The 57671-nt window shown below is 39.9% G+C and carries 48 protein-coding genes and 5 pseudogenes; 34 read left to right on the top strand and 19 right to left on the bottom strand.

Annotated elements, in window-relative coordinates; genetic code table 11:
* The first annotated feature begins 718 nt into the window (after positions 1-718).
* Both V7L20_RS21755 and V7L20_RS21750 read left to right on the top strand, forming a co-directional pair.
* The gene (locus V7L20_RS21755; RefSeq protein ID WP_334746088.1) at positions 719-1351 is read left to right on the top strand and encodes a TetR/AcrR family transcriptional regulator; all 633 of its coding nucleotides are present in this window, start codon (positions 719-721) and stop codon (positions 1349-1351) included.
* Positions 1338-1784 (top strand): annotated as a pseudogene (locus V7L20_RS21750) (acyl-CoA thioesterase). Before V7L20_RS21755 ends, V7L20_RS21750 begins: the two are co-directional and overlap by 14 nt.
* A 158-nt stretch (positions 1785-1942) precedes the next feature.
* On the opposite strand, the gene V7L20_RS21745 reads toward V7L20_RS21750, so the two are convergent.
* A complete protein-coding gene (locus tag V7L20_RS21745) occupies positions 1943-3037 on the bottom strand; it encodes a hybrid sensor histidine kinase/response regulator (protein WP_334746087.1) in 1095 nt (364 codons plus the stop codon).
* 693 nt (positions 3038-3730) lie between these two features.
* Here V7L20_RS21745 and V7L20_RS21740 point away from each other — a divergent pair.
* The gene (locus V7L20_RS21740; RefSeq protein ID WP_334746086.1) at positions 3731-4450 is read left to right on the top strand and encodes a response regulator transcription factor; all 720 of its coding nucleotides are present in this window, start codon (positions 3731-3733) and stop codon (positions 4448-4450) included.
* Positions 4451-4593: 143 nt separating this feature from the next.
* Positions 4594-6282: an NAD(P)H-quinone oxidoreductase subunit 4 gene (locus V7L20_RS21735; protein ID WP_334746085.1), complete on the top strand. Its 1689-nt coding sequence runs from the start codon at positions 4594-4596 to the stop codon at positions 6280-6282.
* A gap of 169 nt (positions 6283-6451) precedes the next feature.
* Here the strand turns inward: V7L20_RS21735 and V7L20_RS21730 are convergent, their stop codons facing one another.
* Both V7L20_RS21730 and V7L20_RS21725 read right to left on the bottom strand, forming a co-directional pair.
* Positions 6452-6691 (bottom strand): hypothetical protein, encoded by a 240-nt coding sequence (locus V7L20_RS21730; protein WP_334746084.1) that lies wholly within the window; start codon positions 6689-6691, stop codon positions 6452-6454.
* A gap of 59 nt (positions 6692-6750) precedes the next feature.
* The gene (locus V7L20_RS21725; RefSeq protein WP_334746083.1) at positions 6751-7119 is read right to left on the bottom strand and encodes a hypothetical protein; all 369 of its coding nucleotides are present in this window, start codon (positions 7117-7119) and stop codon (positions 6751-6753) included.
* A 211-nt stretch (positions 7120-7330) separates the two neighbouring features.
* On the opposite strand from V7L20_RS21725, the gene thrB reads away from it, so the two are divergent.
* Positions 7331-8245: a homoserine kinase gene (thrB, locus tag V7L20_RS21720; protein ID WP_334746082.1), complete on the top strand. Its 915-nt coding sequence runs from the start codon at positions 7331-7333 to the stop codon at positions 8243-8245.
* Between the two features lie 29 nt (positions 8246-8274).
* A complete protein-coding gene (locus tag V7L20_RS21715; RefSeq protein WP_334746081.1) occupies positions 8275-8784 on the top strand; it encodes a hypothetical protein in 510 nt (169 codons plus the stop codon).
* A gap of 319 nt (positions 8785-9103) precedes the next feature.
* On the opposite strand, the gene V7L20_RS32805 is transcribed toward V7L20_RS21715, so the two are convergent.
* Together V7L20_RS32805 and V7L20_RS32800 are read right to left on the bottom strand one after the other, a co-directional pair.
* Positions 9104-9550, bottom strand: a complete 447-nt coding sequence (locus V7L20_RS32805) for a hypothetical protein (RefSeq protein ID WP_442943607.1) — start codon at positions 9548-9550, stop codon at positions 9104-9106.
* Positions 9534-9710: a hypothetical protein gene (locus V7L20_RS32800; protein WP_442943606.1), complete on the bottom strand. Its 177-nt coding sequence runs from the start codon at positions 9708-9710 to the stop codon at positions 9534-9536. The genes V7L20_RS32805 and V7L20_RS32800 overlap by 17 nt, the downstream gene beginning before the upstream one ends.
* Positions 9711-10781: 1071 nt before the next feature.
* On the opposite strand from V7L20_RS32800, the gene V7L20_RS21705 reads away from it, so the two are divergent.
* The 4 genes and pseudogenes from V7L20_RS21705 (at position 10782) to V7L20_RS21690 (ending at position 14063) form a co-directional block, all read left to right on the top strand.
* Positions 10782-11246 carry a glutathione peroxidase gene (locus V7L20_RS21705; RefSeq protein WP_334746080.1) on the top strand — a complete coding sequence of 155 codons (465 nt, stop codon included), beginning with the start codon at positions 10782-10784 and terminating at the stop codon, positions 11244-11246.
* A 155-nt stretch (positions 11247-11401) separates the two neighbouring features.
* Positions 11402-12223: an SDR family oxidoreductase gene (locus tag V7L20_RS21700; RefSeq protein ID WP_334746079.1), complete on the top strand. Its 822-nt coding sequence runs from the start codon at positions 11402-11404 to the stop codon at positions 12221-12223.
* A gap of 22 nt (positions 12224-12245) precedes the next feature.
* Positions 12246-13219, top strand: a pseudogene (locus V7L20_RS21695) (alpha/beta fold hydrolase).
* 109 nt (positions 13220-13328) lie between these two features.
* Positions 13329-14063 (top strand): redoxin family protein, encoded by a 735-nt coding sequence (locus V7L20_RS21690; RefSeq protein WP_334746078.1) that lies wholly within the window; start codon positions 13329-13331, stop codon positions 14061-14063.
* A gap of 411 nt (positions 14064-14474) precedes the next feature.
* Here V7L20_RS21690 and V7L20_RS21685 read toward each other — a convergent pair whose 3' ends face one another.
* A complete protein-coding gene (locus tag V7L20_RS21685; protein WP_334746077.1) occupies positions 14475-14729 on the bottom strand; it encodes a hypothetical protein in 255 nt (84 codons plus the stop codon).
* A 626-nt stretch (positions 14730-15355) separates the two neighbouring features.
* Between V7L20_RS21685 and V7L20_RS21680 the strand changes: the two genes are divergently transcribed.
* On the top strand, positions 15356-16597 hold the full coding sequence (locus V7L20_RS21680) for a hypothetical protein (protein WP_334746076.1): 1242 nt from the start codon (positions 15356-15358) through the stop codon (positions 16595-16597).
* Between the two features lie 147 nt (positions 16598-16744).
* A complete protein-coding gene (locus V7L20_RS21675) occupies positions 16745-17512 on the top strand; it encodes a phosphatase PAP2 family protein (RefSeq protein ID WP_334746075.1) in 768 nt (255 codons plus the stop codon).
* A 234-nt stretch (positions 17513-17746) separates the two neighbouring features.
* Here the strand turns inward: V7L20_RS21675 and V7L20_RS21670 are convergent, their stop codons facing one another.
* On the bottom strand, positions 17747-18760 hold the full coding sequence (locus tag V7L20_RS21670; RefSeq protein ID WP_334746074.1) for a metal ABC transporter solute-binding protein, Zn/Mn family: 1014 nt from the start codon (positions 18758-18760) through the stop codon (positions 17747-17749).
* Between the two features lie 54 nt (positions 18761-18814).
* On the opposite strand from V7L20_RS21670, the gene V7L20_RS21665 reads away from it, so the two are divergent.
* From V7L20_RS21665 to V7L20_RS21645, 5 genes are all read left to right on the top strand, one after another.
* On the top strand, positions 18815-19543 hold the full coding sequence (locus V7L20_RS21665; protein WP_334746073.1) for a metal ABC transporter ATP-binding protein: 729 nt from the start codon (positions 18815-18817) through the stop codon (positions 19541-19543).
* Positions 19543-20427: a metal ABC transporter permease gene (locus V7L20_RS21660; protein WP_334746072.1), complete on the top strand. Its 885-nt coding sequence runs from the start codon at positions 19543-19545 to the stop codon at positions 20425-20427. The genes V7L20_RS21665 and V7L20_RS21660 overlap by 1 nt, the downstream gene beginning before the upstream one ends.
* 162 nt (positions 20428-20589) lie before the next feature.
* Positions 20590-21336, top strand: coding sequence for an ATP-binding cassette domain-containing protein (locus V7L20_RS21655; RefSeq protein ID WP_334746071.1), 747 nt, complete (start codon positions 20590-20592; stop codon positions 21334-21336).
* Positions 21337-21344: 8 nt separating this feature from the next.
* The gene (locus tag V7L20_RS21650) at positions 21345-21977 is read left to right on the top strand and encodes an ABC transporter permease (RefSeq protein ID WP_334746070.1); all 633 of its coding nucleotides are present in this window, start codon (positions 21345-21347) and stop codon (positions 21975-21977) included.
* The gene (locus V7L20_RS21645; protein WP_334746069.1) at positions 21977-22879 is read left to right on the top strand and encodes a glycine betaine ABC transporter substrate-binding protein; all 903 of its coding nucleotides are present in this window, start codon (positions 21977-21979) and stop codon (positions 22877-22879) included. Before V7L20_RS21650 ends, V7L20_RS21645 begins: the two co-directional genes overlap by 1 nt.
* Positions 22880-22942: 63 nt before the next feature.
* Here the strand turns inward: V7L20_RS21645 and V7L20_RS21640 are convergent, their stop codons facing one another.
* The 3 genes from V7L20_RS21640 to V7L20_RS21630 all read right to left on the bottom strand — a co-directional run bounded on the left by V7L20_RS21640 (position 22943) and on the right by V7L20_RS21630 (position 24470).
* The gene (locus tag V7L20_RS21640; RefSeq protein WP_334746068.1) at positions 22943-23572 is read right to left on the bottom strand and encodes a Uma2 family endonuclease; all 630 of its coding nucleotides are present in this window, start codon (positions 23570-23572) and stop codon (positions 22943-22945) included.
* 70 nt (positions 23573-23642) lie between these two features.
* Entirely contained in the window at positions 23643-24158 is a 516-nt protein-coding gene (locus V7L20_RS21635) for a GNAT family N-acetyltransferase (protein WP_334746067.1), read from the bottom strand.
* Positions 24159-24470, bottom strand: coding sequence for a type II toxin-antitoxin system TacA family antitoxin (locus V7L20_RS21630; RefSeq protein WP_334746066.1), 312 nt, complete (start codon positions 24468-24470; stop codon positions 24159-24161).
* A 193-nt stretch (positions 24471-24663) separates the two neighbouring features.
* On the opposite strand from V7L20_RS21630, the gene ggt reads away from it, so the two are divergent.
* The gene (gene ggt, locus V7L20_RS21625; protein WP_334746065.1) at positions 24664-26487 is read left to right on the top strand and encodes a gamma-glutamyltransferase; all 1824 of its coding nucleotides are present in this window, start codon (positions 24664-24666) and stop codon (positions 26485-26487) included.
* A 55-nt stretch (positions 26488-26542) separates the two neighbouring features.
* Here the strand turns inward: ggt and V7L20_RS21620 are convergent, their stop codons facing one another.
* Positions 26543-26806: a hypothetical protein gene (locus V7L20_RS21620; protein ID WP_334746064.1), complete on the bottom strand. Its 264-nt coding sequence runs from the start codon at positions 26804-26806 to the stop codon at positions 26543-26545.
* A 591-nt stretch (positions 26807-27397) separates the two neighbouring features.
* On the opposite strand from V7L20_RS21620, the gene V7L20_RS21615 reads away from it, so the two are divergent.
* Positions 27398-28078 carry a hypothetical protein gene (locus V7L20_RS21615; RefSeq protein WP_334746063.1) on the top strand — a complete coding sequence of 227 codons (681 nt, stop codon included), beginning with the start codon at positions 27398-27400 and terminating at the stop codon, positions 28076-28078.
* Between the two features lie 285 nt (positions 28079-28363).
* On the opposite strand, the gene V7L20_RS21610 is transcribed toward V7L20_RS21615, so the two are convergent.
* Positions 28364-28960, bottom strand: a complete 597-nt coding sequence (locus tag V7L20_RS21610; RefSeq protein WP_334746062.1) for a DUF1802 family protein — start codon at positions 28958-28960, stop codon at positions 28364-28366.
* A gap of 142 nt (positions 28961-29102) precedes the next feature.
* On the opposite strand from V7L20_RS21610, the pseudogene V7L20_RS21605 reads away from it, so the two are divergent.
* From V7L20_RS21605 to V7L20_RS21590, 4 genes and pseudogenes are all read left to right on the top strand, one after another.
* Positions 29103-29318, top strand: a pseudogene (locus V7L20_RS21605) (hypothetical protein); the annotation flags it as partial.
* A gap of 660 nt (positions 29319-29978) precedes the next feature.
* Positions 29979-30108 (top strand): annotated as a pseudogene (locus tag V7L20_RS21600) (CHAT domain-containing protein); the annotation flags it as partial.
* A gap of 53 nt (positions 30109-30161) precedes the next feature.
* A complete protein-coding gene (locus tag V7L20_RS21595; RefSeq protein ID WP_334746061.1) occupies positions 30162-30716 on the top strand; it encodes a 2'-5' RNA ligase family protein in 555 nt (184 codons plus the stop codon).
* 120 nt (positions 30717-30836) lie between these two features.
* Positions 30837-31040, top strand: coding sequence for a hypothetical protein (locus V7L20_RS21590; RefSeq protein WP_334746060.1), 204 nt, complete (start codon positions 30837-30839; stop codon positions 31038-31040).
* A 49-nt stretch (positions 31041-31089) separates the two neighbouring features.
* On the opposite strand, the gene V7L20_RS21585 is transcribed toward V7L20_RS21590, so the two are convergent.
* Positions 31090-31278 (bottom strand): hypothetical protein, encoded by a 189-nt coding sequence (locus V7L20_RS21585; protein ID WP_334746059.1) that lies wholly within the window; start codon positions 31276-31278, stop codon positions 31090-31092.
* A 537-nt stretch (positions 31279-31815) separates the two neighbouring features.
* Between V7L20_RS21585 and V7L20_RS21580 the strand changes: the two genes are divergently transcribed.
* From V7L20_RS21580 to V7L20_RS21570, 3 genes are all read left to right on the top strand, one after another.
* On the top strand, positions 31816-32634 hold the full coding sequence (locus tag V7L20_RS21580) for a peptidoglycan-binding domain-containing protein (RefSeq protein WP_334746058.1): 819 nt from the start codon (positions 31816-31818) through the stop codon (positions 32632-32634).
* Positions 32635-32908: 274 nt separating this feature from the next.
* Entirely contained in the window at positions 32909-34096 is a 1188-nt protein-coding gene (locus V7L20_RS21575) for a TRC40/GET3/ArsA family transport-energizing ATPase (RefSeq protein WP_334746057.1), read from the top strand.
* Positions 34097-34347: 251 nt separating this feature from the next.
* Complete coding sequence (locus V7L20_RS21570; protein ID WP_334746056.1) at positions 34348-38211, top strand: GAF domain-containing protein; 3864 nt, start codon at positions 34348-34350, stop codon at positions 38209-38211.
* Between the two features lie 244 nt (positions 38212-38455).
* Here the strand turns inward: V7L20_RS21570 and V7L20_RS21565 are convergent, their stop codons facing one another.
* Positions 38456-38917 carry a hypothetical protein gene (locus tag V7L20_RS21565; protein ID WP_334746055.1) on the bottom strand — a complete coding sequence of 154 codons (462 nt, stop codon included), beginning with the start codon at positions 38915-38917 and terminating at the stop codon, positions 38456-38458.
* Positions 38918-39181: 264 nt separating this feature from the next.
* On the opposite strand from V7L20_RS21565, the pseudogene V7L20_RS21560 reads away from it, so the two are divergent.
* A pseudogene (locus tag V7L20_RS21560) lies at positions 39182-39446 on the top strand (IS701 family transposase); the annotation flags it as partial.
* A gap of 48 nt (positions 39447-39494) precedes the next feature.
* On the opposite strand, the gene V7L20_RS21555 reads toward V7L20_RS21560, so the two are convergent.
* Positions 39495-40277, bottom strand: coding sequence for an ABC transporter permease (locus V7L20_RS21555; RefSeq protein ID WP_334746054.1), 783 nt, complete (start codon positions 40275-40277; stop codon positions 39495-39497).
* A gap of 149 nt (positions 40278-40426) precedes the next feature.
* Between V7L20_RS21555 and V7L20_RS21550 the strand changes: the two genes are divergently transcribed.
* The gene (locus V7L20_RS21550; RefSeq protein WP_334746053.1) at positions 40427-41032 is read left to right on the top strand and encodes a DedA family protein; all 606 of its coding nucleotides are present in this window, start codon (positions 40427-40429) and stop codon (positions 41030-41032) included.
* A gap of 217 nt (positions 41033-41249) precedes the next feature.
* On the opposite strand, the gene V7L20_RS21545 is transcribed toward V7L20_RS21550, so the two are convergent.
* Positions 41250-41804, bottom strand: coding sequence for a hypothetical protein (locus V7L20_RS21545; protein WP_334746052.1), 555 nt, complete (start codon positions 41802-41804; stop codon positions 41250-41252).
* A 131-nt stretch (positions 41805-41935) separates the two neighbouring features.
* Here V7L20_RS21545 and V7L20_RS21540 point away from each other — a divergent pair, with 131 nt between their 5' ends.
* Positions 41936-42526, top strand: a complete 591-nt coding sequence (locus V7L20_RS21540; protein ID WP_334746051.1) for a thioredoxin family protein — start codon at positions 41936-41938, stop codon at positions 42524-42526.
* Positions 42527-42600: 74 nt separating this feature from the next.
* On the opposite strand, the gene V7L20_RS21535 is transcribed toward V7L20_RS21540, so the two are convergent.
* The gene (locus tag V7L20_RS21535; protein ID WP_334746050.1) at positions 42601-43812 is read right to left on the bottom strand and encodes a sensor domain-containing diguanylate cyclase; all 1212 of its coding nucleotides are present in this window, start codon (positions 43810-43812) and stop codon (positions 42601-42603) included.
* Between the two features lie 658 nt (positions 43813-44470).
* Here V7L20_RS21535 and V7L20_RS21530 point away from each other — a divergent pair.
* On the top strand, positions 44471-47017 hold the full coding sequence (locus V7L20_RS21530; RefSeq protein WP_334746049.1) for a cyclic nucleotide-binding domain-containing protein: 2547 nt from the start codon (positions 44471-44473) through the stop codon (positions 47015-47017).
* 421 nt (positions 47018-47438) lie between these two features.
* A complete protein-coding gene (locus tag V7L20_RS21525; protein WP_334746048.1) occupies positions 47439-47693 on the top strand; it encodes a DUF7219 family protein in 255 nt (84 codons plus the stop codon).
* A 189-nt stretch (positions 47694-47882) separates the two neighbouring features.
* On the opposite strand, the gene V7L20_RS21520 is transcribed toward V7L20_RS21525, so the two are convergent.
* Entirely contained in the window at positions 47883-48545 is a 663-nt protein-coding gene (locus V7L20_RS21520) for a Coq4 family protein (protein ID WP_334746047.1), read from the bottom strand.
* 365 nt (positions 48546-48910) lie between these two features.
* Between V7L20_RS21520 and V7L20_RS21515 the strand changes: the two genes are divergently transcribed.
* Positions 48911-54370, top strand: coding sequence for a trifunctional serine/threonine-protein kinase/ATP-binding protein/sensor histidine kinase (locus V7L20_RS21515; RefSeq protein WP_334746046.1), 5460 nt, complete (start codon positions 48911-48913; stop codon positions 54368-54370).
* Between the two features lie 163 nt (positions 54371-54533).
* Here the strand turns inward: V7L20_RS21515 and hisC are convergent, their stop codons facing one another.
* Entirely contained in the window at positions 54534-55634 is a 1101-nt protein-coding gene (hisC, locus tag V7L20_RS21510) for a histidinol-phosphate transaminase (RefSeq protein ID WP_334746045.1), read from the bottom strand.
* Between the two features lie 160 nt (positions 55635-55794).
* On the opposite strand from hisC, the gene V7L20_RS21505 reads away from it, so the two are divergent.
* Positions 55795-56415 (top strand): rRNA large subunit pseudouridine synthase E, encoded by a 621-nt coding sequence (locus tag V7L20_RS21505; RefSeq protein WP_334746044.1) that lies wholly within the window; start codon positions 55795-55797, stop codon positions 56413-56415.
* An 88-nt stretch (positions 56416-56503) separates the two neighbouring features.
* Positions 56504-57535 (top strand): VOC family protein, encoded by a 1032-nt coding sequence (locus V7L20_RS21500; RefSeq protein ID WP_334746043.1) that lies wholly within the window; start codon positions 56504-56506, stop codon positions 57533-57535.
* Positions 57536-57671: the final 136 nt, after the last annotated feature.

Here is a 57671-nt window from a genome sequence, read left to right as displayed (position 1 = left end):
ATTAAGTGAGCAACATAGGTTAGAATTTAAATCTCACTGACTTAACTATGAGCAGCTATAACTGAAAGTCAGCTAAAGCTTCACTGTTAGAAAGCAGCAATCGTGCCAAACTATAGCCCAGTCGTAGACAGAGCTAGTTATGCCAAGTTATTGTGTTTCTCAAGGGATGAGTGACACAAAGGTTATCCAGCTAAAAGTTAGGACAGAGGATTCCTGGACAACTTCAAACCTGTCTGGAAGTTTTTGGTAGCATGACAACTGACATTTAGCTGAAACAGGCTGTGATAACTGCTTATAGGTTAGTTGCTTTACTAAACTCAACTTCTAACTGGTTTTTCTGCGGTTTTACATGTAAAAGCCGGTAAGGCGATGCACTTACCGTATTTTAATTGTAAACATGAGCAAACGTCCAGCGTATTCGCGTTGTATCTCGCTAGATTTATCTAGATAAGGAGTGGGGAGTGGGAGAGACTTGGGGACAAGAGGTGAGAACTTGCAACAAGTCTTTCCCCTTATCCCTAATTTTCTTTGCCCCCAAGTCCTCTTCACCATGCCCAATGCCTAGTTAAGAACTCAATGCTGAAAGATGCTTGACTTTAAAGCAATTCTCGTGCTAATTTCAAAAAAACCATTCGGTCGGTAATATTTTATTTACAGCAATTTCTAATTCAATAAATTACCCCACTCCCCATAATCTATTTATCTAAAAATCGCTGTAATGTCCAAAGGCAAAGAAACAAAAAGCAGAATTCTCTACCAAGCAGCCGAACTGTTTAACCAACAGGGATATGCAGGCTCATCAATGTCAGACATTATGCGTGTTACTGGATTGCAAAAAGGAGGAATTTACAATCACTTCCAAAGTAAAGATGATCTTGCGCTACAAGCTTTTGACTTTGCGATCGCTCGCATCCACCAGCATACAAGATTTGCATTACGAAGCAAACGCCACGCAGTAGAACGCCTGCAAGCAATCATTGGCGTATTTAGTAGCTTCACAGAAAATCCACCTATCAAGGGAGGGTGTCCACTGCTGAATACTGCTGTGGAGAGTGATGATGCTCATCCGGCATTGCAGGAACGCACTCAACAGGCGATGAACTCTTGGCTAAATCTAATTCATCGAATTATTGAAACGGGAATTAAAAAGAGTGAAATTCGCCCTGAAGTGAGTGCTGATGAAATCGCTACCATCATAATTGCAACATTAGAAGGAGCAGTAATGATGAGCAAGCTTTATGGAGATTCAATTTACATGCACAGGGTGATTAATCACCTGAATCAATATTTAGATACTCACCTAAGAATGTATGGCAAAAATCAAGGGATAGAAAGTAATGCTACTAAATAATAACTTGCACAGACCATTAGAAGTAGTATTAGAAATTTCTGTAAAAACATACGACATTGATTTTATGGGAATCGTGAGTAATATTGTGTATATCAGATGGTTAGAGGATTTACGTTTAAAGTTTTTAGATGAACACTGGCAACTTAATCAACAAATTGAGCAAGGATATGCGCCTGTTTTAGCTGGAACTGAAATTGAATATAAACGTCCGAGCAAGATTATTGATTGAGTAATTGGACGTTTATGGCTGAGTAATTTAGGACGATTGAAGTGGACTGTGCAAGCTGAGATTTTATCTAACAATGAGTTAGCAGCAGTAGCTACCCAGAAGGGCGCTTTTGTCAGTTTACAAAATAGTCGTTTTATTCCCATTCCAAAGGAATTGCAAAAAAAATATTTAGAAGATAAAAAAGGTAATTTGAAAGACTATTGATAAAGTAAATCTGAGAGTTTTAGGAATTTTGATATTAGTGAACGCAAAATATTTTCTCAGGCAATCAACGATTTTTTCAAAATTGCTAATTCATGATTAATCTTATATTTACCTGAAACAGAATTCAGCATGAATTCTGTTTCGATAAGTAATAATTTTTAGCTTTCATCAGTTACAGGTAGACGTATCGTGAATATACTACCCTGCCCTGGTTCAGATGTCACATCAATAGTGCCTTGATGCGCTTCAATAATGCAGCGAGATAGATATAATCCCAAACCACTACCAGAACGTTGGTGTTTACCTTGACGAAATCGCTCGAATAATATTGCTTGGTCTTGTTTAGAAATTCCTGGGCCTGTATCTTGGATATCAATAGTCACAGCTACCGGAGTAGAATAGCAGTGAATATCTACAGAACCTTTGTCTGTAAATTTGATAGCATTGCCGATGATATTTGTCAAAACTCGCCGCAGTTCTACGCGATCGCCCATGACGGTGCTTGCAGTTTCACTTCGATCAATATTTACAGTAAATCCTTTTTCTTCAGCTAAGGGAGTTAATTCTTGAGAAACTTCACTAACTAATTCCTGAATATTGCAGGGAGAAATTTTTAAGGTTTTACAGCCCGCTTCATGTCGATAAACTTCAAGCAAGGTATTTACCATTTCCAGCAGGTCTTGATTACTGCCAATCATGGTATCAATGATTTCTTGCAATTGTGGCGAAACCTCGCAAAACCTACCTTCCAGTAATAATTTTAATACACGGTTGGAGGCTACTAATGGGATGCGTAAATCGTGAGTAAAACGGGAGACAAAATCTGCCCGCAAGTTAGCCATCTGATCTCGTTCGTCGATACTATGCTTAAGGCGCAGGAGCGATCGCACTCGTGCATGAAGTTCATCAGGATCAAATGGTTTACGAATAAAATCATCAGCACCAGCATCGAGTCCTTCCACAACGCTAGACTCATAGTGAGCCGTGAGCAGCAAAATGGGGATAAATGGCAACGCTAGATTCTGTCGGATGCGTCGAGTAAATTCATACCCATCTATCTCTGGCATCATCACATCTAAGAGAATTAAGTCTGGCGGCGACTTCTCAACCATAGCCAGAGCAATTTTGCTATGTTCGACTAAGCTAATTTCATAGCTTTCATCTTCTAGGACAGCTTCTAAGACCAGTAAATTATCAAAAATATCATCGACAATCAGAATTTTATCTTTTTTGACAGTTTTAGTTAAAGACATGGCTAAATAAAAAAGAAGTGCTTGGCTATCCCTCGCAAATCTAGTAATAGCTTACTTCACCAGTACTCAGATTATTAAGGGACTTCCAACTAAAAAAATATTCTATCGGTGTGTAGGTACAGGGGCACTTAGTTCTTAGCTGGGGGAGAAAGAAGAATATTATCTGAGTAAATTAAATAATTTATTTTCTGGAAGTCTCTAAGGACTCATATTTTCCTTTAAAGTTTCTTAAATTCAAATATCACTTTTTTAAGTAATTACACTGAGCTTTTTAAATAAATGTATTAGATACTCTTGTCTTAACAAATATCTTAGCCGTCTGGTTATCCAAGCAATATTTGTGTATAAATCTTATAGTGAGGTAGTTTAGTCCCTTTAATTTACATCATCGTAGCCAGTGCAAAAGCAACTATTTAATGCTTACCCACTCTTGCTTGCTATCGAATTTTCAATAAACAATTGTTTCCCATGAAACACCTATCCTGAGATTAATGTATAAAAATATTTTTTGATTGACTTATTATCAAAACTCTTGCTTTAGAAAAACTTCCGAGATAAGGTTATTTATGTCTAATGATAGATGAAGTTAAAAGAACAATACCAACTACATTGCTTTTTGTATAAGATCCCGGATAGAAGAACGAGATTATTTTAATCTGTACTTTAGATAGATAACAGTAAAGTTAAGTAACTATGAATGAAATCAAGATCCTCGTGATTGAAGATCACAACCTGACGAGAATCGGCTTACGGGCTGCCTTACAAACCCAAGCAGAGTTTAACATTGTTGGTGAAGCAGCCAATGCAGCCGACGGCATCAACCTTCTAAAAACTCTTAAGCCTGATGTTGCTACTATTGACATCGGTTTGCCTGACATGGATGGTATTGAGCTAACACGCACATTTAGGCAATATCAAGCAGAGAATGAAGACTATACCACAAAACTGCTAATTTTAACAATGCAGAACAGCGAACAGGCAGTTTTAGCGGCATTTGCAGCAGGTGCAGATTCTTATTGCATGAAAGATATCGAAACTGAGAGACTAGTTGAGGCTGTGCGAACAACATACGCAGGTAGCTCATGGATCGATCCAGCGATCGCAGACCTTATACTACAACAAATACGCCAAGATTTCCCTGATGGCAGCAGAGGCGCATCTGGAAAAAGAGTCTTGATTGAAGGTATTGACCCAGATGTTGAGAAAAGTATAGTCACCTATCCTTTAACTCATAGGGAGATGGATGTTTTAGAGTTGATTGTCGCCGGGTGTGACAATGCAGAAATTGCTAAAAGGCTCTATTTAACAGTCGGTACTGTAAAAACTCATGTTCGGGGTATTCTCAATAAACTCTGTGTTGCTGACCGGACACAGGCTGCTGTCCGTGCTTTGCGGGCTGGATTAGTACCGTGAGCAAATAAAAATCTTTCTTTCCCATTCCCAGTCCCGATTTTCAGTCAAAGCGGTTAACTGAAAAAAAGATTTATGAAGATTTTGTTACATAGTTTAGTAAAATGACATAATTGACAAACAAATAAGTATTTTTTCTTATATACATGATAGCGGCTCAATTTCCCTGGCTTACCGCGATTGTCTTGCTGCCACTCGTTGCTTCCCTGATTATCCCTGTGCTGCCTGATAAAGATGGCAAGCGCGTGCGGTGGTATGCACTGGGTGTAGGTATCGCAGACTTTGCATTGATGTGCTACGCCTTTTGGAAACATTACGATGCCAGCAGTGCTAGTTTTCAAATGGTGGAAAATTATGCCTGGATGCCTCAGTTGGGTCTTAACTGGGCAGTATCGGTCGATGGACTTTCAGCGCCACTTGTGCTGCTAGCAGGATTTGTCACCACACTTTCGATTTTTTCAGCCTGGCAAGTCGATCACCGTCCCCGCCTCTTTTATTTTTTGATGCTGGTGCTGTATTCAGCACAGGTAGGGGTGTTTATTGCCAAAGACTTGCTCCTATTTTTCATTATGTGGGAAGTAGAACTGATTCCCGTCTACCTACTAGTCTGCATTTGGGGTGGGCAAAGGCGTCGCTACGCGGCTACCAAATTTTTGTTGTATACCGCAGCAGCTTCTATCTTTATTTTAGTGGCAGCCTTGGCAATGGGGCTATGCGGCGGCGGTGATATGACCTTTGATATCACTGCTCTCGCCAAGAAGGAATATCCCTTTGGACTACAGCTGCTACTTTATGCAGGGTTACTGGTTGCATTTGGTGTCAAGCTTGCTGTTTTTCCAATGCATACCTGGTTGCCTGATGCCCACGGCGAAGCATCTTCTCCTGTATCGATGATATTGGCTGGAGTATTGCTGAAGATGGGCGGATACGGGCTGATTCGCCTGAATATTGAGTTGCTTCCCGATGCACACATTTACTTTGCGCCGATTCTAGCCATTCTTGGTGTTGTCAACATTATCTATGGTGCATTGAACTCCTTTGCTCAGACGAATATGAAGCGGCGTTTAGCTTATTCGTCGATTTCCCACATGGGGTTTGTGCTGCTTGGGATTGCGTCCTTCACTGATTTGGGAATCAACGGCGCGATGTTGCAGATGATTTCGCATGGTTTAATTGCATCGGTGCTGTTCTTTTTAGCAGGTGTTACTTATGATCGCACCCACACAATGGTAATGAAAGATATGGGCGGTATTGGTCAAGCCATGCCCAAAGTCTTTGCTCTGTTTACAATCGGAGCAATGGCATCCCTAGCACTTCCAGGTATGAGTGGCTTTGCTGGCGAACTTTCAGTATTCGTTGGAATGACAAGCAGTGACGTTTACAGTTCAACTTTCTGCACCGTCACAGTTTTTCTCGCCGCAGTTGGAGTCATCCTCACACCTATCTATCTACTTTCCATGCTGCGAGAGGTATTTTATGGTCAGGGTGCAGCGCTCATCTGCGACATTAATAATGCAGGCTTGGAAAATCAAGAAGATGAAGGAACAGTTTGTTTTGGTACAGATTGCTTAGTACCAGAAGAAGCAGTCTACGATGATGCTAGACCGCGTGAGGTGTTTATTGCTGTTTGTTTTCTGTTAATGATTATTGGTATTGGTTTCTATCCCAAAATGGCGATGCAGATGTACGACGTGAAGACTGTTGCAATCAATGCTAATCTTCGTCAGTCTTATGCCATAATCTCGCAAACAAAACCCCAGATTTATGCTAAGGGATTCTTGGTTCCGCAAATTTCCGAGGTTGAGGTAGCGCCCGTTTTGGGAACTCTGAAGTAAGCTTTTTGACCAATATTTATGTGAAAAAGACCGATGCCTAAATTGGCTGTGCCAATGCGAAGTTCGAGAATTTCTAGGTATATTCCAGAGAAGCAACAATGCATTGATTTAAAGCCTATCTCAATGGATATCAGTATTTTGCAGATAGGCTCTCAATGCCATGATATTTTCAGGATGCCCAACATGTCTTTTCAGGAAACAATCCTTTTTTCCAGTGTTGCCGAACCTTTACTGCCGCTCCTTGGAAAAATGCCTGCGAGTTGTGAACAGGTATTTTTTGAAGTTCCTTGACTTCTCCACTAGATTTATCCAGCCACAAAGATCCAAGATGCTCTTCATTCGGCCCGAAGCGGTAAGTAACGCCGTTTTCATCCTCCTTGTCTTTTAAAATCAATACGTAAAAAGCCATAACGCATAAATTTGTCTATGAATGTTGTTTACTTTATTTGTAACTCATTTGAGTTACCCTTATGTTATTGGTGGACTCCATACACGGCCAGAACGTTCAGTTGCTTCATGAGCAGTACGGTAGTTGGTATGAAAGATAGCCTCAAATCGCGACTCGAAGTATTCATGTTTGAGTAAGCGTAAATCTTCTTGGTTAAAATTACCTTGCTGTAACCTCATCCAGGCATCAGCTATATCTGGGTGAGGGTCAAAGTAATCAAATCTGTCATCCAATTGGTGCTGACGATAGAATAAGTGGTCTTTTATCCGTTTAATGCGAAACTCAAACCAACCTGTATTCCGTGCTATTTCTGCTACATCATCAGCATTACAGCGAATAGCATTATATGCCTCAGGAGCGTATTGCTCCCAACGTTGTAAATAATTCATTTTAAAAATTTTTAATATAAAAAAATCATATATGTAAATATAATAACATTACTTGTAATAATTTACTTAAAAAACCTAAATAAATTATTAAGAATTGGCATCAATGACTCACTTAATGTTATATGCTTGTGACTTACAGACAATCGGCAATCTTTATAAACAAATCGTTCATTAACATGAGATGCTGGTTGATGAGTAGTGAGTTTTGCCAATGTCTGTTGTTTCTGCCATCACTGTTACCGTTCCCGCCACAACTGCTAATTTAGGGCCTGGTTTTGATTGCATCGGTGCGGCTTTAAAACTCTACAACGAGTTCAAGTTCACTCGCCTAGAAGAGGGTGGGCTAAGTATTCATGTCACTGGTACGGAAGCTGAACGAGTCCAAACTGATAAAAGCAATCTTCTTTACCAAGCGTTTGTCAAATTCTATCAATATATACAGCAGACACCACCGACTGTGAAAATAGAGATTAAGTTAGGTGTGCCGTTAGCGAGGGGTTTAGGTAGTTCGGCTACAGCAATTATTGGTGGATTAGTTGCTGCTAATCAACTTGAGGGTGCTAATATGAGCCAGTTGCAGGTAATGGAGTTAGCGATCGCAATGGAAGGACATCCTGATAATGTAGTTCCAGCTTTGTTGGGAGGATGTCGTCTCGCTGCTACCAGTGGCGCAGGTTGGGAAATTTGTGATGTTCCCTGGCATAAAGATGTTGTACCAGTTGTGGCTATTCCTAATTTTGAACTTTCTACATCAGAGGCGCGAGGCGTTCTGCCAACAGAGGTGAGTCGTGCTGATGCGATTTTCAATACCGCACATTTGGGGTTATTGTTACGCAGCTTGGAAACTGGTAACGGACAATGGTTAAAGACGGCTTTGCAAGATAGATTGCATCAGCCCTATCGCAAAGCTTTGATTCCTGGTTATGATGCTCTGAACATTGCAGCTGTTAGTGCTGGTGCTTATGGTATGGTAATTAGTGGTGCGGGACCAACACTGTTAGCTTTGGCGGATAAATTACACTCAAAGGCTGTGGAGACGGCGATGTTAGCTGCTTGGCAAGAAGAAGGAATTACAGCCGAGGTGCGATCGCTTTCTCTAGATACCCAAGGCGCAATAAGCTTTTAATATTTTACTCAGCACTTAAAACTCGATTTATGGAGCAAACTCAGGCTGAAATAGCGGCGCTTAACTCTCAAATTCAGGCTCTTTTAGAAGAACGCGCTGCACTCACTATCAATAATGTCATCTCTGCTGAGAATGATTCACCTCAAGCGATGGTGGAAGCTTACCGCCGCCAAGCTAGGGAAAATGCCCAATTATCAGTTGAACTCCAAGGTATAGATGCAGCGATCGCTGCCTTGGAAGGTAAGATAAAACAAAAACAAGGTAAGTTAGTGCGTTGGCAAGGCGAATCCAAACAACTTATTCAACAGCAGCAGCTAGAGGAAGCGAAAGAAGTGGCTCAGGTTCATGCTCAACGCATTAATCAACTAGCAAGTGAACTAGCCGCAGAAGTCCGTTTTCTTAAGGCTTGTGCCAATCAACTCAGTCCAATGTATTGGCAGATTTATTACAAGCCCTTTATTACTGGCTTGAAGACAATCTCCGTTCCCTATGTCCGCTCTGATGGGGAAGTATGGACAATTGTCAACCGGATTGTTTAATGCTTTAACCGCAAATGCTAAGTAGGTAGACATAAATATAGCGGTTCTCGTTGAAGTACATAATCTCACTCCCAACCCCTCTGCAAGAACATAGTAGGGATTTAAAACCACGACTTTTTTGTTAACTATTTGCCAGTCATATCATGTCCGGCTAAAGACTTATCATTTAGAGCGCAGTTCTTGCTGGGGGCAGGGAGCAGGGGGAAAAAGGCTTTTCCAATTTTTACACAGATACCGTAATCATAAGTGATTCACCGGACATGATATCACACAGAATTCAATTCTTAATTCTGTATGACTGACACCTTTATTTTGTTTCCTATTCCCTATTGATGGCACTCACTCCTGGAGTCTTAGTGCGATTTTTGTCTTCTTCAACAAATTGCTTGATCGCATAAACATTAGACCATACTGATGCGCCGTGTTCGTAAGCATCGATACTAATATGATCAGCTTTGGGATCGACACGTAAGCGTTTTAGTGCTTTTAGACTACCGAACATCAAAAAGCTAAAGGCAATGATCAAAACTGCGATCGCCACCACGCCCAAAAGTTGTATACCAAACAAATCAAAGCCACCACCTAAAAATAACCCTGCCTTTTTATTAAGGGTTAGCTCTGCTTGACCTAAGAAACCAACAAAGAAAGTACTGATCATGCCATTGATACTGTGTACAGCAAATGCCCCCACCGGATCATCAATGTGTATAGGTATTGATGGCGGCTGTAGAACCTGGCGTACCCAATATCTAGCTACTATCAGCACCAGGTAGCTGACTCAGGAAAAAGTTATCTATGCCAACTAACCCACTAGCACTTGTACCAAAAGCAATCCCAAAGCCGATTCCCCACCATACTAAGATGGTTACAGCTGCGTCAATGAAGTTTTCTAGTAAGGCGTTAACTACACCTCTTTGCCTGATCAAACCTGCTTATAACATAGCAAAGCCGATTTGTATGAAGAATACTAAAAACCCAGTGAGTAGTACCAAGTAGTATCAATAGAAATTTGCAGTTTTGTTGTAGTTTCAGATAAAGACTGAACAGTGGGAGGATCTGCTGCTTGTACAATTGTAGGGGCAAAAACTGCTAACCTAACGCCATTGAAGCGAGCGCTAGCGGCAGTAAGCGATGCCAGGGTCGAATATGCTTATTCATAGCGAATTTATCCTGCTGCAAAAAGAAAATTGAATTAATTGATGTTGCTAACTATATTAGCAACATCAATTAATTCAATTAGGGTGAATAAATAAGGTTTTAGCCAAAAATTTCACGAAGTAATTATTTAATTCTCTAGGTCAGTTATTTTCCTGGGAACACACTTTTTCTAATCTCAAAAACTCTGATTAAAAAAATATAAACATTCCATCACAGAAATAATGAGACTACTTTTTATTTCATTTTTGGTAAATTTATACCTTAACAGATAAATTTGACTGATTGTCTATTTACTCAAAACAAAAAACTGTATCCTTAAATACATTTTTTTTGCTCTTGTTATGAAATATATCTTTTGATAGAATAGATTAAGCAACTATATCCTTTGTAGTTAGATATTTTCCGATATTAGGATAAGAGAATTTGATATTATTAATTTAATATAAAAAAGTTAAGGTTTATTACTTTAGAGATATGGTAATTTAGGCGATAAAAGTTGTATAAAAAGTAACGCATATTTTGCAAACTTCTTCTGAGATAGCTGATTTGTCGGGTTATTCATATAACATAGGTGTCAACTCATAGGCGATCGCTATCTTTATTAATTAGGTGCAGCAGTTGAGCAAAGACACTCTACCTCTTAGCTTGTCGTTAAACATTGTTTAGCCAATGTAGCATCAATCAGTGAAGGAAACATCTATCGAAACTCTCATACAAGCTTACAGCCTGAATTAAATAAAATCGTAGAGCTAACAAACCTAATTTCCTTAAAAAAAAGAGGATTTAGAGTACCTGTAATATGGGAGACTTGGCAATATTCCCTCTAAATCAGATTCAAGATGAGTAAGACAATATCGGGTATTGCAGTTAAGACTATCAACGCTGAGGATAAACAATTAAACAAGTATACCGACAAAGTACTCTTAATTGTGAATGTGGCATCCTACTGCAGTTATACTTCTCAATACGAGGGGTTAGAAAAATTGAACCAGAAGTATAAAGAAGCATTACGTATTTTAGGGTTCCCCTGTAATGATTTTGGAGTGCAGGAACCAGGAAGCAATGAAGAGATTGTGAAATTCTGCACGAGTAAATATGGTGTTACCTTGGAACTATTCGATAAAGTTGATGTTAAAGGCTCACAGCAGCATCCACTTTATGAGAGACTTATCAAAGCTGTTGAGCCAACGGGAACTGTTGCTTGGAACTTGAAAAAATTTTTAGTTAATAAACAAGGTGAAGTGATAGCAAGATTTAATAGTAGCGTTCAGCCAAATTCACCAGAAATCAATTGCCATAATTGAGAAAGAATTAGCTAAATAGTCATTAGTCATTAGTCATTAGGTTGTACTATTGATATTGATTTTTGGCTCTGAACTGTTAAATTTATTTACGTCCAGTCCCTTAATTGAGAATATTTTCTCAATGAGTAGTTTAATTTATTTGTATCTAATTTGTCATGAACGTTGCAATTATTGGTTGTGGTTATGTTGGTTATAAAGTTGCTCAATATTGGCAGGAAAAGGGGAATTATGTTATCAGTGTAACCACAACTTCCTCTGAGCGTGTCCCTGCACTAAAATCAGTATCCCAAAGAGTTGTAGTTACCCGTGGTAATGACTTAAATAGTCTAAAATCAATTTTGCACAATCAAGATGTTGTACTTTTGAGTATTGGTGCAAAAGGTGCAGAAGTTTATGAAGAAACTTATCTAAAAACTGCCCAAACTTTAGTTTCATCTTTGCAGCAGATTCCAAGTGTAAAACAATTAATATACACAGGTAGCTATGCAGTATATGGTGACAGAAATGGTGTATGGGTAGATGAAGAAACACCACTTGCACCCGCTAATTTAAATGCACAAATTCTCAGAAAAACAGAGGATGTGCTATTATCAGCATCTAGCGAAAATCTCCGCATTTGTATCTTTCGCTTGGGAGGAATTTATGGCCCTGGTAGAGAGCTGGTGAAAATATTTAGCAGATATTCTGGTACAACCCGTCCTGGTGGCGAGGATATCACAAATTGGATTCACTTGGATGATATTGTTGGTGCGATAGAATTTGCCCGTCACCGTCGTTTACAAGGAATTTATAATCTGGTAGATGATGCACATCTCACCAGTCGAGATTTACTAGATAGCCTATTTGAAAAACATAATTTACCCAAAGTTATATGGGATACTTCTATTAAGAGTACTCGCCCATATAATGCTTGGGTATCGAATGAAAAGCTGAAAGAGGCTGGATATGAGTTAATTCATCCACAGATGATTTTTTAGCAAGTATTAAAAACTAGGAATTATGCAACTATCTGTTGTAACTAACACAACCAATTTGACAGCATCTCCTAGCCAGTTTTACAGTTGGCGGAATTATCCTTGCGCCTATGAAGTTCATCAATCAACTAACACAACACCGGAAGGCATTCCTTTAGTGTTAATTCATCCGATTGGCGTCGGATTGTCGCGGCAATTTTGGCAGGGATTTTGCCGCGAATGGTATTATTCAGGTCAGCGTAATTTAATTTACAATCCTTATTTACTAGGATGTGGCGAATGTGATATGCCTTATATGGCTTACACTCCAAGTGATTGGGCAGAACAGTTGCAGCACTTTTTACAAACAGTAGTGTAAAAACCTGTGATTGTAATAGTACAAGGTGCTTTATTACCAGTTGCGTAGGCTTTGCCCACTGTAGACATCGCATTAGTCCAAAAGCAATCAAACTTAATTGCTAGACTTGTACTCTCTGGGCCTCCAACATGGGCTTTGATGACAAATAAATCACCAGAATGGCGGCAAAAATTTGCTTGGAATCTGTTAGATTCACCTTTTGGAAGTGTTTTTTATCGCTATGCACGCACTCCAAAGTTTTTACATTCTTTCTCGACTCGTCAACTTTTTGCTTCTGATAATGGTGTGGATGCTGAGTGGTTGAATACATTGGTTGCAGGTGCAGAAAATCCTGCTAGTCGTTATGCGGTGTTTTCTTTTATCGCAGGATTTTGGCGACAGGATTATACTAGTTCTATCGCCTCTATTGAGCAACCAACATTAGGGGTTATGAAGGAGACTGCATCGAGTATCAGTCAAAAAGGTAAAAAAGAAACGCCAGAGGAACGCTTGGCTCACTATCTCGCCTATTTGCCTCAAGTCGAGGTATAAAAATAAATGGGCGCAATGTTTTACCCTATGAATCAACTGCTGAATTTGTCGCAGCGATCGCGCCATTTATTAATGATAATTCAGAACCCAGCAGTCAGAATTCACCATGAATTGGTATCCAACTGGGTAATGAAATTTTTTAGCTGATCGATAGTTACATTATACCAGTTTTGCCATGATAGGTTATGACTGGAATTGATTACTTCAGGAAGCAAAATTATGTTCCCCAATCACAGAGGAGAAAGAGTTCCCAATGTGACTTTTCATACTCGTGTGGATAGCCACTGGGTGGATGTGACCACCGATCAATTGTTTGCTAATAAGACAGTGGTTGTCTTCTCCTTACCAGGTGCTTATACACCGACTTGTTCATCAACTCATCTTCCTGGTTACAACGAATTGGCCGGGGTTTTCAAAGAAAATGGAGTTGATGAGATTATCTGTATTTCTGTTAATGATGCCTTTGTAATGAACGAATGGGCAAAGGACCAAGAAGCAGAAAATATTACACTAATTCCCGATGGTAATGGTGAATTTACTGAAGGAATGGGGATGCTGGTAGATAAATCAGACTTGGGATTTGGGAAGCGATCATGGCGCTACTCAATGCTGGTAAGAGATGGTGTAATAAACCAAATGTTTATTGAGCCAGACGAGCCAGGAGATCCCTTTAAGGTATCCGACGCTGAGACAATGCTCAGATATATCAACCCCCAAGCAGTGAAGCCTGAATTAGTTTCTCTGTTTGCGAAAGTGGGTTGTCCCTTCTGTGCCCGTGCTAAAGCGATGCTCAAGGAACATGGTATCAACTATGAAGAAATTACCTTGGGTAAGGATATCACCACACGTTCCTTACGAGCAGTTACAGGTGCGACAACAGTTCCCCAAGTGTTTATCGATGGTAAATTAATTGGTGGTTCTGAGGCATTAGAAGCCTACTTCGCTGCTAAATAGTTTTCACTAGAGGCGCACATGTGTCATAGGTGTCAACTTAACGTATAAGCTAGATTTGGCGAACTTTCCAGGTTTGACCCTCACCCCCAACTCGTCTGGCAAAATTGCCAGAGGGGTTAGGGGATGAGGGCAAAACGTCCTCTTAAAGCAGATTTTTTTTAGATTGACCAGAAAGAAAAAAGTACAAAGCAAGTAAATTTATTTATGGTTACTGAGTTTACGGTGAGCATCTCGGCTTTGCTCGATGGAACCGCAGTCGAACTGCGTAACCGAAGTATGGGCTTGGTAAATTTTTGAATGCGTGAATGCGTGAATGCGTGACTTCCCCGAACGCGAGTGCATCTCATAGGCAAGGGGTTGACACCAATGCACATCTGTGCAATTATACAAAGAATTCAAATGTTGTAAGTTTTAGTAGCGGCGATCGCGTTCCAAATCATAAATCACTTTTTCTAAGTACCATTCATCCGATTCACCTTGATGCCTTTGGCGCTGCTGTTTAAGTAATCGTTCGGCTGTTGTCCTATCACCATTAAGTAAAATAAGTAAATGTTTTTGCAGTTTTCTGTTTTTCGGGTCACTGAAGTATGGCTTAGAACCCTTGCCCCGTGATTGAGATGACCACATTTTGATTAAGGCAAGTGATAAGCTGATGATCAGAACCACTACAATCAATCCCATACTTATTAAAATTAAGTAGTTATAACTTTATATTTTGTAAAAATAATATCTTTATAGCATCAGTGATTTTTTGGATGTTTTCGTGGTTAAACTGAAAACATCTAAATTTCATAGTTGAATTAAATCAAATTCTTGTGGCATGGTTAACATGAGTGCCCTGATTATGCAACAATACGCTTGGGTTAAGCCAAAAAAATAAATTTACGTAGGTTGGGGAGCCACTGCGCCCTTGCGGTTTTCCGACTTGTTCGCTTTTAGCGTTCTCGCTTTCTTAGCAAGTGGCGTTTGAGGAACGAAACCGAACATTTTCGGGCATTTGTTGGGTTTGACTTCGTACCCCTACGGGGAAGCAAGCTACAACCTAAACTACAATTATCCTTAATCCAAGCGTATTGAATTATACAAATTTATTTGTAAAACAGCTTAATTGATAATTCTCAATGCCGTGCTTTTGGCGATAACTTATACTATCTTCTAATTATTTGCATTTATTTACTTATATCAAGTTTCAATTTAGCAATTAACAAATCTTCAGATGAGTAAATGTATTTTTGTCCAGCTACTAACTATTTATCATCTAAAATTGAATTTACATTTATTCAAAATACAATATGTTTGCTATAATTCGCCGAATTTTGAGTCAATTTTTGAGTAACTCAAGGACAATCAACAACGAACCACTAAATAAAGTAAGTTTGATTGTCATTATTTTAATTGATATCTTTATTTTGATTAATGTTTTTACCGGACTCGATGATATTAGCAGATGGCATATCAGCCCGACCGAGGCTTACCCATGTTATTCAGAGTGGCAAAATTACCGAACAAAAACCACTCAAGATAAAGACTATGAAGTTGTTAAACTTTCATTGCCAGATAATCCGAATAATCAACTCAATTTTCAGCGAAACTATCAACAAGTCGAAGCAGGACATCTGGGTAAGGTTTCTCAAACGTGTTTGCAATATGCTAGCTACAAGGATAAAATTAATAATCCAGACAAGCAGCAAATCATCAAAACTATCGATCAAAAACAAGCAAAAATCAGTTTGCTTGAACAAGTCAATCGCACTATTAAAGCCCAATATGACTCAACGTTATTAGAAAAAATTGCAGGTCAGGGTCGTGAACAATCAATTAATGAAGTCAGTGCTGAAAAAGCTAAACAGACATTAGAACAAAATAATCGTCAAATTTCTACCCTTAAACAAGAAAACTCTACTCTTAAAAATGAACTGCTTGCCAAACCGGAAAGCATTAGTTTTATAGCCTTTATTAAAGATGATAATCAATTTAAGGAAGTTGACAAAGGCTATCAGCAGGCATCATTTTGGTATCCCAGTATCCAGCTTGCTTTTCAGTCCCTCTTTCTTCTACCGTTGATTCTCATTGCTTTATCAGTTCACAAATTTGCTCAAAGAAGAGGATTTGGATTAATCTCGCTAATTAGCTGGCATTTGCTAGTTATCTTTTTTATACCACTAATCGTCAAAATATTTGAATTTCTTCAGATCGGGGCAATATTTAAATTTTTATTTGATATTATTAGCACCCTTTTTGGTGGTTTAATTTTCTTGATAAATTATGCTTATATCTTGCTAATTCCAATTATTGGTTTTGGAATTATCCAGTTTTTTCAAAAATTTGTCTTTAATGTTAAAATCCAGGCAGCTAGCCGAGTCCAAAAATCACGCTGTGTAAATTGCGCCAAGAAAATTCGACAATTTGATACTTACTGTCCACACTGTGGTTACGAGCAAAATCTTGAATGTTACAACTGTCATAATCTTACTTATAAACATTTGCCGTATTGTAAACATTGTGGAGCTTTTCAAAATACTAATATTTTATAATCGGCGAAGTAGTGATTTTCCCATGTTTGGCTCAGAACAACATTATTAAATTTGTTTCGTGTTCATCAGTTAAAGTAACTAAAACTATCTAGTGATAGATGACATTGAGAAACAAATTTTACATTAATTAATAATAACAAACTTAATATGGAAAAAGTGAAAAAAGCCAATAAAGAGATTCAGTCGCCTCTTTCTTTTATTAAAAACCTGTTGATTGCCCATTGGCGATCGCTCTTACTCCTCTTAATAGGAGTTTACTTACCTTTGCAGATTTTTGAAATTCTGACAGTGAAGATATGGGAAAATAAAGCTGGCTTCCCGTGGGATGTGCCTATTTTGTTAGCGGTTCATTCTACAGCAAACCCACAGCTTGATGTTTTAGCCGTGACGCTAGCGATAATTGGAGAGCCTTGGATGGCAATACCGATTTTAGGCGCGATCGCACTCATATTATTACTTCAAAAGCGCTGGCGATCGCTAGCTTATTTACTCACTGTCTCAGCAGGAAGTGTGATCATCAACCGCACAGCAAAAGAATTAATGCATCGAGTACGTCCACAATTGTGGCAGTCCATTGCGCCTGAGTCTAGTTTTGCATTTCCCAGTGGTCATGCTATGGCAAGTATAACTGTAGTAGTAATTTTGCTATTTTTAACTTGGGATAGCTCCTGGCGCTGGTTTGCTTTCATCTTCGGCAGCTTATATATAATAGCTATTGGGTGGTGTCGTCTCTATCTGGGGGTACATTTTCCCAGTGACGTTCTGGCAGGTTGGATGGTTGCATTAGGTTGGACAATTGGCGTCAGTCTAATTATCAAACCCTATATAACTATAGCCAAATCCGTAGATGGCGAACGCCCAGAGGATGAAACTACCTTACTCCCTGAAGAAAGAAAGTTGATAACTGAGGAATGATACAGCAGTTTTATTTTGCATGAAGGAGAATCTAGTTCACCTTTTTTCAAAAGCTTAAAAGTAACTATTATTTATATAAAAATGTTTATATAAAAACTTCTCCAAACTACTAATTTAGCTTGGGGAAGTGGTAATAGTTACTGTTTATCGCACCAAAAATATTTTGTTTTTGGATTGCCTTAATATAAGGATAACCATTCTTAAAATTACAAAATGCAAGAAAAAACCAAAGTATTATTTAAAGCTCGTATACTTACCTCCTAAACCTTCCACAATCGTGCGTGTATTGGCAATTAACATTCCTTGGTAAGTCTCACCCTCTGTTCCTTTTTCGCCCAAACCATCAGCAAACAATTCTCGGTCTGAAACCTTAACTTTTGCTTCTTTTGCTACCGCCTCTATGAGTTTCGGGTTAATTGTCGTCTCTGCAAAAATCGTCGGTACACCCTGTTTTTTAATATAGATTGCTAATGCACCCACTCGTGCAGGTGTCGGCGCTTCTTCTGTACTAATACCCCCTAACGCCCCTTCAATAGGAATTCCATAAGCTTTAGAATAGTAACCAAAAGCATCATGGGTTGTCACTAATTTGCGTTGCTTGGGTGGAATTGTGGCAATCTGGGATTTAATCCAGCTATCTATCTGGCTGATTTCATTTGTGAGTTTTTGCGTTTTGCTGGTATAGATTGCAGCATTATTTGGGGCTACCTTTATTAATTCTTGGGAAATTACCTGTGCTATGGCCATACCATTTTTGGCATTGTGCCATACATGAGGGTCGGTAACAGTTTTACCATCTTCGTCAAACTGCTGGGGTTTGGGTACTGCAACTTCATCTACAGCCACCTTAGGAGCAGGATTTGAGGTAGCTTTTATTAGCTTGATTAAACCAGGTTCAAAATTATAGCCACCGTAGAGAATTAATTTGGCCTGCTCAATTGCTTTGCTATCCTCTGGTTTTGGTTGATACACATGAGGATCTGAGCCTGGATCAATTAAGCACTTGAGGTCAATGGTGTCGCCTGTGATTTCTTTAGTTAAGCCACAAGCAACGGTATTGGTGGCGACTACTAACGGGCCTTTACTACTGGTTTCTGGTGCTGGTGAAGCCCCAGTTTGAACAACAGATGCATTATCAGGAGGCGTGGGAGTCGATTGACTGGTTTGTGATGTTGGACTACATCCAAATACCCCGCATGTTAAGGCAAGAGCCGCTAAGGATTTTAATCTGAGTTTGTAAGATATCATAAATTTGATCACTTCAGGTATATTGATTATCATTATCATACAAATGGTAAATTTATGTTAGAAGTTAAAAATTTAGCTGTAAATTATCGGGGAGTCACGGCGGTTGAGGATGTGAGTTTCTGTTCCTTTCCGGGACAAATTGTGGGTGTGATTGGCCCCAATGGTGCTGGTAAAAGCACGATGGTGAAGGCGATTTTGGGCTTAGTACCAACCACAAGTGGAGTTGTGAAGTTTCGATCTCGCGCTTTGAAACAACAATTAAATTCTGTTGCGTATGTACCACAGCGATCGCAGATTGACTGGGATTACCCGATAACAGTCCAGAATGTAGTGATGATGGCCCGGACTGTCCATACAGGCTGGTTTCGCGCACCATCACGGTCATCTCAAGAAATAGTCAAAGACGCTTTGGCAAGGGTGGGGATGCTACAGTTGCGATCGCGTCAAATTGGAGAATTATCAGGCGGACAGCAACAGCGAGTATTTTTAGCACGAGCTTTAGCACAACAAGCAGAATTATTATTTTTCGATGAGCCATTTGTTGGAGTTGATAAAAAGACACAAGCTATCATGTTTGAGGTATTTGAAGAACTAAAATCACAAGGTAAGATTTTGCTGGTAGTCACTCATGATTTAGGCACTACTTTGAACAAATGTGACCAGTTACTGTTATTGAATAAACAAATAGTTGCTAGCGGTTCGCTGAAAGAGGTGATGACAGCAGATAATATTCAACGTGCTTATGGAGATAATATATTTATATTAAATAGGGAAGCAGTTTAATGTTGAATTGGCTAATTGAACCCTTAAGTTTTGAGTTTATGCGGGGAGCTATTATCACAGCAATTCTATTGGGGATTCTTTGCGCTGTTGTCGGTAATTATCTGATTGTTCAACGTATGGGAATACTTGGTGATGTAATTGCTCATGCGGTTTTACCAGGACTAGCTATAGCCTTTTTCTTAGGCATCGATATTTTCTTAGGTGCTTTTATCTGCGGAACTCTTAGCACTTTTGTAATTGCCTGGATTCAATCTCAATCTCGCATCAAAGTTGACGTGGCAATGGCGTTAGTTTTTTCAGGTTTTTTAGGCTTGGGTATCATGCTAGTTACTTTATTAAAAAGCAAATTAGACCTGCATGAATTTTTATTTGGTGATATTTTGAGCGTGACTACAGATGATGTAAAGCGGACTGTAATTATTACAGTTGTTGTCTTGCTTTTAATTAAATTATTTTACAAAGAATTGTTATTTTACACTTTTGACCCACTTGGTGCTAAAGCTAGTGGGTTACCAGTTAACTTAATTCATTTTGCTCTAAATGGTGCTATTACTTTGACGATTGTTGCTAGTATGCAAACTGTGGGTGTGGTCTTAGTTGTTTCCCTGCTGATTGGCCCAGGAATTACAGCTTATTTGTTAGTGAAAGAATTACACCAAATGATGCAATTAGGCGCAGTTATTGGTGTAATTAGCAGTGTAACTGGAATGTATATTAGCTACTATTTGAATGTTCCATCAGGTGCAGCTATAGTTTTAGTTGTTTCTGTACTATTTTTATTAGCACTATTTTTTAGTCCTAATCAGGGAATTTTGACCAGACCAGAAATGGCTGATCAAAGAGCTAGGCTATTTAGCCAGTTCAAATCTCAAAAGACGAAATGATGTAAAAGGGACTCTTTACTGGGGATTAAGGATTGGGGATTGGGTATCAAGTCGAAAATTAATCTAAAAACTGTATAGAGCAACTTGTCTGGCAAATTGGGCGTTAGCACGCTAGCAAAATCAGCACATAATACAATAGCTAGCCTCCACCAAAAGCCACTCATGCCGCAAAATAACCAAACTGCTGTAGAATTCCGTAATGTCACCTTTAGCCGCAATCATCGCCCATTGGTGTCAAATCTCAATTTCACCATCAGCCAAGGAGAAGCACTAGTATTACTTGGGCGCAGTGGTAGCGGCAAAACCACGACAATGAAGTTAATTAATCGCTTATTTACACCTACACAAGGCGAAGTTTTATTTGATGGTATTCCCACAATTCAATGGGATGAAATTAAACTGCGGCGAAAAATTGGTTACGTCATTCAAGAAATTGGTTTATTTCCTCATTTCACGGTTGAACGCAATGTGGGTTTAGTCCCATCTTTAGAAGGTTGGCAACCTAAACAAATCAAAACGCGGGTTTATGAGTTGTTGCAATTAGTAGGCTTAGAACCAGCACAATTCGCTGGGCGTTACCCGCATGAACTTTCGGGAGGACAAAGGCAAAGAGTCGGTGTAGCTAGGGCATTAGCGGCAGATCCACCTGTGTTGTTGATGGATGAACCCTTTGGCGCACTCGATCCAATTACGCGCTTAGAACTACAACAAGAGTTTCGGCATTTGCAGCAAGAGTTAGGCAAAACAGTTGTTTTCGTCACCCACGATATTCAAGAAGCTTTTGTCTTAGCATCGAGAATTGGTTTAATGTATGGCGGAGAATTGGTAGTATTGGGGACGACAGATGAATTTATGCGATCGCAACACCCAGAAAGCCTTGCCTTTCTCCAATGTCTGCGTTCCCTGTAAAATACTTTATGAAAAATTTCTTCCTCGTTAAGTATGCTCCAGAAATTCTTCAGCATACTCTAGAACACTTATTTTTGGTAGGCATTGCAATTGGAATTGCTATAGTTTTAGGCATTCCATTAGGTATTTTAATTACACGTAAAACTTATCTTCGCCAACCAATACTTGGCATAGCGAATATTTTCCAAACTATTCCTAGTTTGGCGCTGTTTGGCTTACTCATTCCTGTTCCGATAATTGGCGGAATTGGTGCAGTACCAGCAATTGTTGCCTTGATTGTATATTCCTTGCTGCCGATAATTCGTAACACTTACACAGGTATTACTAGCGTAGATCCCGCGATTCGAGAAGCTGGCAGAGGCATGGGAATGACAGATAGAGAATTGTTATTGCAAGTTGAGATTCCCTTAGCAATGGGAGTAATTTTAGCAGGAGTGCGAGTCGCAACAGTAATTGCCATTGGTATTGCAACTATTGCAGCAGCAATTGGTGCTGGTGGTTTAGGAGTGTTTATTTTTCGCGGCATATCAGTAGTAAACGATCAGTTAATTTTAGCTGGTGCAGTTCCGGCGGCGGCAATTGCATTACTAGCTGACTTTGCAATTGGCTGGATGGAAAATAAATTAAAAATTAAAAGTTAATGAAAAGATTTTTGACATTTTGCTTTTTAACTTTTGCTATCTTACTCTTAATCGCTGGCTGCACTCCGAATTCAAATAGTAGTAGCGGCGGTAATATTATCGTTGCTTCCAAAGATTTTACCGAACAAGATATTTTAGGTGAACTGTTAGCACAGCAAATTGAGGCGACAACTAATTTAAAAGTAGCTCGTCGTCCCCGCCTGGGTGGTTCTTTTGTTTGTCATAATGCTATTACTGCTGGCAAAATTGATGCATATATTGAGTATACAGGCACAGCTTTTACTGGAATCTTAAAGCAAAAAGCAGTTAATGATCCGAAAGAAGTTTATCAAAGGTTAAAACAAGCATACTCCCAGCAATTCAATCTGGAAGTGATGCCAAGTTTAGGTTTTGAAAACACTTTTGCGATGATTGTCCGGGGTGATGATGCCAAGCGCTACAATATTCAAACTATCTCCCAAGCTACTCAATATACACCACAGTGGCGTGGCGGTTTCGGCTATGAGTTTTTAGAACGGGAAGATGGTTTTCCAGGATTAGCGAAAGCTTACAATTTGCGTTTTGCTAAATCTCCGCAAATTATGGACTTGGGTTTGATATATCGTGCTTTGATTCAAAAACAAGTAGATATGGTGGCGGGTAATTCTACTGATGGGCAGATTTCTCGCTTGGGTTTAGTTGTCTTAAAAGATGATAAACATTATTTTCCACCTTACGAAACTGTCCCAATTATCCGGCAAGAAATATTAAGAAAATATCCCGAATTAAGAAATGCGATCGCTTCACTTGCTGGAAAAATTTCGGCAGATGAAATGCGACAGTTAAATTATTTAGTTGAGGGGGAATTACGTGATATTAAAGATGTTGTCCAGGAGTTTCGTAAATCGAAGGGATTAAAATAATTTGTAATACTCGCCTCCCGCAAGAAGCAAGCTACGTAATTCGTAATTAGTTTAAACATTGTACTACTGCTGTTCCCGCAAAAAGTTCTTTAACCACCTAATGACTTCACTTGTTGTTTGCTCGTTTGCCATTTGGAGACATTGCTGTACAATTTCTCTCATGTTAGGAAAGTAGCTGCTTTCTGTAAGCACATAACTTTCTGCTTGCAATCGATAAATTAATAACCGATTATTCTTTAATATCCAAACTTCTGGCACTCGATAAGGCAATAAATCGTTAACGTCAGTGTAACTTGTCACATCTATTTCAATTGCTAAATCTGGTGGTGGATCTGACTCCCAATTAATTCTTTTTTTGCCAACTACTGCTCTGCAATTTTCAATGTAAAAGCAAAAGTCTGGCTCAATACCGCTAATTTCTGGCAAGCTCATGGTAATAGGCGTAAATGACTCGTATATGCGGTTTAAATGGTCAAGTAGAGCTATTACTATCAATGCCAGTAAACTCGCATCTCTTCCATGCTCTGGTAGCGGTGCCATTAGTAAAATTTCTCCAGGTCGATATTTTATCCGAGGCGAGGAGCGATCGCCTAGTTGCTGACTCAATATTTGATAGTCTTTCCAGTCTCCTAAAAGCTTCAACACCGCGCCAGGTGGTAACTCGATTCTTTCTGGTGTAATTATAGTATTCATATTTGCCTGTTTCACCAATTTCAGTTAGCCAGTAGATTACAAGATACATGAGAAAGTTATTTGGCATTACTTATGCAAACATTTTTTCGATTGTTGCCATCATCAGAAACAACCGATAAGGAAATTTAGTAAATTGAATAAAATTAAAATGCTCATAAAAACAGCGACCTTTGTCGTCTTTGGCATCAACAACTACAGCTATTGTGGCAATTTCGTTTTGTAGACTGCGATACAGTGCATCCATTAACAGCATTTCCCCAAGCCCTTTTTTTCGATGGTTTTTATCAACTGCTAATCGACCTAAAAGAGTTGCGGGAACATTTGGATATTTTGGCAGCTTCTTTGTTATCTCAACTGGCAATTCATCAAATTTAATACCTGTTGATGAGAGTGTGTAATAGCCAGCAATGATTCCAGAACTTTTTTCAATTAAAACAAAGGGAGCAGCCATCCGCTTACGAGCATCTTGTCCGGCTTGCTGTTTTAAATAAATATCCAGTTTCTCAACATCGCAAGAAAAAGCCGCCCGGTCTTGCTTTCCTAGCGGCTCTATTAAATAATCATCAAAAGTATCAGGTAATGCCACTTATACACCCATGTTTTGTTTATAGCGTTGAGCAGCCGCCTTTAATTTTGCACTTGGTTCTCGTGGATTAAGCAGTGCTTCCACAAAAATTTCTTGGTCTTGTCTGCTTAAGATCATCATTTCATTTTCCTGGATAATCTGTTTAGCAACCTTCATAACACTGCTAATCACAAAATCTGTTAATGTCCGACCTTGAATCTCAGCAGCACACTGGAAAATTTCTTTTTGCTCTTTACTGATACGAGCTTCCAGACGTTCAGTCTTGGAGCGCGTTAAATTTGCTTGGCGGCTTCGAGCCGGAGTATTAACCATGATAGCCTCTATATGCTGAGAATAAGTTTACCAAAAAAATTAAATGTACGGCATTTGTCCTTACAAATTCAGAGTAACAAATATAGATACAAATTTCAACAGGATTTAGCGATCGCCCTACGACCGCTCAACCAACAAGTAAGCAATGTATAAAATGCTCTGCTAGGCGGTAGGCTAAGAAATATCAAACAAAATGGCAATAAAAATGCTTACTAGTGTCAAACCCAAGCAAGTTGCAATCACAATCTTTTCTTTGAGCGTCTTGCTTTACAGCCAAGTGGCATCAGCCGCCTTAACTTTACCTTTACGCAGCAAAAAGGGGATGGTGGTTTCAGCCCATCCCTTAGCAAGTGAAGCAGGAATTTTGATGTTACGCAAAGGTGGTAATGCTGTGGATGCAGCCGTAGCTACAACCTTTGCAATTTCAGTGGTTGAACCTTTTTCAGCCGGAATCGGCGGCGGTGGATTTTTGCTGATGTACTCGGAGAAAACTGGCGAGATAAAAGCGCTAGATTTCCGCGAACGCGCACCTCTGAAAGCTACAAGAAATATGTATTTAGACGCAAAAGGAAAGGTGCGCCCTAATGCAAGTATTAATGGTTATTTGGCAGTAGGCACACCAGGAACGGTGGCGGGACTTTATGAACTGCATCGTCGCTATGGTAAGCTTTCTTGGCAAGAGGTAATAAAACCTGCGATCGCACTTGCTAAAGATGGCTTTATTCTTGGCGATGTAGCAACGTGGCGTTTTCTGCAAACGAACCAATCCCGCAAGCAAGTAATTCTCAACAATCCAGCAGCGCGGGAAATTTTCACTCGCAATGGTGAGTTTTATCAACCAGGTGAGAAGCTGGTGCAGCGTGATTTGGCAGGTACTTTAACAGAAATTGCCCAAAATCCCCAAAGTTTTTACACCGGAAATATTGCTCGTGCGATCGCTTCTGATATGTCAAAAAATGGTGGTTTAATTACTCTAGAAGACCTCAAAGCTTACAAACCAATCTGGCGCAGTCCCATTTGTGGAAACTTTCGCAAAGCTAAAATTTGCTCAATGCCACCACCTTCATCAGGAGGTGTTCATCTATTGCAGATTTTAAATATTATTGGTGACACTGATTTGAAATCCTTAGGATGGCATCATCCCGACGCTATACATTTAATGGTAGAAGCAATGAAGATTGCTTACGCTGATCGCTCAGAATATTTAGGCGATCCTGATTTTGTCAAAGTTCCTGTACAACAACTGCTCAGTGCAGCTTATGCCAAAAAACGCCGTGAAGAAATTAATATGCAAGTGGCTAGACCTTCGACCGAGGTCAAGCCAGTAGACAAAGAAACACTACAACGTTTTAGTCAAGCCAATAATCACAGTTTAGGAGAAAATATCATTCCATCATCCGATCGCTCTGTTAAACTGCACGCGACGCGGTATGAATCTCCCGAAACCAGTCATCTTAATGTTGTGGATGATGAACGCAACGCCGTAAGTCTGACTTTCACGATTAACCTTGGTTTTGGTGCTGGTGTAGTGACACCGGGAACTGGAATTGTCCTCAACAATGAGATGGATGACTTTGCTTCTGCGCCAGGAGTGCCTAATGCCTTTGGTTTGGTTGGTAACGATGCCAATGCGATCGCACCTCGTAAGACTCCCTTATCCAGCATGACTCCCACAATTGTCACAGAAAATGGTCATTTCCGCATGGCAGCAGGTGCGCCTGGTGGTAGCACTATCATCACCCAGGTTTTGCAAGTGATTCTAAATGTACTGGAATACAACATGGATGTTGGTGCGGCTGTTTCTGTTCCACGCATACATCATCAATGGCTTCCAGATGAGTTGCGCGTCGAATCCTGGGGTTTGGATGCTCTCACTGTGCAAGACTTACGGCGTCGGGGACACAAAATAAAAGAAACTACTCCTTGGGGTAATGGTAATGCGATCACTGTCACATCTGATGGAACTCTAGAAGGGGCCGCTGATCCTCGCGGTGAAGGTTCCCCCAAAGGTTTGTAAGCGAGTCAAAGACTATGAAGACGCACAGACGCCAAGAATTACAAATGACTATTGACTATTGATTTTGGCTTGTTGATTCTACGTAGCTGCTACTGCCAAACTCATTTGCCCGTGCGCTAGGTACTAGTGTCCAACCTGCTTTGAGAAGTTTTTGATAAGTTGCCCAACCTTTAGAACCATTTGGTATTTGATAATCTGGGACTTTAAAATGTCCAAAAGCTGTGTAAGGACGCCAAGGTTGATTGGGTTCTGTCTGCAAATACAAAATTTTCTCTCCGTCGCCACCAAATTTAGGTAACCAGCACATTTGTCGATGCATTGCAAACTCCTTCTACTTTCTAGTTAATCATGCATAATTACAGATTTTTGTCAAGCTAATTATCACTCTTGTGGGATACTTTTTTGCCTAATGCTTTAGACAAAGTGTAATTAAGTTATATCCATTTCAGGATAATTACTTAACAACTCATAGCTTGCAAGACATCTGCTAGAGGGACATGAAGATGAACATGAACAGCTTCACTCACCTTATTTATCAGGTGAGATTTTTTTAATGTTATCCGCGTTATTTAGGATTGTGTGTAACAATAACTACTATTTTTTCTAAAGTTCGCAATTAGACTATTTGTTTTTCTAATTAAATACATAAAGCCTATTGCCGATTTCGGAAATCACTTATAAAACTGAATAAGTGGGCATGATAAAACCCGTGTAAAACCTGTGTATATTTAGTTTTGTCAAAACTGTGGAATCACCAATGCATAAGCTATTGGCTGATTTTACATTTCGTCACATAGCTTGATTTTTGAACTCAGATTTACTTTATATCGATTCTCTTTCTTCGCCTTCTTTTTTTGGCGAATGTATTGACAATCACTAGTATCTTTTTGAAGGAAATATTGGATTTAATATGAAAACCGTCGATAGTTACATAATTCAAAAGCAAATTAAACTGGCTAAACACCCTCTTTTCAACCAAATTACTAGAGAGAATCCTCTAGAAAGTATAAAATTGTTGGCTCAATACTTAAGCTTCTGGGTTATGTCTTTTCAGGACGTAATACGAATAAACGAGATGCAAATTACTGATAGTAAAATCCGTAAAGTTGCTCACCATCATTTAGTCGAGGACATGGGGCACGAGCAATGGTTTTTAAGCGATCTTCAACAGTTGAAAGTTGAAGAACCTAATCTTAAACTGCTATATAGCCGAGATTATATTTTCACCCGCGATGCTACCTATGCCATAATATCAGAGGTTTTTCGAGCTGGTAGTGATATTGAAAGAGTTGCTTTGATAATGAGTCTTGAATCTACAGGTCACATCTTTTTTGAGTACACTGCAAGCTTGGTGAAACAAGTCAGTTATTCTAGAAACCTCAAGTACTTCTCAATATATCATTTAGATGTTGAAAATAACCACGAAATTTTTGAGCAGGAAATGCAAAATTTCTTAAATAGTATTTATCTTTCTGAAGATGAAGAGAAAAAAATTTGTCAGATCGTTGACCGTGTGTACCAAGCTTTCACAATTATGTTTGATGGCTTTAAGCTTTTATTAGGTAAACAAAGCAAGATCAAGGTTTGTTAAAAAATTCGTAATACTCGCCTCCGGCGAGAAGCAAGCTACGTAATGACGCTTTTACGTCGCTCTAAGCGTACCCCTGCTCTCAAGCAAGCTACGCGTACGTAGCGTCTGGTAGAGAAGCTATGCCGTACGGCTTTACGCTGCGCTAACGTAATTCGTAATTGAGAGGCAGGGGGCAGGGGGAAGAGGACAAGGGGACAAGGAGAAAGACTTATTGCAAGTTCTCATCTTTTGTCACCTTGTCTCCCCCTGCCCCCCTACTTTTTCACAACCCGTAATCTTGGGTTATCAGAAAGAGGGAGCATACAACTTATCGCCGACAATCTGGCGAATTGTCTTGACTAGTTGAGTGTATGCAAAGTCAGATAAAACTGGTTTTGCTCCTTGTAAGTTAATTGGTTGATCTAAATCAATCCATGACTTGCAACCGCCGTATTTAGATTGGTAGGGAATTTCTTGTTGAGGTAGTTTATATGTCCGTAGGAGGAGAATATAAAGTGGCTGGCGTGGTTTCCATTTAAGGCGATCGCTAATAAAATGCTCGTTCCAAATATGGAAGGGAAGCAAGGTATTAACAATAGACTCATCGCTAACTGGCAAAATATCTGTAATTTCAGCCCAACTGCATATAGGCACTTTCTCTGGATGCCAACCTGATGTTACTGGATAAATGCAATTGGCATACTCAGCTTTCAACATGAAAGCTTGTTGATGTTCATAGGTAGGGTAAAGCAAAATTTGCTTGTGGGCAACTTGGAAATGTCCATTTCGTTCATGAATACCGCCTTTGCGGAGCAACATAATTGTTTTGCCAGTTTCTAAAGCATTTATGGCAACTGCCCATTCTTTGAGCGCATGAAAAGTTGTAGTCAATTCCATTAGCATCTATTGTAACTATGATTTAATTTCAAGCTAAGACCGATAACGTGTGAAACTATCTAGGGGAATGAATTAGGAAACATTTATGGAGAAGCGATGTCTATGACGGGCTACGCCTATGCTAGGTACTTCTGAAGTCCAAATCGTTCATAATTGTACACTTGCTCAGTTAGCTTTAGCGTGGTTAATTGTTCAGCCCTAAACAAATGCGTAGACGCAAAGCAGCTTGTCGTTAGACATCGCGGGGGCACATTATCCTGAACAAGTACTAAACAACGCATTAGTCGTCCAATTGGCAGAAATTGATACCATTAGACGTATTGTCACCGACCATCTGGATAACAGTCCAATTATGTGGAATTAGTGACAATGCAGTTTGGTTAGTTGTCATTTGTCATTTGTCATTTATTACTTATACTGAGCAAAGCCGTAAAGCCTGCGGCATAGCTACGCTTAGGGTGCAGCCTAAGAAGAGAAGTATTAGTCATTAATAAAAGAGATACCACGTCTTTTGTGGGCGTGGTTTGAATTACCGATATGATTAGTTTTTTCGACCACTCAATCACTTGCTGTGGTCATCGCTTGGGGCGAAGTATGTATCAAAAACTCTTTATCAAACCGGATTCCTATAGATTGCAAAACCTAACAAAAAGTCAACTTTAGTAAACAAAGGGTTGCAACTCACAAACTAAGCGGTAAATTAGATAGTAGGACACCACACAAAAAACCAAAATAAAAGGGTAAATGACTTAGTGTCCCCTGTCATCAACCCAAGCAAATTTCAGCAGATAAAGTATAGAAGTGGTAAAAAGCCAAATTTAAAAGGCAAAGCCAAATTCTAAAGGGGAAAAACGCAATAATGCTGAGTTTGTTAGTTGTTTAGTCAACCTTAGTTATTAATTTTCAATTACTTAATTAGTTTAACAATTTGAAACCTGTAAACTCGATAAAACCTGGTCAACCTCGACCAGGTTTTTGGTATTTATTGTAATAAAATCTATTCCACAGTCAGAGTAAAACCATAGTAGAGTTATTAGTTTTGAGTGCTTGCCAGAGAGCGACAGGAGACAAACGTGTAGCACTGGGTCTTTGGGGCACGCAATACCATAGCTTCCCTGTGGCAGATTGGCGATGGCTCGACAGCAATGTTTGTTAGTACCTGCTTATATATTAATTGGGAATTGGTTGTAATTTGGAGATAAACTAAATGAGCCGTTTTTTTGTCGCCCTCTTACTACCACAAGAGATTCAAGACTACGCCAACCAGATTAAGCAGTACTTTGCCGATTGCTATGTTAGTAGTGGGGCGCTTAAATCTCCCCCTCATATTACCCTGCAACCACCTTTTGAATGGGCAGATGATAACTTGCCACTGCTAGAAGCATCCTTGAAGGAATTTGCTAGTAGACAACAGCCAGTAGCAATTACACTCAAAGGCTTTGATGCCTTTGCGCCTCGTGTCATATACATTAATGTAGTCAGAAGTCAAGAACTTTTGACTTTGCAAGCTGATTTAATCGCTTACGCAGAAATCAACTTGGAAATCGTTGACAAGGTTTCTAAAACTCGCCCTTTTGCTCCCCATATAACGGTTGCATTTCAAGATTTAAACAAGCAAAACTTTAAAGCTGCTTGGCCAGAATTTGAAAAGCGTCAGTTGCATTTTGAGTTTACTGCCGATAAATTAACGCTACTGCTTCACGACGGTAAGCGGTGGAATATTAAATCGGAGTTTGGTTTTCTGGCAATGAATAACGTCTAAAGTGTATGGTTACATTACTTTTACTTTAGCTTTGCCTGCGAGTCATAGCCATTACCGCGTTAACCATAAGCTTTGGCAAATCTCCCAAAGTTGGTAAAATGTCTTCTGCCGAATAAACCAGTGGCAGATCATCTCCAAGCCATACCCAAATCTGTTGGCGAGTTATATCTATTAGCCAAGCTAATTGCGTTCTGTTGCCAAGACAATGGAGAATTTTCTTTTGCAAGTTTAAGGTGCTTTGGTCAGGAGAGTGAATTTAAATTAACCAGTCAGGCGCTCCCTGTAGAGGGCCATCTTTATCGGCAAGGCGATCGCAAACTATAACGGAAATATCTGGTACTGGGGAGTAGGGAGGTAGAATACAACGCAGTTCTTACACGGCTTCAAACCGCTCAATATGACGATTTATGTAATTCACTAAATTACGTTGTAACCGCGAGTGAAAAAGGGTTGGCATTGGTTTTTCCAGCGCTTGCCCGTTAATTAACTCCCATGCGGGGGAAGCCTCAATGTTATGTTGAGAGAGAAACTCGGCTAAAGGAGTCTTTGCAACTGACTTCATGATGAGTCTTCCTCAAATTTTACCACTTATGAGAGCATAGATTCTTGCCGCATTTTAATATTAAACTACTTCCAACTCAGTAATATATAGTAACTGCCAACCCTACAATCAATAAAGGGCGATCGCGCTACTTAAAATTACTAAAATCGACGATCTTACAGCCTTATTTGCCTAATTTTGTCTGGAGCATTGTCGTTAGAATGGCATGTAATGTATGCGATCACTATTTAGAAGCAACCTGAAGTGATCGCCTACCAACACTTATAGGACTTACGCAAAAACTCTTCTTACTCTTATTCCTCCGTGTTCTCTGCGTCGCGCCAGTTGCTACCTTGCCTTAACGCTAAGAGCGAACAAGTCTCTTAACTGCAAGGGCGCACTGGCTTCTCTGTGGTTCGTTCCGTTACCTTTGCGTAAGTCCTGACTTAAAACCACTTTTCTTTTTCCTGGTGTGTAATCACCGACGCTAAACGTCTTAAAGAGTTGTACCCTGGTGTCACACATCGTTTAACTTTTGAAACGTTTTGCAAACAAGACATGTTAGATTTATTTATTTATACTTACATATTTTTTGTCAAACAAGATACATTAAATGGTAGTTTAGTAGCAAAGGAACCAAAAAGTATGGCTATTAGTAGCCCTCAAGTCATCCGTCATATATTGATTGGGCTGGGATATTTAGCTCCTGAAATAGACCCTAACCCGGATCTGACTAAATTTGCTCCGTGGAAGCAAAATAACAACTCCTTGACAGATGATCCTACCGAAGAAGCAATTAAAAAGTTTCAGAAACAGTATCCACAAAAACTTGCAGTTAATGGTAACGCTGATGCCCAGACTCGAACTGTAATGGAAGAGACAGTCATCGGACTTCAGAATAGATTGAAGTTTCATGGTTTTGCAACCAATACTGAAATTCCTCCAGATAAGCCTTTTTATGGACCAGCCACTTATACAGCAGTCAAGAAATTTCAGAAATCTCAGGGTTTAACTGAAAATGGCATTGCCACTATTGAACAGCGTCAAATTCTACAGCAACCTACTCTTACAAACAAGCCGCAGTCACAGATTAAACTGATAGATTTATTGGCTCAATTCAAAAAGAATTCTCAAAATCCTTCTTACATCGCAGCCCTAAATAGCTTACAACAAAATCTACCCAAGGACGTTTTGCACAAAGTTACTAACAAATGGAGAGGGACAAATGATCAAAATCCTGAGATTGTCAAGCTGACAAATGTGTTCACTTATTATGATGACAACAATCAAAACCATCGTGATGCACTAACTCACTTACAAAGTCAGCTCACCCCAGCCATATATAAAGAATTTATTACTCTCTGGAATAAAAAGTAAGCTAACTGTAAAAGTCACGTCCCACAAAGAACTAAAGTTCCTTGCTAATAGCAAAAGTCATCTCTTGACGACTAAAATATACCCCAAAATCCTTAGTCTAATTCAGTAAAATTTAGCTATTAGCCTTGAATTTTAATTCTAGGCGGGTGAGTCAGCCAACAGTTAAGCTATTCAAACTGTTCACGCCTTGACGGAGTGAAACAGCATTTATTTTCCTAAACAGTCGATAATGTAAATAAATGTAATAAAATCCTCAGGCAGGACAAAAGCATCTATGCGTGTAATTTTGATGACCGGTAAAGGCGGCGTGGGCAAAACTTCCGTTGCTGCTGCAACTGGACTCCGTTGTGCAGAACTAGGCTATCAGACATTGGTTTTAAGTACAGATCCCGCTCATTCCCTGGCAGACAGTTTTGACATGGAACTGGGACATGCACCCCAAAAAATTCGCCCAAATCTGTGGGGTGCTGAACTGGATGCGCTGCAAGAACTGGAGGGAAACTGGGGTGCTGTGAAACGTTATATTACCCAAGTTTTACAGGCAAGGGGTTTAGAGGGCGTACAAGCAGAAGAATTGGCAATTTTACCAGGGATGGATGAGATTTTTGGTTTGGTAAGGATGAAACGCCATTACGATGAGGGTGAGTTTGATGTTTTAATTATCGACTCAGCCCCCACGGGCACTGCACTGCGCTTACTGAGTTTACCTGAAGTCGGTGGCTGGTATATGCGCCGTTTTTACAAACCATTTCAAAACATCTCGGTAGCACTTCGACCTTTGGTTGAACCTCTTTTTAGACCAATTGCTGGTTTTTCGCTACCAGATAAAGAGGTGATGGATGCACCTTATGAATTCTACGAACAAATTGAAGCTCTGGAAAAAGTATTAACAGATAATACTCAAACCTCAGTGCGTCTGGTAACAAATCCCGAAAAGATGGTGATTAAAGAATCTCTGCGTGCCCATGCTTATCTGAGTTTGTATAATGTTGCAACAGATTTAGTTGTGGCTAATCGGATTATTCCTAGCGTTGTCCAAGACCCATTTTTCCAGCGTTGGAAAGAAAGTCAGGAGCAATATCGCCAGGAGATTCATGATAATTTCCACCCTTTACCTGTGAAAGAAATTCCTCTATTTTCTGAAGAAATGTGCGGTTTAGCTGCTTTAGAACGTCTGAAAGAAACTCTTTATCAAGATGAAGATCCAACTCAGGTTTATTACAAAGAAACGACTATGAGAGTCGTACAAGAGGAAAACCAATACAGCTTAGAAATTTATTTACCTGGGATTCCGAAAAACCAAGTTCAACTGAGTAAAAATGGAGACGAATTAAACATTACTATTGGTAACCACCGTCGTAACTTAGTTTTACCTCAAGCCTTAGCAGCACTACAACCAGGAGGGGCAAAGATGGAAGATGACTATCTTAAAATTCGCTTTACAGACAATATAAAAGTTTAATGTTGCTACGGCGATGCTTGACAAGAAGTCAAGACTAGAAAGCAAGATTTTTTCTTGTAGCTAATACAGACGCAATTCTTTAGCGTCTGTTTTTGTAATACTTAGGTGAATTTTTATAAAAAGTGAATAAATATTTTTATTAATGATTTGCCCGTAGTTTTACGGAAGACAAAATGATAAAAAAAAATCAAAATGGCTTTAGATTTAATTATGCCAAGTTTGCAAATTATTAATTAATTTTGCTATAAATAATGACATCCAACCCTGAACAAGATTTGCTCTTATGTCGCCATGAAGAAAGTTTACTACGCCGCATTACAAACCGTATCCGGCGAAGCTTAGAGTTTGAAGAAATTATCACAGTGACAACGGCAGAAGTGCGATCGCTACTCAAAACTGACCGAGTGATGATTTACAAATTTCATGCCGATGGCAGTGGTCAGGTCATTGCTGAGTCAATTTACGAAAATCACTTACCGTCGTTACTGGGGCTGAATTTTCCTGCTGATGATATTCCATCCACTGCCCGTGAACTATTTATAAAATCACGAGTGCGTTCTGTTGTTAATGTTGATACTAAAGAGATTGGTCAAAGTCACTTACATGATTTGGAAAATGGAGAAACTATATCAGAAGATATCCGTTACCGCCCTATAGATCCATGCCATGTTGAATACTTGAGTGCGATGGGCGTTAAATCTTCTGTAGTAGCGCCCATTATTTATCAAGATCAACTCTGGGGGTTGCTGGTATCTCATAATTCTCAAGCGCGTTTGATTTCAGAATATGAACTAGAAGCAATACAGATGGTAGTCGATCAGCTATCAGTAGCGATCGCTCAAAGTACCCTGCTCAATCAAGTCCGCAAAACAGCCGAACGGGAAGCGATTATTAATCGCATTTCTACCCTACTGCATTCACTACCCACGATTGTATTACAACCAGCTCTAGAAGCAGCTGTTGCTGCCTTTAATGGTGTTGGTGGCAGGCTTTGCATTAGAAATGCAGCTTTTGATTCTCACAATGGCAGCCTGACCAGCTTAACAGAATGTTTAATACCAGGAAATACTTGTGCCAAGCTTTATATTTGTGGACAGCAACCTGTGATGCCAGAACTAACTATATATCCATTGATAGAGCAGTATAGCGTCTGGCAGGAACACTACAAGTCCGGTAAATATGATGTTTGGGCGATTTTAGATATATATCAAACTTCTAGCTTGCGAGGTTTGCAAGTTGCTTTTCAACCAACTAAAATTCGCAGCATGTTGATGATCCCACTCCAGTATCGTCAGCAATTGCTAGGCTACTTAAGTATTTTCCGCAAGGAAATAGATACAGAAACTCTATGGGCGGGGCAGTATGACAGCGATCAAAGGCAACTTTACCCTCGACAATCCTTTGAGGTTTGGCGGGAATCTAAAAAAGCGCAAGCTCAAAAATGGACAATCGAAGAAATTGAACTGGCTAGAGACATTGGTAAACACTTTGCTTCAGCAATTCAGCAGTATGAACTATATCAACAGGTTCAAACCTTCAATGAAAATTTAGAAAAACAAGTTAAAAGGCGTACACTTGAACTGCAACGGACAGCTGAACAACAACAGGCTGTGTTTAAAGTTATTACCGAAATTCGTGAGTCTCTTGACACCAATACTATTTTTCAAACAACCACTAAAGAGGTTTGTCAATTAATCAAAGCTGATCGTGTTTCTGTTTATCGTTTTGATTCTGATTGGGGTGGGAAATTTGTCGGCGATTTTGAGGCTGCTAGTCCATATTGGGTAAATCAATCAGAACTAGGTATTAATACCATTTGGAATGACACTTACTTACAAGACACACAGGGAGGGCGCTACCGTAATAATGAAACATTTGCCGTGGATGACATCTACAAGATGGGGTTTGCTCAGTGTCATATCGACAATCTAGAGCAGTTTCAAATTCACGCTTTTGTGCTTGCTCCGATCTTTGTTGGGCAACAACTTTGGGGTTTGCTGGCAACTTATCAACATACTGGGTCCCGCCAATGGAAAAAATACGAAATTAACTTTCTCAGTCAGATTGCTGGTCAAATGGGAGTTGCACTTCAGCAAGCAGAATTACTCACGCAAACAAAACAGCAGACATTAAGTTTGCGACAAGCGGCAGAACAACAACATATATTGTTTAAAGTTGTTGCCAAAATTCGGGAATCTCTTAATCTAAATACAGTTTTTGCCGCAACTGTGTGTGAAGTCCGTCGCTCTTTGAATGCTGACAGAGTAGTAGTATACCGCTTTGACCCGAATTCTGAACTCGATGAAGGCGAAATTGTTTCAGAGGATCTTTTGCCAGAGTTTACTTCTGCTTTAACATTAAAAATTCAAGACAACTGCTTTAAGAAGAAGTATAATGCCCTCTATCGTCAGGGACGCGTCCACGCGATCGCTGATATCCACAACTCTGGACTGAATGTTTGTTATGTGCAAATGCTGGATCAACTCCAAGTTAAAGCTAATTTAGTTTTGCCACTGGCTAAAAGTAATCAACTGTGGGGTTTATTGTGTATTCATCAGTGCTACCAACCGCGTGAATGGCAATCTTCAGAAATCCAGTTCGCTACTCAAGTTGCTGCACAGCTTTCTGTAGCACTGGAACAAGCTGATTTACTTGAACAAACCAAGCATCAGGCTGTTGATTTGCGACAAGCGGCAGAACAACAACGGGTATTGTTTGAAGTTGTTGCAAAAATCCGGGAATCTCTTGACTTAGATATGATTTTTCAGACTACCACTCAAGAAATTTGCAAATCACTGCAAGCAGATCGTGTGGCTGTCTATCGCTTTCATCCAGATTGGAGTGGTGAATATATTGCCGAATTTGTGGGTGATGGTTGGGTAAAACTTGTAGGTTCTGATATCAAGACAGTTTGGGAAGATAGCTATTTACAGGAAACCCAAGGTGGACGATATCGCAATAATGAAAGCTATATAGTTGATGATATCTATCAGTCTGGTCATTCGGAGTGTCACATTACAGCTCTGGAGCAATTACAAGTAAGGGCCTATGCGATCGCACCTATATTTATCGGGCAACAGCTATGGGGCTTATTAGCAGCTTATCAGAACTCTGCACCCCGCCATTGGGAAGCTTCGGAAATTAAGTTTATCACTCAAATTGCTAATCAGCTTGGGGTTGCACTTCAACAAGCGCAATTGCATAATCAAACCAAAGAGCAGACCCAAAAGCTGACTCAAGCTCTGCATGATTTAAAGCAAACTCAAACCCAACTGATCCAAACTGAGAAAATGTCCTCATTAGGTCAATTGGTAGCTGGTATTGCTCACGAAATTAATAACCCGGTAAACTTCATTTATGGCAACATCAATCATGTCAACGATTACGCCGAAGATTTATTAAGTATACTAGACCTCTATTTGCAAAGTACCCCTAATCCCAGTCCTGAGATTCGCGATCGCACCTTCGAGATAGACTTAGAATTTGTAATCGAAGATTTGCCCAAAACCCTATCTTCCATGAAAATTGGAATCGAGCGCATCCGGCAAATTGTCTTGAGTTTACGGAATTTCTCTCGCCTGGACCAGGCAGAAATGAAGCCAGTTAATATTCATGAGGGCATTGATAGCACTTTGCTAATTTTGCAGCATCGCTTAAAAGCAAAACCAGAAAGTCCGGCAATTAAATTAGTCAAACAATACAGAGACCTTCCCTTGGTAGAGTGCTATGCTGGACCACTGAATCAGGTATTTATGAATGTTGTAAGCAATGCGATCGATGCTTTAGAAGATTACAGGGAATCTCAATCAAATCCTGATACCAGTCAAATTACCATTTGTACTGCTCTTGGAGAGCTTGAAGGCAATGTTAAGAGCGTAGTAATTCGTATTGCAGACAATGGCCCAGGAATACCAGAAGCCCTAAAAGCAAGAATCTGCGACCCATTTTTCACTACTAAGCCAGTGGGAAAAGGCACTGGCTTAGGGTTGTCAATAAGTTATCAGATTGTCGTAGATAAACACGGTGGTGTGTTTAAATGTGATTCTCAGCCGGGGTTAGGTACAGAATTTTGGATTGAAATTCCGATTAAACAAATCACTAAATTGCACCATTAAGTCCTGTAGGTTGATTTGATCACAAGCAGGGGGCATACTTCGACTCCTTTCGACTCCCTTCCCTACGGGACGCTACGCGAACGGCGCCGCTCAGGGCAAGACGCTCAGGGCAAGTCGCTCAGTAACCGGAGGGGACAGGGGAGAAAAACCATCCACAAGAGTTGTTGCTCTTAACCAAGGGTAAATGGGATGTACAACAAACATCCTTACAATCGGTTCATTTCTAGAAACGTAACCAATTAAATTAACCGTTGGCGAATAAAATAGGAGAATCAAGAATCTTCAACTGGATCAATAGCATAATCAACAGTGTATAAGCCGTTGAAGAAATTAGACCCGTGACTAATTCTTTTTTCAGGTTATGCTCTTGAGGTTCTTTTTGAAAAATGTCTTTAGAACCGAATTGCATCAAGAGAATTCCCATAATATTAGAGAGCCAGTATCCTATAATTGAACAAGGTAAAAGTAATTTTGGGGAAAGTAAACTACATGCATACCCAAAACCATAAGCTATTGGCAAATTAAATAGTAGGTCATTCCACCAACATAGTGGTGACAATAAATATCCTAGTACTAAAAAGAATCCACCTCTGAGTTTTTTGAAAATGTCTTTTTTTAACTCTTTTGGAGTAAACTTTTTTAAACCCTCCAGAGTTGTGTCTCCTGCTACATTAAACTCTTGACTAACGTTTTGGACGCTTTCCATAAAAACCCACAATTTCTATCGGTTTAGTGTAGTTTAATATAGAAACTAAACCAAAGTCTAGTATCGCAAGGTGGAAGTCACGCATTGACGCATTCACGCATTTAAAATGAATACAGCCTAAGAGTTTCGTTGATGTGGAATGGGTAGTTTATTTACGCCGTGCTGTACTAGTACAGTAGAAATCATATTTCGGCTTTTTGATGCTGAAAGTTTTACCACTGCCTAGTTTCAGCAAAATAGAAGTTTAACTTAGATGCAACTTAGCTAGATGCCGGATATGGTAACAATACATCCTTATTATTAGAGTTAGAGAAGCGGCAACTAAAGTATTTAGGAGGATTAGCGAAAAATCAGAAAAGAAATATTACTCTAAACGAGAATGTTTAACAAACAATAAAGCTAGATGAACTAGCACAAAGCTTATCACCAGAGGCTTTTACTGAAATTAAACTTAACGTAGCTCAACCCAAAACACTATGGGTAGTAACTACAGAAGTAGAGATATCACAAGAGGGTAAGCGAAATATGTGCGTAAGTTTTACTAACGATACAACCACAGAACATTCCCATCAACTGTCTAACTGGAAGCACTGGTATAAAACCGCAACGCAAATCGCCAAAACCAAGTGGAAGCGAAAAATAACCCTACTGCTAATATCGCCGCACCTATCAACCAGCTAACTTCACTCCGGCCCAGTAGCGCTTCGGCTGGTACAGTAGTTAAAAACGTTACTGGCATTACAAAGGTGAAGAAAAAGCGGTAAGCAGTAGGATATGCTACGATCGGATAGCGTCCAGCTTCTAACAAACCACGTAATACTTCGGTAGAGTTGTATATTTTGACGAACCAAATACTCGTCGCTCCCAGCATAAACCACAGGCTGTATAGAATCACCAAGCTGAACAATAATGGCAGCACACCAAGTAGATAGTCGTCTATCCCTACACCGAGACGTTTACCTGCGTAGCCAATTACAATACTACCAAAAATTAGATCAGGCAGTCCCCAAGGTAAAAGGGTATGGGTGGAAAGCCAAAACTGACTGCGGATAGGTTTTAATAATATAAAGTCTAAAGTGCCTTCTTGGACATGGCGGACTATGCGATTCAAGTTCGACGCCAGAAAAGTAGCAGAAAATCCTTGTAGTAAGGTAAAAATTCCTAGAACTACTAAGGCTGCTTCCCATGACCAACCACTAAAAGTATAACCAGTCCGGTAAAACAAGAATAGTCCAAAGAGGCTACCTGCGAGATTTCCTAAGCTACTCAGGGTAGCTATAAAAAAGTTAATCCGATACTCTAACTCAGCTGCGATCGCAGCACTCCAAAATAGTCTTAGTACTTTCAAATACCTTTGCATTTTGCACCAATAACATAAAATATGTCATCTAGAATTACATTTCCCAAGAATACACAATAACTTTACCTAAATTTAATATTACTTTTTATTCAGGAAAATTGCTAAACGTTAAGATGTTGTGGATATATTGTTGAAAGGTAAAAAATTTTATGCATCTGGATTTACCACAACTGATAAAATCAATCGGTTATTTTGGAGTCTGGGCGATTGTCTTTGCTGAATCTGGCTTGTTAATTGGTTTTTTCCTACCTGGGGATAGTTTACTGTTCACTGCTGGATTTGTCGCATCTCAGAATTTACTGAACATTTGGGTTCTGATTTTTGGTGCTTTTGTTTGTGCAGTCTTAGGTGACAATGTTGGTTATGTTACTGGGCATAAATTTGGCAGAAGACTATTTAATAAAGAAGATTCATGGTTGTTTCATAAAAAACATCTTGTTAAAACCCAAAACTTTTATGAACAGCACGGAAAAAAAACGATTGTTTTAGCACGTTTTTTACCTATTGTACGGACTTTCGCGCCCATTGTGGCTGGGATTGGTGCGATGCATTATCGCACATTTATGTCTTACAACTTAATCGGTGGCTTTATCTGGACATTCGGTATCACCATGTTAGGGTTTTTCTTAGGAAAATCTTTGCCAGCTGAACAGGTAGATAAGTTTTTGTTACCGATTATTGGATTAATTATAGTTGTTTCTTTAGTACCATCGGTTATTCATTTAATTCAAGAAAATAGAGCCAACAAAAGTTGAAATATTTTTTTGTATTTTGTATAAATATTAATACCAATTCTTTATGAAGATGCACAGAATATTAAATGAACCGCCAAGTACGCCTTCGCGTAGCGTCTCGTTAGAGAAGAGCGCCAAGAATAGAGAGTTACTTATTTAGTGCAGCTTCACATTAAATTGGTATTAAATACCAACCTCTATCTGTTCCTAGAAAATCTCTTTATTGAAACCTACAAAATTAGTTAATAGCAGAATTAGCCATTTTTACCAAAGAAGTGCGATCGCCTGCTTTCAACCCAACAACATATTGCACACCCTGCTGTCTCCAAGTCAAGGTAGCATCTGAGCAATTAGCACCACAAGTAGAATCCACAAAATAGCCAGTGATGCCCTTAGCTAGGGATACAGGTTTACCAGTCAGGCGGCGTGTTTTGCGGGTTACAGCTTCACCATAAACAATGCCCAAACGACAGGCAGTTCCACCAGTACAATCGGGACTGAAACCGAGTAAAATTTCGTACTTTTTTTGCGTAGCAGCTTCTATAATCGCGTAAATTGGATTTTCCCTGTCTGACTCAGGAATAAACTTCGGCAATAAAATACGAATCTGAGTCTTCTGCTTTAACTTGGGCAAAATAGATTTAAAAACTGGGTGTGACGGGGTTTTACTTTGCTGTGCTATCAATTGAGACTGTTTATTTACAGTGGCTATGGCTGACGTGTGAAAGCTGCTAACACTGACTAATACAAATATGGTACATATAGCACTGGTATTTCTGAAGCTTAAAATCATCTTTGAAAACCTATTTCATCTCAAGTACTTATTTGTAATACCCATTTTGAAGATTAAATTACCTCTTTAAGAGCTACTGGAGTCAGCTAAACTAAAGAAGAAATTGCTTAATAAGTTTTAATAATTTTGTTATGAGTACTAATTCACCTGTTAATTCTCCCGATAAGTCTGAATCTAACTTAGGCAAGCGTTTGAGAAACTTTTTAATTGTAATGGTAGCGATCGCTCTTAGCGTTGCCCTCGTCTTAGGATTGCGAACTGAAACAACCTCGGCAACTCTAGCCAAGTTAGGTGATACGTCCACACCGCTAGAAGTAGCTGTCAGCAATGGCAAACCATCTTTAGTAGAGTTTTATGCTGATTGGTGTACTGTCTGTCAGAAAATGGCACCAGATATCAGTCAACTGGAAACAGAGTATGCTGACAAGATGAATTTTGTGATGCTGAATGTGGATAATACCAAGTGGCTACCAGAAATGCTGAAATATCGGGTAGATGGGATTCCCCATTTTGTATTTTTGAGTCAGCAAGGGGAAACTATAGCCCAAGCGATCGGCGATCAACCCCGGACGATTATGGCTAGCAACTTAGAAGCTTTGGTTACTGGTTCGTCTCTCCCTTATGCTCAAGCTAGCGGAAAAGTTTCCAAATTCTCAACGCCAGCAGCACCAACGGCTAATCAAGATGATCCTCGCAGTCATGGTAGCCAAGTGGTAAATTAGCACTTTGGAGGCATGGGGTAAGAGAACGTCAACTACCTAATCCCCACAGAGGACACCGAGTTTTGCCCTTCTCTTCAGGCAATAGATCGTTGCTTGAGACGCTTATGAGTGTACATTAATTTGTCAGACTTGGCGATTAATTGTTTTAGTGACATATTGCTTTCTGGTGAGTAACGCTCTATGCCGATACTCATGGAAAGTTCATAGTTACGCTTTTGCTGTTGATTAAAGTTGGCAATATTTGCTTGCAAAGATGTCTGGATACTGTCAGCGTCCTTAAAGTAGCTGGAGATGAAAACAACAAACTCATCTCCACCCAAGCGGGCAACAATATCCGAGTTCCGAAAACTTTGCTTGAGTAATCGACCAGCATCAACAATTAAGGCATCTCCTATGTCGTGGCCAAGGGTGTCGTTAATCTGTTTTAGCCCATCTAAATCAATGAAAATAACCCAGCACAACATTTTCGTCCGGTGAGCAATTTTTAACTGTTGTTCAGCCATCAGAAAGAAGCCACGTCGGTTATGCAAACCTGTTAGTTCATCAGTTAACGATAACTGCCTTCCTTCAATCTCTGCTTGTTTGCGGTTGCGAACTTCTTGAACAAGTTCCATCTGAGCGATCGCCTGACGACTTAGACGGCGCAGTGCATCTAACTGCTGGTAACTTAGGTGATGAGGAACGGTATGCATAACACACAATGTCCCGATTGGTAGACCATCGGGCGTAATCAGAGGAGCACCAGCATAAAAACGAATTTTGGGATTACCTTTGACTAGAGGATTGTTAGTAAAGCGATCATCCTTGATGGCGTTGGGAACCACTAATATCTCATCTGGTTTAAGAATGGCATGGGAGCAAAAAGCCCACTCTCTAGGTGTTTCCCTAGCTTTGAGTCCAACCTTAGATTTAAGCCATTGGCGATCACTATCCACTAAGCTAATTAAAGCTATTGGAGTCTTACAAATGTAGGCAGCAAGAGCAGTTAGATCATCAAATGCTTCTTCAGGTAAGGTATCCAAAATATTGTAGTCCGCCAAGACTTTGAGCCTTTGTGCTTCATTGTCAGGTAGAGGAACAGCTTGTGTTTTCACAGATGAGTGTTTAAACCTTAGCCACGAAAATCTGGTAAGCTGGAAATTTTGCAACAACCACAGTATTACCTTTCCACCATCAAAGCTGCGTGATAGAAACATCCCTCCAACGAAAATCAACATTCGGTTGAATATACAGAAATATTGTATTACATGATGTTCTTCATGCCTTTGGTTTATTCTATTGTTCATGTCACCCTAGCTTTTACTTTGCAAATTCCCTGAGATATTTAGATGCTTACAAGGTTTTGTGCCCAAAGCAAAGTTGAAAACGATCAATATAAACTAAAAATTATCAAAACTTATTATACTGTCAACGTTTTTAGTCAGATTTTAATTTTTGATACTGAAAATTTATGTATATACACTTAAATTTATAGGAACGGCTTCCGACCCTCGAAACTTTTCCTTCCACCAATCAATAGTTAACCAACCAGACTCAAGTGATAAAAGAGGGTTAATAATGCACAACAACTGAACACAGATATTTTGACCAAAAAGAAAAAGATACAGAGCAAGTAAATTTATTTATAGAAAATAAAAAATATGTATGTAGTGAGACGTAGTGCAATAAATACTATGTCAGTGGACTTGAGCAAGTGCATTTATGCGTGGGGAAAGAAATTGCTCTCTTCTCTACGAGACGCTTTGCAAACGTAGCAGGGCATAGCTCATTGCGTTAGCGGTAGCGGTCGTACAGCGTCTCGTAGAGAGGAACGAGCGTCATTGCGTAAAGCCTGCGGCATAGCTGCGCTTAAAGCGAAGCGGGGCGTAGCAAGAGTGCGAATTGGTTTGACATACCCTTTCAGGGATAATCTTCTTATACAGCAGCCTACACGGAGAAATTAATATGACATCTCCAGAAACGGTTACATGGTTACAAGAACGGACGAGTTTAGGAATTCTCTCATCTGAGGTGTTAAATGCGATCGCTCAAGTAATTGAAGAACAAGTAGTAAGTGCCGAAACTGACTTAGTTAGCGAAGGCACTCCTCCAGAAGCCCTTTATATTCTTGTAGAAGGTCAACTTGAAAGCAATAGCACCAATCAAACCAACCCAGCCTTAGCTTGTGGATTCCTCCCTGGTGCAGTGATTGAACTCAAAGAATTGGTGTTGGATGAATTAACTCCATTCACAATTACTACAGTGACAGATTGTCACTTGTGGGTTGTACCTGGTGATAAATTCCGTGAATTAGCCACCCAATATCCCGAAATTGCTCAGGCTTTTTCGCGTCAATTGGCTCAAGAATTAGCTCAGGCTACATCTGCACTTGAGTATGAACAAGAACGTTCCGTAGCTTTGCGACCATATTTAGTCACCAAAGCGCAACGCGGAATTGTCGGTACAAGTCGCTATGCTGTAAAGTTGCGCGAACAAATTCGTTTATCGGCGGCTGACCGCAAATCTGTGGATATTTTTGGAGAACCAGGGTTAGAAAAAGACAATATAGCAGCCCTGATCCACTTTGGTTCTCCAAAACGACGAGAACCAATTATTAAACTAAATTGCGGGATTCTGCAAACTAGCGGTGCAGATTTATTTGGTCGCGCTGGCGGTAAACCAGGATTGTTGGAATGGTTGGGAGAAGGTACTTTAGTTCTCAACAACATCCAAGAATTGCCCGAAGAATTATTACCTCCGGTAACGCAGTTGCTCAAAACTGGCACATATACCCCTGTCAGTCGTTCGGAAGAAGCAGCACCTGAACCTCGTCCCAGTAAAGCCAGAATTCTGATTGTTTCCGAAAAAAGTCAACCGACAATTGAACGTTCTGTTGGTCACATTATTAAAGTACCACCGCTACGGGTGCGGAAAGCCGATATTCAAGCACAGGTTGAATATTATATTAGCCTCTACACTCGAGCTAGAGGCGTTCCGAAACCGCACATTACCCCAGAAGCTTTGCGTCGCCTCCAGTCTTATGATTTTCCTGGTAATCTCAAGGAATTAAAAAATCTGGTAGAAAGAGCGATCGTGCAAGCGGAGGGTGCTAATGAATTAACAGAAGAAATTTTCTGGCCCGCTGAAACGAAGAAAAAACGATTTCGGGTAAATCTGTTAAACGCCTATCCTAATTTGCGGCGATTTTTGCGTAGTCCCTGGTGGCCTGATCGCATTAACTATGGTTTTACTGCAACAGCTTTTGCAATTATAGTTGCAGTGTTATTTATTGGGCCACAAACCCGCGATCGCAATTTTGTATTAAATCTATTTTGGGCTTGGTGGTGGCCTTTCTTCCTCTTTCTCTTTCCCTTTTTGGGGCGTATCTGGTGTTCTGTTTGTCCCTTTATGATTTACGGGGAAATAACTCAAAAGTTATCTCTGTGGCTGTGGCCTCGAAAACTCAAACGCTGGCCCAGAGAGGAAGCTGAGAAATGGGGCGGATGGTTCATATTTGGTTTGTTCACCCTAATTTTCTTATGGGAAGAACTCTGGCATTTAGAAAATACTGCCTACCTTAGCGCTTGTTTGCTGCTATTAATTACGGCTGGGGCAATGATTTTCTCTGCCCTTTTTGAGCGGCGATTTTGGTGTCGTTATCTCTGTCCCATCGGCGGGATGAATGGTTTATTTGCCAAACTCTCAATGACGGAACTCCGGGCACAGCAAGGTATTTGTTCTGCCAGTTGCACCACATATCAGTGCTATAAAGGAGGCCCGCAAAAAGGCGAAGGCATGGAAACTAATGGATGTCCTTTATACTCCCACCCAGCCCAGTTAGAAGATAACAGAGATTGCGTACTATGCATGACTTGCCTAAAAGCCTGTCCCCATCGTTCCGTTGAGTTCAACTTGCGTCCCCCTGGAGTTGAACTGTGGACAACTCATGTACCCCGCACCTATGAAGTAGCATTATTGTTGTTGTTATTGGGTGGGATATATCTGCATCGGTTGCCAGAATTGCAATCTTGGTTGGGATTACAACTGGATTTAACTCAGTTTTGGCAGCACTTGGGATTATCGCTGCTAGTGTTAATTATCCCAGCGATTTTTACCTTTGCGGCTTATGGCTTGCTGCAAGTGTTCAACAACCGTAAGTCTCGATCATTTGTAGAACTTGCTTATGGCTACCTACCATTAGTGTTAGGGGGAAACTTGGCTCACTATTTGCGTTTAGGCTTAAGCGAAGGCGGACGGATTTTACCCGTGACCTTTGCTACTCTTGGTTTGAGTGGTGAACAATTACCAATCTTGGTTGCTCATCCGGCTGTGATTGCCTTTTTGCAAGGTACAACGATAATTTTCTCAGTGTTAATGACTATATTATTAACGCAAAAGATTGCCAAACAAAAAGTGCGTACACCGAAGGGATTAGCGAAGCTATCGCTGCTTTGGCAACACCTAGCAGCGATCGCATTAGGAGTTAGTATGTGGGCAATTATTGTATTTTGAGCTTCACATATATATAGCGATCGCTACAATACGGTTCGATTAACATCTTTATCTCTCGAAGATCCCCCCTTTTTAAGATGGTCGCTGCAGGCGGGGGATCTTTTCTAGGATTTCGCAAATCTTGGAGTCGTGATCATGTCAAGCTGTGGTTACAGGTGAATCAAAAAGCGCAGTAGTAGTCAAAGCAAAATAATAATACGCGATGACTAAGTAAGTTAGCAGGACTAAGCAAAAAAGCTTATATACTAAAATTTGTAACTTTTTTAACTGGATTGTAATTTGTATCTTCTTACAGTAGGCATATAAATATTTTTTTACTACAATATTAATTTCTTCTGGAATTTGACTTTTCTATTGTGTAATTACACGTAGAATAAATCAAGTCTAGAACTTTTAATAAAAAATTGCAGACAACAAACTAATGACACAGCCTAACTCCCAAGATAAAAATAGCTTTCTTTATCCTCGTAGCCGATATTATGGTAAATTCCAGCCAGAAACCTTAGCGTTTAATGCCAACCTCCAAGAATTTGCCCAAAAAATTAGTTACATTACTTGCCTAGAAACTGCTGGAAAGCTCTCTCCAGAAGAAGCTTACGAGCAAATTAGGGCGCTTTGGAAACAGTTGAAACATAGCAAAAAGGAACTGGCTATTAGCATAAATAAAGAAATTTAATTTAACAAGATGCGCGAACTATTGTTCACGCAACTTTTATCTGATTTTACTCCCACTAGAGCGATAAAAGGAGGTTAGCCCAACTTTTATGCTTATATCTGATTTAGATAAATTTGTATCTAAGCTTATAATTTTATTTAACAATTAAGGGGAATAGTTAAATTCACCCTTGATGTGAGATGCATTGCATTAAGTTTCACAAAGAATTATGTTAAAGGAAGCGCGGACATCCTCCAATGGCTCTGACCACAATAAATTCCATTCAATACCAAACAGAGGCAAAGCCTGTTTTCCCATTAGCCATCCCTTAGTTATTGCATCCATGTATTTTGTCGAAACCTCAATATCGTAAATAGCAGCTTTGACAAGATTTTTAGCTAATAATGCTAACCAGAAACGCGAAAAGTGTAATTGAGCAACATAAAAAGCTTCTAATTGAATTTCTCCAAGAATGTTTATATTGCATCCAGTAAGAATATGCCAAATGTCGTGTGTTTCCGTGAGATGCGCTCCCAAAAATTGGTAATCATTCTCTACTTGCCCTGAATGTAAAGGTTTCAATTTGTTTTTGAACATGTGTTCAGCATAGGCATATCCCAGTGTACTGGTAGGTAAACAATAAAGTTCTTGTAGATCGATATCACCTAATTTTGGGCGCTTTTGAAGCGCTTCCTTTCCTTGTGATGTGCTATGAAGAAGTTCTATTATTTTTTGTAAGCTATCCAAATCACCAACAGCATTTGCCAGTTTGCCAATACTTTCAAAGTCGCCATCAGGCGCTCTGACTATATTTATAATGCTCTCTAGTGCGCTATCCTGCCATGTTGGCTCAAGTTTGATTACAGAATGCATTCTTAAAAACCTCTGTCAACGCTTTGTCTTTTAGTTTGACATGTTATCAGAGTTTTGATTGATCAGAATCTGGTGTGATTGTAAAACCCTAAACAGGTTTAATTACGCCTACCTACTTAGCAGTCTTAGGTAACTAGTTGTCTTTGTAGCGTTAGCGTCAGAATGAGCATCACCCGTAAGGGTTGCTTGGAATTTAGATGGGGTTAAGAGCAAAGCCTTTTGGAGAGAAGCCTCATCTGAATTCCTACCTCCAGCAAGAACAGACTTCTTCACTTAGGATTTGAAGAGTTAATTTAACTTGAATTTCGGGAATTATTATAGTAACGACCAAAATCTATTATAAAACAACATTCCGCCAAGTAATAATGTTTAAACTAATTGCTCGCATCCCTGACTATAATATTGCAAGTTTAATTTATGAAACTACTGCCACAGTAATTTATCGAGCATACTCCAAGGCTAACGGGCACTCAGTTATTATTAAACTACTCAAAGCAGAGTATCCGACTGTTAAAGAAATTGCTCAGATTAAGCACGAATATGAAATTATCCAAAACTTGAACATTGCAGGTGTCATCAAAGCCCATGAATTAATTAATTACGACAACGGTTATAGTAATGGTCTAGCACTGGTTTTAGAAGATTTTGGTGGAGAATCTTTAAAAGCTCAGATATCTAATACAGGTTTTGAACTTAGTAAATTCCTCAATATTGTCAGTCAAATTACTGAAACTTTGGGAGAGTTACATACCCACCACATTATTCATAAGGATCTTCAACCGGAAAACATTCTTTATAACCCGAATACCGAAAAAATAAAATTGATTGACTTCAGCATCGCTTCGCTGTTGTCAAAAGAAAGCCCAGAAATCAGTAGCCTCAACCTTCTAGAAGGAACGCTGGCTTATATGTCACCAGAGCAAACCGGACGCATCAATCGAACCTTAGATTATCGTACAGATTTTTACTCATTAGGTGTCATTTTCTACGAAATGCTTACGGGTCGGCTTCCCTTCCAGAATGCTCAAGACCCAATGGAGTTGGTACATTGTCACATTGCGAAAATTCCAGTAGCTCCGCACGAGATTAATCTTAATGTACCACCGACAATATCTGCGATCGCTATGAAACTTCTGAGCAAAACTGCTGAAGACCGCTATCAAAGTGCTTACGGATTAAAGGCTGATTTAGAGCAAGCAGCAATACAACTGCAAACAAAAGGCAGCATTCACCTTTTTAATTTAGGTCAGCAAGATTTTTCGCATCAATTCCAAATAGCTCAAAAACTTTACGGTCGGGAAGTAGAAGTGGCGGCTTTAATGGCTGCCTTTGAAAAAGTTAGCCTTGGTTCTAGCGAAGTTGTATTGGTAGGAGGATATTCAGGTATCGGCAAATCCTCACTAGTTAACGAAGTTCACAAACCGATTGTCCGACAACGAGGTTACTTTATCGGTGGCAAATTTGACCAACTCAAGCGAGATATTCCTTATGCTTCTTTGATTCAAGCATTTCGAGAATTGATGCGACAACTGTTAACTGAAAGCCAAGCCAGAGTTGAGGTTTGGAAAAATAAATTACTACAAGCATTGGGAGTTAATGGTCAAGTTATTATTGATGTCATCCCAGAAGTAGAACTGATTATTGGGCAGCAAGCGCCTGTACCGGAGTTGGGCGTTGCTGAGTCTCAAAACCGTTTTAATCGGGTGTTTAAGCAATTTATCCATGCTTTTACTGCTGCTGAACATCCCTTAGTACTGTTTTTAGATGACCTCCAATGGGCAGATGCTGCCTCTGTGAAGTTGGTCGAAAATTTAATGACTGACCCAGAAAGTCGATATCTATTACTGATTGGGGCTTACCGAGATAACGAAGTTAGTCCCACCCATCCACTAATATTAATGCTAGAGGCAATTCGAGCATCTGGGGCTACCGTTGAAGAGTTGCTTTTGAAGCCATTAGCAACACTTCATATTACTCAACTGGTTGCTGATACGTTCAATTGTGAATCATCTCAGGCAGAACCTTTAGCTGATTTGCTGTTTCAAAAAACCCAAGGTAATCCCTTTTTCTTGACTCAGTTACTAAAAGTATTGCATCAAGATCATCTCTTGACATTTGATTATCGTTTGGGTTTATGGCAATGGGATCTCAAAAAAATTCAGGAACAAGCCATTACCGATAATGTAGTCGATTTGATGGTGAATAAAATTCAAAGACTGTCAGAACCAACGCAGCAAGTTTTACAATTAGCTGCTTGTGTTGGTAATCGGTTTAATTTAGAAATTTTAGCTGTAGTAAACGAAAAAACTGCATCAGCGACAGCAGTTGATTTATGGGAAGCTTTGCGGGCAGGATTAATTCTTCCTTTGAGCGATACTTACAAAATTCCTCAGTTGTTGAATCAGTCGGAATTGGCAACATACTGCAATACTGCGGTACAAGTTGACTATAAATTCTTGCACGATCGCGTTCAGCAAGCTGCCTATTCTTTAATTCCAACTGACCAGCAAAAACAGGTACATCTGAAGGTAGGAAAATTACTATTACATAATACTGAAAAAGCCCAGTTGGAAGAACATCTTTTTGATATTGTCAATCATCTAAATGCTGGCAGTTCATTGATTGTGGAACCAGCAGAAAGATATGAACTGGCAGAATTAAATCTGAAAGCAGGTCAGCGAGCAAAATCATCTTCGGCGTTTGTAACTGCACTCAAATTGCTGAAAACAGGAATGAGTTATCTACCTGAAAATAGCTGGCAAGATAATTATTTACTCACCTTAACATTATATTTGCAAGTTGGAGAAGCAAAATTTTTAAATGGTAAATATGAGAAAGCTTTGCTGATTTTTGAGCAGACTTTCAATCAGGTTCAAACTACTCTTGATATGTGTCGAGTTAATGAATATCGGATTATGTGTTATCGGATGGAGAATGATTTAACCTCTGCATATAAAATTGGGTTAAACACCTTGGAACTTTTAGGCTTGGAGTTTACAGCTTATCCCGATGATGCATATCTGTTAGAAAAACTTAATCAAACCAAAAAAGTTATTGGCGATCGCTCAACTTTTAGTCTCGCAGAACTACCAAAAATGCAAGACGAAGAGAAGTTAATGGCTCAACGCATTTTAAAAGAAGTCTGGCCTATTGCCTACTTTTTAGGATCGAAAGCGTTGCATATCACATCGATGAACATAACTCAACTTTCAGTTCAGTATGGCAACTCACCAATTTCGGTATTTGGCTATATGCTTTATGCTTTTAATCTGGTGTTTCAATATGGTGAAGTAGATTCAGGCTATCAGTTTGGTGAGCTATCTTTGCATTTGCATGAAGTTTTAAGAACGAAGGAATTAGAAGCAAATATTCTGAATATGTGGGGTGGTTTAGTTTGTCACTACAAAGACCATATTAGCGAGAGTAAACCTTATTTATTGAAGGGATTTAATAGTGGTTTAGAAACAGGTTCTTATCAATGGTCTGGTTATTGTTCAGTTAATTTTTTATGGCAATGCTTATTTGGAAATGAATCTTTAGAAAAAACCGCAGAAGTAGCCGAAGATTTTATTCCTAGCCTCCGCAAGATTGACAAAAATATGTTGAACTACCATCTGCTGGCTATGGAAGCGATCGCTAACCTGACTAAGCCAACAGAAAAGATTGACGAACTTATTGGAGCTTGGGCAGATGAACGGCAAGTGCTAGAGTTTGCGTTGGCATCTTCGGATATGTTGAGTGCATTTGTAGTTTACATCTATAAACTTGCGCTCTGTAACTGGTATGGAAAATCTACCAAAGCTGTAAAGTATGCAGAGAATGCCGAAAAATTTGTTGGGGGAGCGCGAGGGATTTTTATTAATCCTGTTTTCTATTTTCACCAAAGTATTGCCATAGCAGGGGCTTATGCAGAGGTAGATACAGAAACTCAAGTGATTTATCTAGATAAACTAAATGCCAACTTAGAAAAATTCCAGCAATGGGCAATGCACTGCTCAACCAATTATCAACACAAGTTCCTGCTGATTCAAGCTGAAATGGCTCGGATTTGTAAACAAGATTATCAGGCAATGGAACTGTATGATCTAGCGATCGCTTCTGCTGCCGAAAACGGTTATTTACAAAATGAAGCCTTGGCAAACGAACTCGCATTTCGATTTTACTTAGCCAAGGGTAGGAAGAACTTTGCCAAAATTTATTTTAAAGAAGCTCGCTATCGCTATCTAAAGTGGGAAGCTAAAGGTAAAGTCCAGCAACTGGACGAACAATATTCCCAAATTTTTAGAGATGCAGCCGAGGAGGTAACTGGACGGGGTACGGCTACAAAGCAGATTCAGGATATTTCTGAAGCTAAAACCCAAACTCTAGATATCAGCACAGCGATTAAAGCATCCCAAGCGCTCTCAAGCGAGATGGAGTTAAATCCTCTGCTGGAGAAAATGATGACGATCGCGATCGAGAATGCTGGGGCCCAAATGGGTTATCTACTTGTAAAACGGGAGAACCAGTGGGTGATTGAAGCCGAAGGAAACATTGATCGAGATCAAGTGACAGTGCGATCGTCGAGTTTGTTTCAAGTAAAGCATAAATTGCCAGTTTTGCTGATTAACTATGTTGAAAGAACAAAAGAAAATTTGGTTTTAGACGATGCTAGCCACACAGAGCGTTTTATGAGTGACAACTATATTATTGCCAATCAGCCCAAATCAATTTTGTGTCTGCCTTTCGCTCATCAGGGTAAGCTAACTGGAGTTCTTTACCTGGAAAATAACCTCACCACCGGAGTCTTTACCGCAGAGCGATTAGAGGTACTAAACTTATTGACTTCGCAAGTTTCCATCTCTATAGAAAATGCTCGGCTCTACACAAATTTGCATATATACTCCCAGGAGTTAGAGATTTCAGAAACACAAGCGCGTGAGAAAGCAAAACAGCTAGAACACACCCTTGATGAATTGAAGCTCACTCAATCCCAGATGGTGCAAAGCGAAAAAATGTCTAGCTTGGGGCAGTTGGTGGCAGGGGTTGCTCACGAAATCAATAACCCAGTCAGCTTTATCTACGGCAACCTTACTTACCTTAATAATTATGTCAAAGACTTGATGAGTGTAGTGCAACTTTATCAGCAGCAAAACCAGAATTTACCGCCTCAAGTTCAGAGTGAAATAGATGCGGTTGACTTAGATTTTTTGATGGAAGACTTACCTAAACTGTTGACTTCAATGAAAGGGGGAACCGATCGCATTCGCCAGATTGTATTATCTTTACGAAACTTTTCTCGCTTAGACGAAGCTGAAGTCAAAGCCGTTGATATCCATGAAGGCATTGATAGCACCTTGATGATTTTGCAAAATCGGCTTAAACCCGAACCAGATTCTCCGGGAATTCAAGTAATACAGAAGTACGGCAATCTGCCACCCGTAGAATGTTATCCTGGGCAACTGAATCAAGTATTTATGAATTTAATCGCTAATGCGATCGACTCTCTAGAAGAATTTAACAAACATCGGACTTATGCCGATATTGCACGTCAGCCAAGTATCATTACAATTCGTACTAGTGTTGAAGGCGATTTTGCCGTCATCCGCATTGCTGACAACGGTTCTGGTATCAGCGAAAATGTGCGGCGGCAACTCTTCACACCCTTTTTTACCACCAAACCTGTTGGTAAAGGCACTGGTTTAGGGCTATCTATTAGTTACCAGATTGTGACTAAAAAGCATCGAGGGCAGTTGGAGTGTGTATCGATTTTAGAACAAGGGGCTGAATTTACGATCTCTATCCCCCTTAAGGCAAGGCAAGGGGAGCAGGGGGCAGTTGTGTAGGTTGGGGAGCCACTGCGCCCTTGCGGTTTCCCGACTTGTTCGCTCTTAGCGTTCCCGTAGGATAACAAGTGGCGTTTGAGAAACGTAGCAAGATCCGACAGGGTAACCCAACATTTTGGGGCTTTGTTGGGTTGCGCTTTGCTTAACCCAACAAAGCCATTTTTCACTTTTTCCTCCCTTGCTCCCCCTGCGCCCCCTGCCTCCTGCCCCCAGTCTCTAACAAATAAATTAGTGCTTCTACTAAAGCCTGATTTTGTTCATCAGTACCAACAGTAATGCGTAATTTATCATCTAGTCCAGGCTGCTTGAAGTAGCGAATTAAAATTCCTTGTTCCTTCAGTTTTTGATAGAGATATTCTGCGTTTCTTTCTCTTGGCTGTACCAGTAAAAAGTTAGCTTGGGAATCCCAAATATGAAAACCTAATTGCTTTAAGTCTGTTGCCAACTGATTCCGCGATGCTTTTATCTTGGCCACACAAACATTTTTATAAGCTTGATCGGTAATAGCAGCTGTGCCAACTGCACAAGCGATCGCATCAATGTTATAGCTATCTTTCACCTTAAACAATCCCTGTAACAGCTTGGGATTTGCCACCCCAAATCCCAGCCTTAATCCAGCCAACGAGTACCCTTTAGAAAGTGTGCGAATTACAATAATGTTTTCGTAGTCCTTTACCAAAGCCAATGCATTCTCTTCGGTAAAATCTATGTATGCTTCGTCAATCACTAAAACTCCAGATAACTGGCTGGCTAATTTTCGCAGATCATTTATTGCTACCACATGCCCCGATGGACTATTAGGCGATGCAATGAATGTTACACATCCATTGGTAGCAACAAGTTCTTCCAAAGGTAAACTGTAGTTCTGGCTGTAAGGAATCTCAATAATTTCCGCAGCTTGCATTTCTGTTAACGTGCGATATAGCACATAAGTCGGCATTGGATAAACTACCTTCCTTCCAGGTTCTGCACAGGCTCGAATCACCACACTTAACAATTCGTCACTGCCATTTCCTACAATTATCCAATCGCTAGGAACACCTAAAACTTTACTTACAGCTTGCCGGAACTCCCCCCCGAAAGGTTCTGGATATCGCCGCAACCACTCGCCATCGATATTTTGCAGCACAGCTAATGCCGCAGGCGAAGGAGGATAGGGGTTCTCATTACTATTGAGTTTAATGATTTGTGTACCGCGTTGAGGCTGCTTACCAGGAATATAGCTAGCCATTGCATCAACATTAGAGCGAAAGTAGTTGGTCATAGAGCATAAGATATGGAAAAAGGACAAAGGGACAAGGTGACAAGAGGTGAGAAATTGCAACAAGTCTTTCCCCTTATCCCCAATTATCCTTGTCCCCTTGTCCTCTTCCCCATGCCCAGTGCCCAATGCCCAATCCCCAATGCCCAATGCCCAATGACAAATGACAAATCATTACCGATATATTATTTTTTACAAACCCTATGGCGTTCTCAGCCAGTTTACAAAAGATGCTCCCACACATAGTACCCTGAAAGATTATATTGATGTACCTGATGTGTATCCTGTGGGACGCTTAGATTGGGATAGTGAAGGGTTGCTGCTGTTAACAAACGATGGGCAATTGCAACATCGTCTCGCCCATCCGCATTTTGGTCATAAACGTACTTACTGGGTACAGATAGAGCGAATTCCAGATGCAGATGCGATAAAAAAGTTACAAACAGGTGTGGAAATTCAAGATTACCGCACTCAACCAGCACAAGTTAGGCTGTTACCACAAGAACCACAGCTACCTGAACGCAATCCGCCGATTAGATTTCGCAAAAATGTACCGACAGCTTGGCTAGAAATGACCTTGACAGAGGGAAAAAACCGCCAAGTACGGCGCATGACTGCGGCTGTAGGGTTTCCGACTTTGCGACTGGTTAGGGTCAGCATAGCCCACCTACAATTAGATAATTTACAATTGGGTCAATGGCGCGATCTCACGACATCTGAACTCCAATTTCTACATAATTTTAGTAAATCGAAAAGTTTTCCTCCAAAGGCGAATACTCTCTAACAGGAATCGACTTTCTGCTATGAGCCAGCGACAAGCTTTATTTATTTTGACCGAATCTAAAATCTAAAATCTAAAATCTAAAATTGCTATGACTCAAGAACAACAAACCGCAATTGCAGGTATCTATGAAGTCTGTATCGGCATTCCAGAGCCAATTTCTGCAATTCAGTATTGGGAGCAATTTGGCTATCGCATTGGTGAAATAGGTGAATTAACCGCAGATGTAGCTAATCAATTATATGGGGTGAATTCATCTTTACGCTCAATCCGCCTCTACCACCAAAATTCAGATCATGGTTTGATTCGGCTGATGGTTTGGCAAAACCCTACCCATGAAGGTTTAGGAACAGCGTCGATGAAAATTAAGGGAAATCGCTGGGCGACAAGCTTAACGGCAGATGTTTTAAGTATCTTAAATCATATAGAAAATGCTAAAACGGCAGGTTTGCCTATTAGGTACACTAATCCTTATTGGGAAATCATCTACAACAAAGAGAGGAAAAGCCGTCCTTTTTTTGAGCCAGCAGTTGGTGTGCGAGAAATGCTACTACTGCAACCCTTAGCTCGACAGGTTTTATTTCAACGGTTTGGCTATACACTACCACATTACGGACAAGTTAATGATAATGCTGCTCTTAAGACTAGTCAGTTTACCCACCTGGGAATCATAGTTCAAGATGACAGCAAAGAAACGCTGAAGTTTTATGAAGAAGTTTTGGGTTTGCTGCGTGTGCGTGATGATGTCGAGACTAGCTATGAATCTTCACCAGCAGGTAAAGATATTTTTGACCTTAATCCTGGTGAAAAGTTTATTGTCACGACTTTTGATGATCCCCGTTCTTCTAAGTCTGACCTGATGGCCGCACGCAGTGGTAGACTTTATATCATTCGATTCCCAGAAGAGATAAATTTAGAATCGCGCTTTGAGGCTGCCCAACCAGGTAGCTTGGGTATGTCTTTATATACCTATCGGGTAAAGGGAATACAGCAGTATTGTGATCGCATCAAAGCAAGTACTGTACAAAAAGTTACAGATATCATTAGTAATGAGTTTGGCGAGACGAGTTTTTCCTTCGTTGCGCCAGATGGCTACTTTTGGAATTTGCTAGAAGGTAATTAACTTTGACATCCTCACCCAATACTGCGTAGGTTTTGAAAATTTGTAGTAGCGCGGCAAGCTTAAAATATTGGGTAAAGAGGCTAGGGACGACTACCGAATGAACCCCAACAAGTACATCGTCAATCTCAGTGAAGCA

This window comes from Nostoc sp., from assembly GCF_036916735.1.
Taxonomy (GTDB): domain Bacteria; phylum Cyanobacteriota; class Cyanobacteriia; order Cyanobacteriales; family Nostocaceae; genus Nostoc.
The sequence above is the reverse complement of the archived record's forward strand: the minus strand, read 5'-3'. Positions and strand labels throughout refer to the sequence as shown.

Bases quoted from the DNA above. Each gene is read 5' to 3' on its own strand.
- V7L20_RS21515 (WP_334746046.1), top strand. From the start codon at position 48,911: ATGTTTAAACTAATTGCTCGCATCCCTGACTATAATATTGCAAGTTTA.
- V7L20_RS21565 (WP_334746055.1), bottom strand. From the start codon at position 38,917: ATGGAAAGCGTCCAAAACGTTAGTCAAGAGTTTAATGTAGCAGGAGAC.
- V7L20_RS21650 (WP_334746070.1), top strand. From the start codon at position 21,345: ATGAAAAATTTCTTCCTCGTTAAGTATGCTCCAGAAATTCTTCAGCAT.
- V7L20_RS21610 (WP_334746062.1), bottom strand. From the start codon at position 28,960: ATGCTAATGGAATTGACTACAACTTTTCATGCGCTCAAAGAATGGGCA.
- V7L20_RS21740 (WP_334746086.1), top strand. From the start codon at position 3,731: ATGAATGAAATCAAGATCCTCGTGATTGAAGATCACAACCTGACGAGA.
- V7L20_RS21525 (WP_334746048.1), top strand. From the start codon at position 47,439: ATGACACAGCCTAACTCCCAAGATAAAAATAGCTTTCTTTATCCTCGT.
- V7L20_RS21680 (WP_334746076.1), top strand. From the start codon at position 15,356: ATGTTTGCTATAATTCGCCGAATTTTGAGTCAATTTTTGAGTAACTCA.
- hisC (WP_334746045.1), bottom strand. From the start codon at position 55,634: ATGACCAACTACTTTCGCTCTAATGTTGATGCAATGGCTAGCTATATT.
- V7L20_RS21735 (WP_334746085.1), top strand. From the start codon at position 4,594: ATGATAGCGGCTCAATTTCCCTGGCTTACCGCGATTGTCTTGCTGCCA.
- V7L20_RS21745 (WP_334746087.1), bottom strand. From the start codon at position 3,037: ATGTCTTTAACTAAAACTGTCAAAAAAGATAAAATTCTGATTGTCGAT.
- thrB (WP_334746082.1), top strand. From the start codon at position 7,331: ATGTCTGTTGTTTCTGCCATCACTGTTACCGTTCCCGCCACAACTGCT.
- V7L20_RS21660 (WP_334746072.1), top strand. From the start codon at position 19,543: ATGTTGAATTGGCTAATTGAACCCTTAAGTTTTGAGTTTATGCGGGGA.
- V7L20_RS21670 (WP_334746074.1), bottom strand. From the start codon at position 18,760: ATGATATCTTACAAACTCAGATTAAAATCCTTAGCGGCTCTTGCCTTA.
- V7L20_RS21655 (WP_334746071.1), top strand. From the start codon at position 20,590: ATGCCGCAAAATAACCAAACTGCTGTAGAATTCCGTAATGTCACCTTT.
- V7L20_RS21730 (WP_334746084.1), bottom strand. From the start codon at position 6,691: ATGGCTTTTTACGTATTGATTTTAAAAGACAAGGAGGATGAAAACGGC.
- V7L20_RS21545 (WP_334746052.1), bottom strand. From the start codon at position 41,804: ATGATTTTAAGCTTCAGAAATACCAGTGCTATATGTACCATATTTGTA.
- V7L20_RS21620 (WP_334746064.1), bottom strand. From the start codon at position 26,806: ATGCATCGACAAATGTGCTGGTTACCTAAATTTGGTGGCGACGGAGAG.
- V7L20_RS21500 (WP_334746043.1), top strand. From the start codon at position 56,504: ATGACTCAAGAACAACAAACCGCAATTGCAGGTATCTATGAAGTCTGT.
- ggt (WP_334746065.1), top strand. From the start codon at position 24,664: ATGGCAATAAAAATGCTTACTAGTGTCAAACCCAAGCAAGTTGCAATC.
- V7L20_RS21530 (WP_334746049.1), top strand. From the start codon at position 44,471: ATGACATCTCCAGAAACGGTTACATGGTTACAAGAACGGACGAGTTTA.
- V7L20_RS21715 (WP_334746081.1), top strand. From the start codon at position 8,275: ATGGAGCAAACTCAGGCTGAAATAGCGGCGCTTAACTCTCAAATTCAG.
- V7L20_RS21640 (WP_334746068.1), bottom strand. From the start codon at position 23,572: ATGAATACTATAATTACACCAGAAAGAATCGAGTTACCACCTGGCGCG.
- V7L20_RS21755 (WP_334746088.1), top strand. From the start codon at position 719: ATGTCCAAAGGCAAAGAAACAAAAAGCAGAATTCTCTACCAAGCAGCC.
- V7L20_RS21700 (WP_334746079.1), top strand. From the start codon at position 11,402: ATGAACGTTGCAATTATTGGTTGTGGTTATGTTGGTTATAAAGTTGCT.
- V7L20_RS21555 (WP_334746054.1), bottom strand. From the start codon at position 40,277: ATGCAAAGGTATTTGAAAGTACTAAGACTATTTTGGAGTGCTGCGATC.
- V7L20_RS21615 (WP_334746063.1), top strand. From the start codon at position 27,398: ATGAAAACCGTCGATAGTTACATAATTCAAAAGCAAATTAAACTGGCT.
- V7L20_RS21550 (WP_334746053.1), top strand. From the start codon at position 40,427: ATGCATCTGGATTTACCACAACTGATAAAATCAATCGGTTATTTTGGA.
- V7L20_RS21645 (WP_334746069.1), top strand. From the start codon at position 21,977: ATGAAAAGATTTTTGACATTTTGCTTTTTAACTTTTGCTATCTTACTC.
- V7L20_RS21505 (WP_334746044.1), top strand. From the start codon at position 55,795: ATGACAAATCATTACCGATATATTATTTTTTACAAACCCTATGGCGTT.
- V7L20_RS21595 (WP_334746061.1), top strand. From the start codon at position 30,162: ATGAGCCGTTTTTTTGTCGCCCTCTTACTACCACAAGAGATTCAAGAC.
- V7L20_RS21585 (WP_334746059.1), bottom strand. From the start codon at position 31,278: ATGAAGTCAGTTGCAAAGACTCCTTTAGCCGAGTTTCTCTCTCAACAT.
- V7L20_RS21570 (WP_334746056.1), top strand. From the start codon at position 34,348: ATGACATCCAACCCTGAACAAGATTTGCTCTTATGTCGCCATGAAGAA.
- V7L20_RS21540 (WP_334746051.1), top strand. From the start codon at position 41,936: ATGAGTACTAATTCACCTGTTAATTCTCCCGATAAGTCTGAATCTAAC.
- V7L20_RS21675 (WP_334746075.1), top strand. From the start codon at position 16,745: ATGGAAAAAGTGAAAAAAGCCAATAAAGAGATTCAGTCGCCTCTTTCT.
- V7L20_RS21690 (WP_334746078.1), top strand. From the start codon at position 13,329: ATGTTCCCCAATCACAGAGGAGAAAGAGTTCCCAATGTGACTTTTCAT.
- V7L20_RS21520 (WP_334746047.1), bottom strand. From the start codon at position 48,545: ATGCATTCTGTAATCAAACTTGAGCCAACATGGCAGGATAGCGCACTA.
- V7L20_RS21705 (WP_334746080.1), top strand. From the start codon at position 10,782: ATGAGTAAGACAATATCGGGTATTGCAGTTAAGACTATCAACGCTGAG.
- V7L20_RS21725 (WP_334746083.1), bottom strand. From the start codon at position 7,119: ATGAATTATTTACAACGTTGGGAGCAATACGCTCCTGAGGCATATAAT.
- V7L20_RS21575 (WP_334746057.1), top strand. From the start codon at position 32,909: ATGCGTGTAATTTTGATGACCGGTAAAGGCGGCGTGGGCAAAACTTCC.
- V7L20_RS21535 (WP_334746050.1), bottom strand. From the start codon at position 43,812: ATGAACAATAGAATAAACCAAAGGCATGAAGAACATCATGTAATACAA.
- V7L20_RS21665 (WP_334746073.1), top strand. From the start codon at position 18,815: ATGTTAGAAGTTAAAAATTTAGCTGTAAATTATCGGGGAGTCACGGCG.
- V7L20_RS21630 (WP_334746066.1), bottom strand. From the start codon at position 24,470: ATGGTTAATACTCCGGCTCGAAGCCGCCAAGCAAATTTAACGCGCTCC.
- V7L20_RS21580 (WP_334746058.1), top strand. From the start codon at position 31,816: ATGTTAGATTTATTTATTTATACTTACATATTTTTTGTCAAACAAGAT.